The 57,141-nt window shown below is 71.5% G+C and carries 50 protein-coding genes, 2 pseudogenes and 1 riboswitch (1 of these 53 only partly in view); of the genes and pseudogenes, 23 read left to right on the forward strand and 29 right to left on the reverse strand.

Annotated features, from left to right (window positions below):
* The first annotated feature begins 17 nt into the window (after positions 1–17).
* The gene (locus ACIQR3_RS35140; RefSeq protein ID WP_403545225.1) at positions 18–1,097 is read left to right on the forward strand and encodes a maleylacetate reductase; all 1,080 of its coding nucleotides are present in this window, start codon (positions 18–20) and stop codon (positions 1,095–1,097) included.
* Between the two features lie 587 nt (positions 1,098–1,684).
* Entirely contained in the window at positions 1,685–2,317 is a 633-nt protein-coding gene (locus tag ACIQR3_RS35145; protein ID WP_403545227.1) for a TetR/AcrR family transcriptional regulator, read from the forward strand.
* 117 nt (positions 2,318–2,434) lie between these two features.
* Here ACIQR3_RS35145 and ACIQR3_RS35150 read toward each other — a convergent pair whose 3' ends face one another.
* Both ACIQR3_RS35150 and ACIQR3_RS35155 read right to left on the reverse strand, forming a co-directional pair.
* On the reverse strand, positions 2,435–3,025 hold the full coding sequence (locus ACIQR3_RS35150) for an NADPH-dependent FMN reductase (protein WP_403545228.1): 591 nt from the start codon (positions 3,023–3,025) through the stop codon (positions 2,435–2,437).
* Positions 3,022–4,146, reverse strand: a complete 1,125-nt coding sequence (locus tag ACIQR3_RS35155) for an LLM class flavin-dependent oxidoreductase (RefSeq protein WP_403545230.1) — start codon at positions 4,144–4,146, stop codon at positions 3,022–3,024. Before ACIQR3_RS35155 ends, ACIQR3_RS35150 begins: the two co-directional genes overlap by 4 nt.
* Before the next feature lie 233 nt (positions 4,147–4,379).
* Between ACIQR3_RS35155 and ACIQR3_RS35160 the strand changes: the two genes are divergently transcribed.
* Positions 4,380–6,776, forward strand: a complete 2,397-nt coding sequence (locus tag ACIQR3_RS35160) for a glycoside hydrolase family 3 protein (RefSeq protein WP_403545232.1) — start codon at positions 4,380–4,382, stop codon at positions 6,774–6,776.
* 76 nt (positions 6,777–6,852) lie between these two features.
* Here ACIQR3_RS35160 and ACIQR3_RS35165 read toward each other — a convergent pair whose 3' ends face one another.
* The 4 genes from ACIQR3_RS35165 to ACIQR3_RS35180 form a co-directional block, all read right to left on the reverse strand.
* A complete protein-coding gene (locus tag ACIQR3_RS35165; RefSeq protein WP_403545234.1) occupies positions 6,853–7,635 on the reverse strand; it encodes a TIM barrel protein in 783 nt (260 codons plus the stop codon).
* Positions 7,636–7,733: 98 nt separating this feature from the next.
* Positions 7,734–8,699: a sugar phosphate isomerase/epimerase family protein gene (locus tag ACIQR3_RS35170; RefSeq protein ID WP_403545235.1), complete on the reverse strand. Its 966-nt coding sequence runs from the start codon at positions 8,697–8,699 to the stop codon at positions 7,734–7,736.
* The gene (locus tag ACIQR3_RS35175; RefSeq protein WP_403545237.1) at positions 8,696–9,634 is read right to left on the reverse strand and encodes a sugar phosphate isomerase/epimerase family protein; all 939 of its coding nucleotides are present in this window, start codon (positions 9,632–9,634) and stop codon (positions 8,696–8,698) included. The genes ACIQR3_RS35170 and ACIQR3_RS35175 overlap by 4 nt, the downstream gene beginning before the upstream one ends.
* Positions 9,635–9,700: 66 nt before the next feature.
* Entirely contained in the window at positions 9,701–11,137 is a 1,437-nt protein-coding gene (locus ACIQR3_RS35180) for an MFS transporter (RefSeq protein ID WP_403545239.1), read from the reverse strand.
* Between the two features lie 250 nt (positions 11,138–11,387).
* On the opposite strand from ACIQR3_RS35180, the gene ACIQR3_RS35185 reads away from it, so the two are divergent.
* From ACIQR3_RS35185 to ACIQR3_RS35210, 6 genes are all read left to right on the forward strand, one after another.
* Entirely contained in the window at positions 11,388–12,776 is a 1,389-nt protein-coding gene (locus ACIQR3_RS35185; protein WP_403545241.1) for an MFS transporter, read from the forward strand.
* A gap of 136 nt (positions 12,777–12,912) precedes the next feature.
* Positions 12,913–13,932 (forward strand): sugar phosphate isomerase/epimerase family protein, encoded by a 1,020-nt coding sequence (locus tag ACIQR3_RS35190; RefSeq protein WP_403545243.1) that lies wholly within the window; start codon positions 12,913–12,915, stop codon positions 13,930–13,932.
* Positions 13,933–13,971: 39 nt separating this feature from the next.
* Complete coding sequence (locus ACIQR3_RS35195) at positions 13,972–14,349, forward strand: DUF6379 domain-containing protein (RefSeq protein ID WP_403545245.1); 378 nt, start codon at positions 13,972–13,974, stop codon at positions 14,347–14,349.
* 17 nt (positions 14,350–14,366) lie between these two features.
* Positions 14,367–15,872 carry a GMC oxidoreductase gene (locus ACIQR3_RS35200; protein WP_403545247.1) on the forward strand — a complete coding sequence of 502 codons (1,506 nt, stop codon included), beginning with the start codon at positions 14,367–14,369 and terminating at the stop codon, positions 15,870–15,872.
* 126 nt (positions 15,873–15,998) lie between these two features.
* Entirely contained in the window at positions 15,999–17,030 is a 1,032-nt protein-coding gene (locus tag ACIQR3_RS35205) for a Gfo/Idh/MocA family protein (protein WP_403545321.1), read from the forward strand.
* A 9-nt stretch (positions 17,031–17,039) separates the two neighbouring features.
* A complete protein-coding gene (locus ACIQR3_RS35210; RefSeq protein WP_403545249.1) occupies positions 17,040–17,840 on the forward strand; it encodes a sugar phosphate isomerase/epimerase family protein in 801 nt (266 codons plus the stop codon).
* A 124-nt stretch (positions 17,841–17,964) separates the two neighbouring features.
* Here ACIQR3_RS35210 and ACIQR3_RS35215 read toward each other — a convergent pair whose 3' ends face one another.
* From ACIQR3_RS35215 to ACIQR3_RS35260, 10 genes are all read right to left on the reverse strand, one after another.
* Complete coding sequence (locus ACIQR3_RS35215; protein ID WP_403545250.1) at positions 17,965–18,180, reverse strand: heavy-metal-associated domain-containing protein; 216 nt, start codon at positions 18,178–18,180, stop codon at positions 17,965–17,967.
* 579 nt (positions 18,181–18,759) lie between these two features.
* A complete protein-coding gene (locus tag ACIQR3_RS35220; RefSeq protein WP_403545252.1) occupies positions 18,760–18,975 on the reverse strand; it encodes a hypothetical protein in 216 nt (71 codons plus the stop codon).
* A 296-nt stretch (positions 18,976–19,271) separates the two neighbouring features.
* Positions 19,272–19,874, reverse strand: coding sequence for a sigma-70 family RNA polymerase sigma factor (locus ACIQR3_RS35225; RefSeq protein ID WP_403545322.1), 603 nt, complete (start codon positions 19,872–19,874; stop codon positions 19,272–19,274).
* Positions 19,875–20,107: 233 nt separating this feature from the next.
* Complete coding sequence (locus ACIQR3_RS35230) at positions 20,108–20,836, reverse strand: hypothetical protein (protein WP_403545254.1); 729 nt, start codon at positions 20,834–20,836, stop codon at positions 20,108–20,110.
* A gap of 133 nt (positions 20,837–20,969) precedes the next feature.
* The gene (locus tag ACIQR3_RS35235) at positions 20,970–21,524 is read right to left on the reverse strand and encodes a copper chaperone PCu(A)C (protein WP_403545256.1); all 555 of its coding nucleotides are present in this window, start codon (positions 21,522–21,524) and stop codon (positions 20,970–20,972) included.
* Positions 21,521–23,761 carry a heavy metal translocating P-type ATPase gene (locus tag ACIQR3_RS35240; protein WP_403545323.1) on the reverse strand — a complete coding sequence of 747 codons (2,241 nt, stop codon included), beginning with the start codon at positions 23,759–23,761 and terminating at the stop codon, positions 21,521–21,523. The genes ACIQR3_RS35235 and ACIQR3_RS35240 overlap by 4 nt, the downstream gene beginning before the upstream one ends.
* Before the next feature lie 53 nt (positions 23,762–23,814).
* Positions 23,815–24,081: a hypothetical protein gene (locus tag ACIQR3_RS35245; RefSeq protein ID WP_403545258.1), complete on the reverse strand. Its 267-nt coding sequence runs from the start codon at positions 24,079–24,081 to the stop codon at positions 23,815–23,817.
* A gap of 43 nt (positions 24,082–24,124) precedes the next feature.
* On the reverse strand, positions 24,125–24,778 hold the full coding sequence (locus ACIQR3_RS35250) for a DUF5134 domain-containing protein (protein ID WP_403545260.1): 654 nt from the start codon (positions 24,776–24,778) through the stop codon (positions 24,125–24,127).
* Positions 24,775–26,265, reverse strand: a complete 1,491-nt coding sequence (locus ACIQR3_RS35255; protein ID WP_403545261.1) for a PepSY-associated TM helix domain-containing protein — start codon at positions 26,263–26,265, stop codon at positions 24,775–24,777. The genes ACIQR3_RS35250 and ACIQR3_RS35255 overlap by 4 nt, the downstream gene beginning before the upstream one ends.
* Positions 26,266–26,462: 197 nt before the next feature.
* A complete protein-coding gene (locus tag ACIQR3_RS35260; RefSeq protein WP_403545263.1) occupies positions 26,463–26,783 on the reverse strand; it encodes an ATP-binding cassette domain-containing protein in 321 nt (106 codons plus the stop codon).
* A 50-nt stretch (positions 26,784–26,833) separates the two neighbouring features.
* A riboswitch (cobalamin riboswitch) is annotated at positions 26,834–27,011 on the reverse strand.
* Between the two features lie 116 nt (positions 27,012–27,127).
* Here ACIQR3_RS35260 and ACIQR3_RS35265 point away from each other — a divergent pair.
* The 5 genes from ACIQR3_RS35265 to ACIQR3_RS35285 are packed head-to-tail and all read left to right on the forward strand — an operon-like array spanning position 27,128 to position 32,806.
* Positions 27,128–28,663 (forward strand): ABC transporter substrate-binding protein, encoded by a 1,536-nt coding sequence (locus tag ACIQR3_RS35265; protein WP_403545265.1) that lies wholly within the window; start codon positions 27,128–27,130, stop codon positions 28,661–28,663.
* 6 nt (positions 28,664–28,669) lie between these two features.
* Positions 28,670–29,614, forward strand: coding sequence for an ABC transporter permease (locus tag ACIQR3_RS35270; protein WP_403545267.1), 945 nt, complete (start codon positions 28,670–28,672; stop codon positions 29,612–29,614).
* Entirely contained in the window at positions 29,611–30,441 is an 831-nt protein-coding gene (locus ACIQR3_RS35275) for an ABC transporter permease subunit (RefSeq protein ID WP_403545269.1), read from the forward strand. The genes ACIQR3_RS35270 and ACIQR3_RS35275 overlap by 4 nt, the downstream gene beginning before the upstream one ends.
* Positions 30,429–32,024: an ABC transporter ATP-binding protein gene (locus tag ACIQR3_RS35280; RefSeq protein WP_403545271.1), complete on the forward strand. Its 1,596-nt coding sequence runs from the start codon at positions 30,429–30,431 to the stop codon at positions 32,022–32,024. The genes ACIQR3_RS35275 and ACIQR3_RS35280 overlap by 13 nt, the downstream gene beginning before the upstream one ends.
* Complete coding sequence (locus ACIQR3_RS35285) at positions 32,021–32,806, forward strand: class I SAM-dependent methyltransferase (protein WP_403545273.1); 786 nt, start codon at positions 32,021–32,023, stop codon at positions 32,804–32,806. Before ACIQR3_RS35280 ends, ACIQR3_RS35285 begins: the two co-directional genes overlap by 4 nt.
* Before the next feature lie 34 nt (positions 32,807–32,840).
* Here ACIQR3_RS35285 and ACIQR3_RS35290 read toward each other — a convergent pair whose 3' ends face one another.
* The 7 genes and pseudogenes from ACIQR3_RS35290 to ACIQR3_RS35320 form a co-directional block, all read right to left on the reverse strand.
* Entirely contained in the window at positions 32,841–34,064 is a 1,224-nt protein-coding gene (locus tag ACIQR3_RS35290) for an MFS transporter (protein ID WP_403545325.1), read from the reverse strand.
* A gap of 181 nt (positions 34,065–34,245) precedes the next feature.
* The gene (locus tag ACIQR3_RS35295) at positions 34,246–34,875 is read right to left on the reverse strand and encodes a DJ-1/PfpI family protein (RefSeq protein ID WP_403545275.1); all 630 of its coding nucleotides are present in this window, start codon (positions 34,873–34,875) and stop codon (positions 34,246–34,248) included.
* Between the two features lie 50 nt (positions 34,876–34,925).
* A complete protein-coding gene (locus ACIQR3_RS35300) occupies positions 34,926–35,750 on the reverse strand; it encodes an ABC transporter ATP-binding protein (protein ID WP_403545276.1) in 825 nt (274 codons plus the stop codon).
* Positions 35,747–36,823 (reverse strand): FecCD family ABC transporter permease, encoded by a 1,077-nt coding sequence (locus tag ACIQR3_RS35305; protein WP_403545278.1) that lies wholly within the window; start codon positions 36,821–36,823, stop codon positions 35,747–35,749. The genes ACIQR3_RS35300 and ACIQR3_RS35305 overlap by 4 nt, the downstream gene beginning before the upstream one ends.
* Positions 36,804–37,991 carry an ABC transporter substrate-binding protein gene (locus ACIQR3_RS35310; protein ID WP_403545279.1) on the reverse strand — a complete coding sequence of 396 codons (1,188 nt, stop codon included), beginning with the start codon at positions 37,989–37,991 and terminating at the stop codon, positions 36,804–36,806. The genes ACIQR3_RS35305 and ACIQR3_RS35310 overlap by 20 nt, the downstream gene beginning before the upstream one ends.
* A 179-nt stretch (positions 37,992–38,170) precedes the next feature.
* A complete protein-coding gene (locus ACIQR3_RS35315; RefSeq protein ID WP_403545281.1) occupies positions 38,171–39,199 on the reverse strand; it encodes a GlxA family transcriptional regulator in 1,029 nt (342 codons plus the stop codon).
* Positions 39,200–39,703: 504 nt separating this feature from the next.
* Positions 39,704–40,250: pseudogene (locus ACIQR3_RS35320) on the reverse strand (transposase); the annotation flags it as partial.
* A gap of 407 nt (positions 40,251–40,657) precedes the next feature.
* Here ACIQR3_RS35320 and ACIQR3_RS35325 point away from each other — a divergent pair.
* Both ACIQR3_RS35325 and ACIQR3_RS35330 read left to right on the forward strand, forming a co-directional pair.
* Complete coding sequence (locus ACIQR3_RS35325; RefSeq protein WP_403545283.1) at positions 40,658–42,106, forward strand: NF041680 family putative transposase; 1,449 nt, start codon at positions 40,658–40,660, stop codon at positions 42,104–42,106.
* A gap of 390 nt (positions 42,107–42,496) precedes the next feature.
* The gene (locus ACIQR3_RS35330; protein WP_403545285.1) at positions 42,497–43,141 is read left to right on the forward strand and encodes a hypothetical protein; all 645 of its coding nucleotides are present in this window, start codon (positions 42,497–42,499) and stop codon (positions 43,139–43,141) included.
* Positions 43,142–43,196: 55 nt separating this feature from the next.
* Here the strand turns inward: ACIQR3_RS35330 and ACIQR3_RS35335 are convergent, their stop codons facing one another.
* Positions 43,197–43,457, reverse strand: coding sequence for a hypothetical protein (locus ACIQR3_RS35335; RefSeq protein ID WP_403545286.1), 261 nt, complete (start codon positions 43,455–43,457; stop codon positions 43,197–43,199).
* Positions 43,458–43,474: 17 nt separating this feature from the next.
* On the opposite strand from ACIQR3_RS35335, the pseudogene ACIQR3_RS35340 reads away from it, so the two are divergent.
* The 3 genes and pseudogenes from ACIQR3_RS35340 to ACIQR3_RS35350 form a co-directional block, all read left to right on the forward strand.
* Positions 43,475–43,828 (forward strand): annotated as a pseudogene (locus tag ACIQR3_RS35340) (transposase); the annotation flags it as partial.
* A 42-nt stretch (positions 43,829–43,870) separates the two neighbouring features.
* Positions 43,871–44,398, forward strand: coding sequence for a transposase (locus tag ACIQR3_RS35345; protein ID WP_403545326.1), 528 nt, complete (start codon positions 43,871–43,873; stop codon positions 44,396–44,398).
* Between the two features lie 174 nt (positions 44,399–44,572).
* Complete coding sequence (locus ACIQR3_RS35350) at positions 44,573–45,397, forward strand: hypothetical protein (protein ID WP_403545287.1); 825 nt, start codon at positions 44,573–44,575, stop codon at positions 45,395–45,397.
* Positions 45,398–45,991: 594 nt separating this feature from the next.
* On the opposite strand, the gene ACIQR3_RS35355 is transcribed toward ACIQR3_RS35350, so the two are convergent.
* From ACIQR3_RS35355 to ACIQR3_RS35365, 3 genes are all read right to left on the reverse strand, one after another.
* Positions 45,992–46,324 carry a hypothetical protein gene (locus ACIQR3_RS35355; RefSeq protein ID WP_403545289.1) on the reverse strand — a complete coding sequence of 111 codons (333 nt, stop codon included), beginning with the start codon at positions 46,322–46,324 and terminating at the stop codon, positions 45,992–45,994.
* The gene (locus ACIQR3_RS35360; protein WP_403545291.1) at positions 46,299–48,002 is read right to left on the reverse strand and encodes a recombinase family protein; all 1,704 of its coding nucleotides are present in this window, start codon (positions 48,000–48,002) and stop codon (positions 46,299–46,301) included. Before ACIQR3_RS35360 ends, ACIQR3_RS35355 begins: the two co-directional genes overlap by 26 nt.
* A 67-nt stretch (positions 48,003–48,069) precedes the next feature.
* Complete coding sequence (locus ACIQR3_RS35365; RefSeq protein ID WP_403545293.1) at positions 48,070–48,492, reverse strand: secondary thiamine-phosphate synthase enzyme YjbQ; 423 nt, start codon at positions 48,490–48,492, stop codon at positions 48,070–48,072.
* 90 nt (positions 48,493–48,582) lie between these two features.
* Here ACIQR3_RS35365 and ACIQR3_RS35370 point away from each other — a divergent pair, with 90 nt between their 5' ends.
* Positions 48,583–49,662 carry an NAD(P)-binding domain-containing protein gene (locus tag ACIQR3_RS35370; protein ID WP_403545295.1) on the forward strand — a complete coding sequence of 360 codons (1,080 nt, stop codon included), beginning with the start codon at positions 48,583–48,585 and terminating at the stop codon, positions 49,660–49,662.
* Positions 49,663–49,685: 23 nt separating this feature from the next.
* Here ACIQR3_RS35370 and mltG read toward each other — a convergent pair whose 3' ends face one another.
* Both mltG and ACIQR3_RS35380 read right to left on the reverse strand, forming a co-directional pair.
* A complete protein-coding gene (gene mltG / locus ACIQR3_RS35375) occupies positions 49,686–50,579 on the reverse strand; it encodes an endolytic transglycosylase MltG (RefSeq protein WP_403545297.1) in 894 nt (297 codons plus the stop codon).
* A gap of 52 nt (positions 50,580–50,631) precedes the next feature.
* Positions 50,632–52,434, reverse strand: coding sequence for an ABC transporter ATP-binding protein (locus ACIQR3_RS35380; RefSeq protein WP_403545298.1), 1,803 nt, complete (start codon positions 52,432–52,434; stop codon positions 50,632–50,634).
* A gap of 388 nt (positions 52,435–52,822) precedes the next feature.
* Between ACIQR3_RS35380 and ACIQR3_RS35385 the strand changes: the two genes are divergently transcribed.
* The 3 genes from ACIQR3_RS35385 to ACIQR3_RS35395 all read left to right on the forward strand — a co-directional run.
* The gene (locus ACIQR3_RS35385) at positions 52,823–53,287 is read left to right on the forward strand and encodes a MarR family winged helix-turn-helix transcriptional regulator (RefSeq protein ID WP_403545300.1); all 465 of its coding nucleotides are present in this window, start codon (positions 52,823–52,825) and stop codon (positions 53,285–53,287) included.
* Between the two features lie 267 nt (positions 53,288–53,554).
* Complete coding sequence (locus ACIQR3_RS35390; protein WP_403545302.1) at positions 53,555–55,573, forward strand: ABC transporter transmembrane domain-containing protein; 2,019 nt, start codon at positions 53,555–53,557, stop codon at positions 55,571–55,573.
* Positions 55,570–57,141, forward strand: the 5' portion of a protein-coding gene (locus ACIQR3_RS35395; protein ID WP_403545304.1) for an ABC transporter ATP-binding protein. It continues 210 nt past the right edge of the window; only the first 1,572 of its 1,782 coding nucleotides appear in the window; its start codon is at positions 55,570–55,572; the stop codon falls past the right edge of the window. Before ACIQR3_RS35390 ends, ACIQR3_RS35395 begins: the two co-directional genes overlap by 4 nt.

Genomic DNA, 57,141 nt, shown 5'->3' on the forward strand with positions numbered 1-57,141 from the left:
AACGAGAAGGACGCCCGATGAACCCCTTGCTGGACTTCTCCTACCAGGCGCTCCCCATGCGTGTGGTCATGGGCCCGCGCGCCCTGGAGCGACTCGCCGAGGAGATCGACCGGGCCGGTCTGCGGCGGGTACTGGTGCTGTGCTCCCCCGAACAGCAGGAACTGGCCGAGACCGTCGCCGGGCTGATCGGCGAGCGGTCGGCGGGCATCCACCCCCATGCCCGTATGCACGTACCCGTCGAGTCGGCGGAGGCGGCCCGCGAGCGGGCGACGGACGTGGACGCGGACGGCTGCGTGGCCGTCGGCGGCGGCTCGGCGATCGGCCTGGGCAAGATCGTCGCCCTCCACCACGGCCTGCCGATCATCGCCGTCCCCACGACGTACGCCGGGTCCGAGATGACACCGGTGTGGGGGATGACGGAGAACGGCGTCAAGCGCACGGGCCGGGACCCGCGGGTTTTGCCGATCTCCGTGCTGTACGACCCCGAGCTGACGGTGACCCTGCCGACGGCCGTCTCCGTGACCAGCGGCATGAACGCGATCGCCCACTCCGTGGAGGCCCTCTACGCGCCGGACGCCTCGCCGGTCATCGACCTGATGGCCGAGGAGGGCATCCGGGCGCTGGCCACCGCCCTGCCGGACGTCGTCGCCGACGGCAGTGACCTCGACGCCCGCGCCCGGGCCCAGTACGGCGCGTGGCTGTGCGGTGCCTGTCTCGGCGCCACCACCATGTCACTGCACCACAAGCTCTGCCACACCCTCGGCGGCACCCTCGACCTGCCGCACGCCCCCACCCACACCGTCGTGCTGCCGCACGCCCTGGCCTACAACCAGGACGCGGCGCCCAGGGCGAAAGCCGCGCTGGGCCGCGCCCTCGGCACCACCGGCGACCCGGCCACCCTCCTGTGGGACCTCGCGGGCCGGCTCGGCGCGCCGCGGTCCCTGCGGGAGATCGGCATGGCGGAGGACGACATCGACCGGATCGTCGACATCGCCCTGGGCAATCCCTACGCCAACCCCCGTGACGTGACCCCGGACGGTCTGCGGCAGTTGCTGCGGGCCGCGTGGTCGGGAGAGCCCCCGGCCGCACGTTCCTGATCGGCGCGCTTCACGGCCGGCTCGCAGCCGTCCGCGGTCGGCGCGGCACGACCCAGCTGAACGATCTTGGTCAGCCGAGGAGGCTCAGCCGGACCTGGCGGTCGGGGCTGTCTACGTTCGCGTCCGCCGACCTCCATGACACCACCCCCGCGTAGCCGCGGGTCCGGTGTCATGGAGGTCATGGACGGGAGGCTCCGGGAGAGCTCAACCATGGTCCCAAGACCGTCCCGACTGCCGCCCGCGGCCCGACTGGTACCCGACGCGCCCTCGACTCGGGCGCCGCTGTCTGATCTGAACAGAGACCGGCGAACTGCGGTTCTGGCATACGGCGTCGTGCCTGTCGTCGTCGAGTCCCAGGTCGGCACCATGCATGACGACCTGGTTCTCGAAGCCCTGGCCGCCCAGGGCTTCGCGGACGGTTCCGTCGGCGTGCTCGGCGACCTGGCAGCGCAGGAGTTCGTCACCAGAGAGACTCACGAACCGTCCGGCCGGTGTGCCGATCTCATATTCACGGTGGGTGACAAGCGCTGGGCGGTGGCACCCGCATACACTCTGTGGGTGCGCGCTACGTCTAGGGAGGGAAGCCTGTGTCCAGCGGTATCAGAGCGCCCAAGCAGGAGCGTAGCCAGCGCTCGTTCGATCTGGTGCTGGACACGACGCTCGACCTGCTGGAGGAGAAGGGGTACACGGGTTTCGCGCTGACCGAGGTGAGCCGTCGCTCGGGAGTGTCGGTAGGGTCCATCTACACCCGTGTCGACGGCAAGGACGACTTGCTGAGGGCCGCGCAGAGCCGGTTCCAGGAGTTGATGCTGTCCGAGCACCAGGCGCTGACAGATCCGGAGCGCTGGAGCGAGTTCCCGCTGGAGGATTTGCTGCCTGCTCTGATCGCGGAGTTCGCCGCACTGCTGCGGCGCCGGGGCCGGGTGCTGGGTGCCTTCCTGCAGCGGGGTGCGTCCGATCCCGAAGCCGCCAGAGCCGGCAAGAGCGCGTACTTCGACATCCGGAACCGGTTCGTCACCCTGGTACTCAGCCGTCGTGACGCGATCCGGCACCAGGATCCGGAGCGCGCGGTGAACTCGTGTTTCACGACGGTGTACGCGACGCTGGCCCGCGGTCTGGCCCTGGATGTCGCGGCCGAGGCCGCCCAGGACATGGACATGGAGACCCTGGTGGAGGACTTGGGCGCGATGTCCCTGGCCTTCCTGTGTTCGGACCGCTGAGGCGTCGAGCACTCGGGGGACCGCGGGGTCAGGAAGCACCGGCCTGGTCCGGTGCCGTGCGTTCCCGGCCCGGTCGTGCCGGGAACGGAACTCCGGGGGGCGGCCGTACGGGGGCGGTCAGGCGGCCTGAATGGCATGGACGGGCGTTCCGGAGCGCAGCGCGAATCCGTGCACCTGGTCGCCGAGCAGGGCGAGCTGCGCCGCTGCCGTCGCGTCCGCGCATTCGCCGGTCGCGCTGAAGAGCGGGCCTTGACCCGAGTTGAGGGTGACCCCCAGCGGAGTGGGCCAGCCGCGCATGGCGTGCACGACGTTGCGCAGTGCGGTGAGAGTGGTTCCGCACGCCTGCCAGCCGGCCGCGGTGACGACGAGCCCGACCGCCCGGCCGTCGAAGTAGACCCGGCTGTCGTCGCGCAGGTCCTCCAGCAGGTCCAGAGCGTTCTTGACCAGCCCGGAGATGCCGCCGTGGTACCCGGGTGAGCCGATGACCAGGCCGTCGGCCTGCCGGACCGTCTCGACCAGGCGGCGCTGTTCCTCGGTGCGCTCCGGTCGTTCCGGCGCGTAGTGCGGCAGCGACGCGAGGAAGGCGCCGCCGAAGTGGGTGGTCCGGGCGCCGTGCCGCTCGGCTGCCGCGAGGGCGGCGCGGACGGCGAGTTCGCTGCTGGAGCCGGGCCGGGTGGTGCCACCGATGCCGACGATCAGGGGGCTCATCGCTCGCCTCCCGCCGGTGCCGCGTCGCGGAAGCGGGGCATGACCTCGCGCGCGAACAGATTCATGGAGGAGCGGGTCAGGGCGTACCGCTCGGGGGTGAGCGGGCCGTTGGTGAAACCCATCAGGATGTTGCCCACGCCCAGGCCCCGGTAGTGGGCGAGTTGCGCGGCGACCGTGTCAGGGCTGCCGTACAGGCACCAGGTGCGGATCCACTCCTCGCTCAGGGCGTTCGGCGCCTCGGCGGCGGTGAGGTCCACACCGCTGATCCGCTCGGCCCGCTTGTTGTAGGCGTACTCGCGGTCGATGGCCTCCTGGTAGGCGGCGAGGATCACCTCCAGTTCCGCGCGGGCCTGTTCGTCGGTCTCGGCGACGTGGACGCACTGGTAGGAGTGGGTGGTCCAGGACATGCAGTCGTCGATCACGGCCTGGGGGTGGCCGGAGCCGGCCATGGCCGCGCGGTAGGCGTCCAGGTACTTCTGGAAGGCCGTGGAGGGCTCACCGCTGGCGGGGATCGGCGGGACGAAGGCCGGAATGAACGCCGGCCAGCCGTACTTCGCGGCCCGCGCGGTGCTCGCCTCACGCATCGCCACGCTCATCAGGCGGTGCCGGTCGCTGTAGGGAGCCGGCGCGATCCGCTGGACCACGGCGCCCTTGTAGGGGCCGTGCTCGAAGACGATCGGGTCGTCGTCGATCTTCTTGGCCCACAGCCGCTGCACCAGCTCCACCTGCGCGTCCATCAGGCCCTTGGAGTCCTGGAAGTCGACGCCGAAGCCGATGGTCTCCTCCGGGGTGGTCCCGGAGCCGATGCCGACCAGCAGTTTGCCCCGGGTGAGGTGGTCGAGGAGGTTGACCCGCTCGGCGAAGCGCACCGGGTGGTGCAGGGGCAGGGTGGTCACCGAGAAGCCGTAGTGCACGTTCTGCGTCTTCGCGGCCAGGTAGGCGGCGAAGAGGAACGGGTCACTCGCCATGGGCGCGTAGCCGGTGAAGTGGTGGTCGGGCAGGAAGACCGCGTCAAAGCCGAGGCGGTCCGCCTCCAGGGCGTGGTCGGCCAGGGTCTGGATGACGTACGAGTCGTCGTCGGGGCTCATGGAACGGCCGACGAGGAAGACGGAGAAGCGCACGCTGAAGCACCTCCAGCAGAGAATCAAAATTGTGATTCTGAAAGTAGTCCGGGGGCGGGGCCTCGTCAAGACATCCGCTTCCCGGCGCCGGCCCCACCGGCGAGCACGCGGGCGGGGCGCGCTTGATCCATGCGTTGACCCGGAAGGCTCGGCGGCCTAGGTTGAAACAGAATTATCCTTCTAATTATGGCGGGAAGGTGCCGTCGCCGCTTCCCGCCCACGTTGGAGTCCTCATGGCGCATTCCCCCGACCTGTCCTCCGCGGCCGCTCTCACGGCAGGAGCCAGCGGCTGGAGCACCGTCGCCGAACCGGCTCTCGGTCTGCGGCCGGTGACCTTGGTGGATGGCCCGCTGGGTCTGGTCAGCCCCACGTTCGACGAGCGCGAGACGTCCCTGCTGCTGCCGAGCGGCATCGCCCTGGGCGCCACCTGGGACCCCGAGGTGGTGCGGGCGGTGGCGGCCGTCCAGGCGTCGGAGGCCCGGCGGCGCGGCTTCGACGCCGTCTACGCCCCCAACCTCAACCTGGCGCGCACGGGGCTGTCCGGACGTACCTTCGAGATGCTGTCGGAGGACCCGCTGCTCGCCGGTGTGCTGGGCGCCGCCTTCGTGACCGGTCTCCAGGGGCAGGGCGTGGCCGCCGTCCCCAAGCACCTGGTGTGCAACGACACGGAGACCGCCCGCCAGCGGATGAGCGCCGACGTCGGTGACACCGCCCTGCGCGAGGTGTACCTGCGCCCCTTCGAGATGGCTGTCCGGGCGGGCGCCTGGGGTCTGATGGCCGCCTACAACCGGCTCAACGGCACCCCGTGCACGGCCCACGCCGAGCTGCTGGCCGTCGTCAAGGAGGAGTGGGGCTTCGACGGCGTCGTCCTCTCCGACTACTTCGCCCTCAAGGACACGCTCGGCCCGGCCCTCGCCGGTCTCGACCTGGAGATGCCGGGCCCGGCGATCCACTTCGGCGCCCTGCTCGGGGACGCCGTGCGGCGCGGCGAGGTGCCCCGCGCCCGGCTCGACGACGCGGTGCAGCGGCTGCTGCGCCTGGCCCGGCGGGTCGGCGCCGTCGACGGCCACCCCCGGCAGGTGTCCGCGCCGGAGGCGTACGTCGCCGCGGACCACGCCGAGCGACTGCTCACCGAAGCGGCCGCCGCCTCGTTCGTCCTGGCCCGCAACGAGGGCGGGCTGCTGCCGCTGGAACCCACCGCACTGCGCCGGCTGGCGGTCATCGGCCCCAACGCCGATCAGCCCTGCCACCAAGGCGCCACCTTCGGCCGCATCCGCCCCGCCCGCCGGCCGGTCACCCCGCTGGCGGCGCTGCGTCAACGCTTCGGTCCGTACTGCGAGATCACCCATGAGCGGGGCGTGGACACGACGCCCGCGGCCGGCCTCGGCGCCCACCACGTCACCACGCCCGACGGAGAACCCGGAGTCCGCCTCGACCACCTGCGGCCGGGCCGGGAGGCGGTCTCCGAGGTGCGCGCCGACAGCTCTTTCATCTGGTTCGGCACGGTCCCCGGCGTGGGACCCACCGCCGAGCCGGGCACGGTCCGGCTCACCGCCCGCTTCACCGCCGACACCGACGGCTGGTGGACCTTCGGCATCGGCGGGTCCGGCGTGATGGCGCTGACGGTCGACGGCCAGGAGATCGCCCGGCGTCCCGCGCCCGCGCCCGGCGATGTGATGGGGCAGGTCGCGCGGTCGGAGACCACGGACGCGGAGGTGTACCTCACCGCCGGACGGCCGGTGCGTGTCGTGGCCGAGATGGTGACCGAGGGCGGCCCGGTGCGGGCCCTGACGGTCAGCTGCGCGCCCCCGCCCACGCCCGGAGCCCTGGAGCGGGCCCGGGCTGCGGCAGAGGACGCCGACGCGGTGGTGGTCGTCGTCGGCGACGAACTCAACACCTCGCGGGAGAGCAAGGACCTGGACGACTCGGCGCTGCCCGCGGTGCAGGGCCGACTGATCGAGGAAGTGGCCCGGGCCAACCCGCGTACCGCGGTGGTGGTCAACGCGGGCCGTCCCGTGGCCGCCCCCTGGTCGGACGCCGTCCCCGCCGTGCTCCAAGGCTGGTTCGGCGGGCAGGGCTTCGGTCCCGCCCTGGCCCGGGTACTGGCCGGCGACGACGAACCCGGCGGGCGGATGCCGGTCACCGTGCCGCTGAACGACGCCGACCGCTCCACCCACGGCGAGACCGTCGACGCCGGCCTGCGGCGCGACTACGACGCCGCCGAACCGACCGGGTACCGGCACCTGGCCCGCACGGGCATCCCGGCGCGCTTCGCCTTCGGCTCCGGGCTCGGCTACACGACGTGGCGGCTGGGCCCGGCCCGGCTGGAGCGGCGCGGCATGAACATCGCGGTGTGCCTGGACGTCACCAACACCGGGGAGCGCGCCGGACGGGAGGTGGTGCAGGTGTACGTCCGGGCCCCCGGGGAAAGCGACGCGCGGCTCGCCGGGTTCGCGGGCATCCGGCTGGCTGCGGGGTGCGACGGTGAGGTGCGGGTGGAGCTGGAGCCGCGTACCTGGGAGCGCTGGGACGCCGCCGCGCAGGGCTGGACCGTGCCGTCCGGCCGCCACCAGGTGCTGGTGGGCCGGTCTGCCGAGGAGATCGCGCACGTCCTGGAGCACGAGGTGTAGCGGCGGATCGGCGGCGGATCGACGAGAGGGGAGAGGCCGATCGGCCTCTCCCCTCTCGTCATCGGTCCCGCGGGGCTCAGAGCGACGCGGTGAGATCCGCGATGGCCCGGAGCGACGCCGCGGTTTCGGTGGTCGGCCAGTACTCCAGCCCGAGGGGCCCGTCGTAGCCGAGCCGGCGCAGCGCTGTGAGCCGGGACGACCAGTCGACGGTGCCGGTGCCGGGCTCGGTGCGGCCGGGCAGGTCGGCGATCTGCACGTGGGAGACGTGCTCCATCGCCCCGGCCAGGACGTCCTCGGGCTCCTCGCCCATCTGCAGCGAGTGGTAGGCGTCGTACAGCAGGGCCAGTCCCGGCGAGCCGACGGCCCGTACGGCCGCCAGGCACTCGGCCGTCGTGTCGAAGAGGGTGCCGGGGTGGTCCACGCGGGTGTTGAGGTTCTCCAGCGTGATGGTCACCCCGTGCGCGGCGGCGATCTCGGCCCCGGCGGCCAGCGCATGCACGACGATGTCGTGCTGGACGGCGCGCTTCAGGTACGGCAGGCCGACACCCGAGCCGGTGACGACGCGGGTGCAGCCCAGCCGGGTCGCGGCCTCGACCGCGTCGCGGACGTGCCCGAGGAACGCCTCGTGCGTGCTGCGGTCGGCCAGGGTCAGCCGGCCCTCGACGAGCAGAGTGTGCACCCGGCTGCCGGTCTCGTCGAGCGTCTTGGCCAGGGCGTCGAGGTCCTTGTCGCTGTGCGACCAGATCTCCACGGTGTGGATGCCGTACTCGGCGGCGGCGCGGATCCGGTCCGACAGGTCGTCGCCCGCCTCCTTGAACAGCAGCTCGATGTTGGCGGACAGGGGCAGGGTTCGGGACATGCTCACTCCCGGGACGGAGGAAACACCCGCGACGGTGACCGCGGGGACTGACCGGCGCTCGCTCTCGCAGCGGCGGGAGACGGGCCGGCGGCGTGGGCTCAACGGGGCAGCAGGCGCTGGGCGTACCAGCCGTTGAGCATGGCGCTGCGCGCCGGGTTGGGGGTCTGCTCGCTCTCGAAGACCGCCCAGCCGGACCAGGCCCTGGTGCGCAGCCGTTCGGCGAGCGCGGGGAAGTCGACCAGGCCACCGGGTGTGCCGCATTCGTAGAACCAGCGCTCGACGCCTCGTGCGCCGCCCTCGGAGAGCATGCCCGCCTCCGCGTGCGGCGCCAGGCGCTCGCCGGTCTCGTCGACGTGCCGGGTGTCCTTCAGGTGGAGGTGGTCGACCCGCTGGTGATGGGCGTCGAAGACCTCGACCGGGTCGAGCTGGGCGATGGTCAGCTCGGCGGTGTCCAGGGTGAGGCCGACCAGCTCCGGGTCGGTGTCGGCGAGCAGCGCGGCCAGCGTCTTGTCGTCGGCGGCGGCGCTGAGGCAGTCCACGTGCAGGGACAGCCGTATCCCGGTCTGAGCGACCGCCGCGCCCACCGTGTTCCAGCCCGCCGCGGCGTCGGCGATCCGCGTCGCGGACGGCGGTCCGTCCAGCGACCAGGCGGCCGGCAGGGCGCGGGCCACCAGCCGGCTGCCGCCGGCCTCGGCGAGGAACTCGGCGAAGGGCAGCAGGCTTTCGGTGATGGCGCCGTGCTCACCGCGGTCCAGGATGGACCGGCCCCGGCTGAGTTCCTCGTCCACGGGCTCGCCCGGGTCGACGTACCAGCTGCTCACCGCCTCCAGGCCGGTGTGCCGCACGAGATCGATGAAGGCACCGGTGGAGCCGTAGGTCGCCGCGATGGAGGCCGGGCGGCCGAGCGGGTCCCAGCGTCCGGTGCCGGCCCGCAATTCGACCCCGGTGAAGCCGCAGGCCGAGATGATCTTCAGTGCGCGCTCGTGCTGTTCGGGGCGGGTGAAGTCGTCGAAGTTCGGCTTCCACTGGTTGATGGCGTAACCGAGACGGACGGGTGTGTTCATGCGTAGATCTCCGACAGGACGTTGCGGGCGTACCACATGGACAGGGCGGTGGCCTCGGCGTAGTCGCCGTTGACGTTGGCCTTGTCGTGCTCGACGGAGATCCAGCCCGTGTAGCCCACGTCCTTGATGGCCCGCATCAGCCGGGGAAAGTCGACCAGGCCGCCCTCGGTGCCCATCTCGTAGAACCACTGGTCGGTCTGCGGTGCCATCAGTTCGGCGTCCGGGGTGTGCCGGTAGGCGTCGGTGGTGTCCCGCTGCCGGGTGTCCTTGAAGTGGAATCCCGAGCAGCGTTCGTGGAGGTCGAGGAAGAGGGAGACCGGGTCGATGCCCGCGATGCAGTGCTGGGCGGTGTCGCAGAAGAAGGACACGTACCGCGGGTCGGTCCACTCGTAGAACTTGCGGATGTCGTCCTCGGTGCGGATGGCGCAGAAGAACTCGTGGTGGCAGGTGGTGCGGACGCCGAACTCGGTCAGGGTCATCTCCCCCACCCGGTTCCAGCACTCGGCCGCCGCCTTGATCTTGTCGTCGGTGACCGGCGCGGTCTGCGTGTAGAGGCTGGCGGGCATCACGATGAGGCTCTCGATGTCGAGGGCGTCCCACATGCCCAGCATCCGGCGGGTGCTGGTGACGATCTCGTCGTGCGTCTCCCGGACGTGGGCGTCGGCCACCCGCGGGTCGTACATGATGCCGCGGAACAGGTTGACGATCTTCTCGATGCCGTGGTCGCGCAGGTAGCGCTGGTAGGCGTCGACGGAACCGAACATGCCAGTCAGGGCGTAGACCTGGAAGTCGAACATGTCCAGTCCCTCGAAGCCCACGGCACTGATCTGCTTGACGAAGTCGTCCATGTGGCGGCGGGCGGCGTACTGCGTGACCGGCCCTCGCGGGCTGTCCGCCCGCCAGTGGTCCATGTAGCTCCAGCGGAGCGCGGGCATGCTGATCAACTCCATGCGGGCGAAGGGCGGCTGTGCCGCGATTCAAACAGAACTCAGATTTTGGTTCTAGTCCTTGGCGGGGGCGACTTCGCGCTTCTCGCCGTCCCGCGCCGGCGGGCCGAGCCGGTGCGAGGGCAGCAGGAGCGCCAGCACCAGGGCGCAGGCGAAGCAGGCCGCGGTCACCGCGAACACCGGTGTGAAAGCGGTCACCGCGGCCCGGCCCGGCGCCGCGGCCAGCGAGTGCACGGCCAGCGACCCCAGCAGGGCGGTCCCCGTCAGCACGCCGGTCTCCCGGACGAATCCCAGCGTCGCGGTGATCTTTCCGGTGGCTTCCCGGGGGCCGGCGGCCTGCGCGGCTACCACCACCAACTGCATGAAGAGGCCGATGCCCAGGGCCATGACCGCCAGGAGCCCGGCCACCAACACGAGCGGCGGGACCCACCCGCCGAGCGCCGCCAGCCCCGTCGCGGCCGCCGCCGACAGCGCGCAGCCGGCGACGGGGAACAGGCGCCAGTGCCCCCATCGCCGCACCGCCAGACCGGAGGCGTTGGTCCCCACGACGATGCCCACGGTCACCGGCAGCAGCATCAGGCCCGCCGTCGACGCGGACGTCCCCCACCCGGCCTGGATCCACGCCGGCACATAGGCCAGGACGCCGAACAGGCCGAACCCGGCGAGCAGCGCCAGCCCGCAGCACAGCCGGACGGTGCGCCGGCCCAGCACCCGCAGCGGCAGCACCGGGTCGGCGGCGCGCCGCTCCCACCACACGGTGACCGCCACGGCGAGCACGGTGGCACCGGCGGCGGCCACCGTCCACCCGGGTCCCCCGGTCCGCGCGGTGGCCAGGGTGAGCGCGCCCGCGGTCAGCGCGAGCAGCGCGGCACCCCGAGCGTCGAACCGCGTCCGGCGAGCGCGCCCGGCGGGCAGCGCTGGTACAACCGTGCCCACGAGGGCCGCCGCGGCCGCTCCGAGCGGAAGGTTGACCCAGAAGATCCACCGCCAGGACGCGGCGTCGGTGAGCCAGCCGCCGAGCAGCGGGCTGACGACGGTCGCCACCGCGAACACGGCGCCCAGCGGCCCGAGATAGGCGGCCCGGTCGCGCACCGGTACGGCGTCGGCGACCACGGCCTGGGGCAGTGCCAGCAGACCCGCGCCGCCGACGCCCTGCACCAGGCGCGCGCAGGTCAGAACGGTCAGATCTCCGGCCAGACCGCAGGCGAGGGAGGCGAGGCAGAACAGGGTGAGAGCGGCCAGGAGCGCGCGCCGCCGCCCGAGGCGGTCGCCGAGCGCGCCCGCGGCGGGCATGGTCGCGGTCAGCGCGAGGGTGTACGCGGTCACCGGCCACCCGGCGCGCTCCGGGGAGCCGAGGTCGGCGAGGACGTCGGGGAGCGCCGTGGCCATCATGGTCTGGTCGAGGGCGCCGAGCGAGGTCAGCAGGATGAGGCAGGGAAGCAGGCCGCGCCGGGGTGCGTCCGGTCGGCGCCGGGCAGTTGTGAGGCTCATGCCGGTCCAGGGAGAGGCTGACGGCGGCACCGGGCGCGGGTGAGGGGTCGGCTCCCCGACGGGCGGCTCAGCGGCACACCCCGCCGTCACCCGCAGTATGCCCGCCACCGCCACGGTCCAGTACCTCTTGGACGAATAACCAAAATCCGAATTTTGAATTTACTTCGTCTTGCGCCAGCCGCAGCAGTGGTGTGCTCTGTCCCTCCAAGGGCGCCGGTACGGCGCCGTGCCTGCAAAGGAGCGGAGCACGTTGGACACGACAAGCAGTGCGGTGGAGCGATCGACGACCCCTGACACGGACATCCGCCTCGGCTGGCGCGAGAAACTCGGCTACGGAGCGGGTGACCTCGCCTCGAACCTCTCCTGGAACCTCGTCGGAGGTTTCCTCCTGTACTACTACACCGACGTCGCCGTGATCCCGGTCGCCGCGTTGGGCACCCTGTTCCTGGTCGCCAGGCTGCTGGACGCCGTGATCGACCCGGCGATCGGCATCCTGGTGGACCGGACGCGGTCCCGATGGGGCAAGGCCAGGCCCTATCTCGTGTTCGCCTCGATACCGTTCGGTGTCGTCGGAGTCCTCACCTTCATGGTCCCGGACTTCGGAAACAGCGGAAAACTCGTCTACGCCTTCCTCACCTACCTCACCCTGGGGCTGCTGTTCTCCCTGGTGAACGTCCCCTACAGCTCCATGCTGCCGATGATGACCCGGGACAGCCACGAGCGGATGCAGATGGGCGGCCTGCGGGCCATCGGCAGCTCGGTGGGCTCCATCATCGTCACCGCGACGACCACCCCCTTCGTCGCCTGGATCGGCGCCGGCGACGAACAGCGGGGGTGGACGATCGCGACCGTCCTCTACAGCGTCCTGAGCGTCGTCTTCTTCGCCGTCACATTCGTCACCTGCAAGGAGCGTTACGCGCTGCCGGCCGAGACCGAACGCGTCAGCCTCGGGGCCGCGTTCCGCACCCTGTGGGGCAACCGCCCCTGGAAGGTCGTCTTCGTCTACGGTGTGCTGAACTTCGTCCGCCTGTCCGTGGTGCTCAGCGTGACCGTCTACTTCTGCCTGGCGGTGCTGCACGCGCCCTGGGCCATCTCCGTGCTCATGCCTCTGATCTCCGGGGCGATGATCCTCGGAGGGCTCCTCGCCCCCGCCTACTACCGCCGCCTCGGCAAGCGGCGCGGCAACCTGCTGGCGCTGGCCGTGGGGTTCGTCACGTGGGCGGCGATGTACCCGGCGGAGAGCAGCTTCCCCCTCTTCCTGACCTTCTACATCATCGCGACCGTGGCCATCGGCATCTCGATGGTGTCGATGTTCACGATGGTCGCCGACACCGTCGAGTACCAGCAGTGGCGGTTCGGCACGCGCAACGAGGGACTGCTGTCGTCCGGCATCAGCTTCGCCACGAAGGTCGGCTCGGCCGTCGGCTCGGCCGGTGTCGCCTACGGGCTCGCCGCGGCCGACTACCACCCCGGGGACACCGACGGGGCGGCCCTCACGGCCATCCGTGCCATCTTCTACGGCGTCCCCTTGGTCCTGGTGGTGGCGCAGGCCGCGACCATGAGCCTGTGGGACCTCGATGGACGGCATGAGGAGATGCGCGCCGAGATCGACCGCGCCGGCGCCGCGGCAGCGAGCTGACCGGCGCACAGAGGTCGGCGGGAGGCGCGTCCGGACGGCGCAGCCTCCCGCACGAAAAACAGAATACGAATCTTGAATTTGTTATACGCGGGCCCCAGACTGTGCCTCACGGGACTATGTAAGGAGATCACTGCGCATGTCACACCCCCCAGGGACCAGCGCCGCCCGGTCGCGGCACGGCATCACGCGCGGCGTCAGCCTTTATTCCTTCCAGGAGGAGTACTTCCTGCGCAAGCTGTCGGTCGAGGACTGCGTCGCCGCCGCGGCCGGCACGGGAGCGACCGGCATCGAGATCATCCCCGAGCAGTCGATCCCCGGCTACCCGGCGCTGACCGACGAGTTCGTCACGCGCTGGCACGAGTGGATGGCCCGCTACGGCACCACGTGCGTCGCCACCAACGCCTTCCTCGACACCCGTCTGCACCCGGGCCGCATGCTCACCCTCGACGAACAGGCCGCCCGCGTCCGCCGTGACATCGACATCGCCGTCCGCCTGGGCGCCCCCATCGTGAAGGCGACCATCAACTTCTCACCCGAGGTGATGGCGGCCGTCGCCCCTTACGCCGAGGAACACGGGGTGCGGGTGCTGCTGGAAGTGCACGCCCCGTTCCACTACGACCACCCCTGGGTCGTCGAACACCTCCAGGTCATGCACCGGGTCGGCGCCCATGTCCTGGGCCTGATGCCCGACATGGGCATCCACGTGCGCCGCTTCCCGCGCGTGGTCAGCGAACGCGCCCTGCGCGACGGCGCCCGGCCCGACCTCGTCGACTACATCGTGCGCACTTACGACGACCACGGCGACACCCACGCCCTCATGGACATCGTCAACTACCGGGGCGGCGGCCCCGTCGAGTTCGGGCTGGCCCGGCAGGCCACCCACTACATCTGGTCCGACCCCAAGGACATGCTCCCCCACCTGCCCTTCGTCGGACACATCCAGGCCAAGTTCTACGAGATGACCGACGAGGGCATCGAATACAGCATCCCGTACGAGGAGATCGTCCCCTTCCTGGTCGACGCCGGCTTCACCGGCTGCCTCTCCAGCGAGTACGAGGGCAACCGCCACCTCCAGGACGCCTTCGAGGTCGACAGCGTCGAGCAGGTGCGCCGGCAGCAGGTGCTGCTCGCCCGTCTCCTCGGTGAGAACACCTGACCACCACCCACCACCTGCGGGAGAGCCACTGTGTTCGACATGTACATCGTCTGTGAGGAAGGGTTCCGCGCCCGGCCCGACGGCCGCCCGGGCGGCGAACTGGAGGTCAGGATGCCTTATTACCGGGGGCTGTTCCTGTCCATGGTCGAAGCCGTCGACCTGACCCTCGACGGCGTTCCGGTATCGCCGGAGCACACCACCTTCACCGTGCACGGCAACACCTACTCCTTCGAGGAGCTGCCCACCGTCACCGACGACCGCTGGGAGATGGGGGAGCGTGCGGTCCTCGGCTTCGAGACCGCCGAGCCCCTCGCCCCCGGTGAGCACGACATCGCCGTCTCCGTCCGTCTGCGCATCTCCTACATGCCCGTGCCCGGCGGCGGCCGGGACCGCAAGCGCCTCTCCCTCGAAGCATGAGCACGGGGGTGAATACCGTGTCCAGGAACTTCCCGGCTCACGTGGACGTGGCCATCGTCGGCAGCGGGCCGTGCGGTGCCGCCTACGCCCGCATCCTGTCCGAGCAGCGCCCCGACCTGCACGTCGCCACCTTCGAAGCCGGCCCCCTGCTGGCCGACCCCCCGGGGTCCCACGTCAAGAACATCGCCGACGACGCCGAACGACGGCGGGCCCAGCTCCGCTCACAGGGACCGGCGCCCGCCCCGGCCGACGGCCGACTGGCCCGCCCCGGCACCTTCCTGCTCCCGGACGGTTACCGCAATCCCGGCGAGGACGGCCTGCCGAACGTGGCCATGTCCAGCAACGTCGGCGGCATGGGCGCCCACTGGACCGCGGCCTGCCCCCGGCCCGGCGACAGCGAACGCATCGCGTTCGTCCCCGGCCTCGACGACCTGCTCACCGAGGGAGAACGTCTCCTCGGTGTGGACGCCCACGCTTTCGACGACGCCCCGTTCGCCGCGGAGGTGCGCAAACGCCTCGGTGACGCCCTGGACGCCGACCGCCCGGACCACCGCCGGGTGCAGCCCATGCCCCTGGCCGTGCGCCGGCACCACGACGGGCGGGTTACCTGGTCGGGCGCCGACGTCGTCTACGGCGAGGCCACGCGCAGCAACGAGCGCCACAGCCTGTTTCCCGAGGCCCTGGCCACCCGCGTCCTGACCGAGGACGGCAAGGTCTCGGGCATCGTGGTCCGCGACCTCCTCTACGGCGGCGAACACCGCGTCCGCGCCGACCGCGTGGTGGTAGCCGCCGACGCACTGCGCACCCCCCAGCTCCTGTGGGCCTCTGGTATCCGGCCGGCCGCCCTCGGCCGCTACCTCAACGACCAGCCCCAGCTCGTGCACGCCGTTCGCCTGCGCGACGTCGACACCCCGCGGGCCGGCTCCAGCGGCTCGGACGACGGCCCGGACATCACCCGGCACAGCGGCGTGAGCTGGGTGCCGTTCACCGACGACGAACCCTTCCACGGACAGGTGATGCAACTCGACGCCTCCCCCGTCGCGCTGGCCGGGGACGACGTACCCGCCCCCGGATCGATTGTCGGCCTGGGCTGGTTCTGCGCGAAGGACATACGGCCCGAGGACCGCGTCACCTTCGACGACACCCGGACCGACGGCTACGGCATGCCCGCCATGCGTATCCACTACCGGCTCACCGACGTCGACCGGGCCCGTCTCGACGCCGCCCGCGCTGCGGTGTGCCGGGCCGCCGAAGCCCTCGGCGATCCGCTCGACGACGCCCCGCGCACCCTCGCCCTCGGCGCCTCCCTGCACTACCAGGGCACCGTCCGCATGGGCCCTGACGACGACGGCACCAGCGTGTGCGACCCCACCGGCGAGGTCTGGGACGTAGCCGGCCTGTACGTCGCCGGCAACGGCGTCATCCCGACCGCCACCGCCTGCAACCCCACCCTCACCTCGGTCGCCCTGGCCGTGGCCGGCGCCCGCCGCATCGCCCGTACCCTGCCCACCCGAGGACACTGACCGTGGCCGACCCGACCCTGCGCGTGGCCCTCGTCGGCCACGCCTTCATGGGCGCCGCCCACTCCCAGGCATGGCGCACCGCCCCCCCACTTCTTCGACCTTCCCCTGCGCGTCGAACAGACGGTCCTGGTCGGCCGGGACCCCGAGCGCACGGACCGCGCCGCCCGCCGGCTCGGCTGGCAGGAGAGCACGACCGACTGGCGACGGACCGTCGAACGCGACGACATCGACGTCATCGACATCTGCACCCCGGGCGACACCCACGCCGAGATCGCCCTGGCCGCCCTCGCCGCCGGAAAGCACGTGCTGTGCGAGAAACCCCTCGCCGACACCCTGGACGAAGCCGAGCGGATGGCGTCCGCCGCCCGGGCCGCGAGCGACCGGGGCATCCGCTCCATGACCGGCTTCACCTACCGGCGCGTGCCCGCCCTGAAACTCGCCCGCATGCTCATCGCCGACGGTCGGATCGGCCAGGTCCGGCACGTCCGCGCCCAGTACCTGCAGGACTGGCTCGCGGACCCGGCCGTCCCCATGAGCTGGCGGCTGGAGCGTGAGCGGGCCGGCTCCGGAGCCCTGGGCGACATCGGGTCCCACATCGTCGACCTCGCCCAGTACCTCACCGGTGAACGGCTCACCGGCGTGAGCGCCCTGCTCGACACCTTCGTGACCGAACGCCCGCTCCCGGGAGGCATGGGCACGGGCACCGTGACCGTGGACGACGCCGCGGTCTTCACCAGCCGCCTCGAAGGCGGCGCTCTGACCGTCTTCGAGGCGACCCGCTGCGCCACCGGACGCAAGAACGCGCTGCGTATCGAGATCAACGGCGACCGCGGCAGCGTCGCCTTCGACTTCGAAGACATGAACGTCCTGCACGTCCTCGACGGCGCCGTCTCCTCCGCCACCGCCGGATTCCGGCGCGTGCTGGCGACCGAGCCCGAACACCCTTACGTCGCCGCGTGGTGGCCGCCCGGCCACGGCCTCGGCTACGAGCACGGCTTCACCCACCAGGTCGTCGACCTGGTCGACGCCATCGCCCGGAACACCGACCCCGAACCGTCGTTCACCGACGCCCTCCAGGTGCAGCGCGTCCTGCACGCCGTCGAACACAGCGCCGCCCACGACGCACGGTGGGTCCTGGTCACGGCACCCACCCGGTAAGGAGAACCGATGCCTCGCCCCGTCACCCTGTTCACCGGCCAATGGGCCGACCTGCCCTTCGAGCAAGTGTGCCGCCTCGCCTCCGACTGGGGCTACGACGGCCTGGAGATCGCCTGCTGGGGCGACCACCTCGACGTCGCCCGCGCCGTGGCGGACGACGCCTACCTGTACGGACGCCGCGCCCTGCTCGACCGCTACGGCCTCCAGGTCCACGCCATCTCCAACCACCTCAACGGCCAGGCCGTCTGCGACGACCCCATCGACGACGGCTACGCGGACTTCGCCGCCCGCTGGAACCCCGTCCTGGACGTCTTCGACGAGGTCGGTGTCCGCTTCGCCCACGAGGTCCACCCCTCCGAAATCGCCTACGACTACTGGACCACCACCCGCGCACTCGACGCGATCGGCCACCGCCCGGCCTTCGGACTCAACTGGGACCCCAGCCACTTCGTCTGGCAGGACCTGGACCCGGTCGGCTTCCTGTGGGACTTCCGGGACCGGATCTACCACGTCGACTGCAAGGATGCCAAGCGGCAGACCGGCAACGGCCGCAACGGCCGCCTCGGCTCCCATCTGCCCTGGTCCGACCCGCGACGCGGCTGGGACTTCGTCTCCACCGGGCACGGTGACGTGCCGTGGGAGAGCTGCTTCCGCATGCTCAACACCATCGGCTACGACGGCCCCGTCTCGGTGGAATGGGAAGACGCCGGCATGGACCGCCTCATCGGCGCCCCCGAAGCCCTCGCCTTCGTCCGCAGCCTGGCCTTCGACGCGGCCTTCTCCACGTCGACTGAGCGGGCAGCGGACTGAACCGCATTCTCTTGACAGGTCACCCATGCGGTGGGCGCCGCGCAATCGAGGACAGGCGACAACTGGGCTCCGGGCCGCCGAGCCCAGAAGCCGCCCGGCGCCCGGCACCTCTCAGGCGCGCTCGTCAGGCCGCGGTCCGTTCGGCCACCTCGTACCCCGCTTCCAGGATCGCCGCACGCAGCCGAGTGTCGTCCAGGCCGGTGCCACCGACGGTGACGGACCCCGCCGTGACGTCGACGTCCACATCGGTGACTCCGGGGACCTGGGAGACCTCCTCGGTGATGCTCGCGGCACAGTGCTCGCAGCTCATGCCGGTGACGAGGTACTGCTTACGTGTCATGGCGCAACTCCTGGGTGTGGCTGAGGCGTACGTCCGCCTCTTGGCACGGAGGCACCGGTTCGGTTGTTCATCCGGTGCCGTCCGTCACTGAGTCGCCCTGTCCCCCTGCCGAGTTCCCGTGCGTGGCGTGGATCACCTGTCTGCCGGGGCGAGCAAGCCTCCCGGCTGACCCGCTCGCCCGGAATGCGCCTTCCCGAGCGTGGCCCGGCCCGTGTCTGCCACCCGCCACGACGCCACGTCCCGTTCGGTACAGGTGATGGCCGGCGGGCCGGGCAGGGGATGTCGCTGGCAGAACGTTCCGGCACCGCACAGACCCGGGTGGACGGGTCAGTCCCGCGGGGGTGGTGACGGCAGGGTGGGCGGACGGCCGGACACCAGCCGGTGGACCAGTACGTGGAGCAGTCCGCCGGCGGTGAGACCGGCCAGGCACCCGCCGTGCCCGCCACCATCTCGCCCAGCCAGCGCAGCAGCCCGACTGGGCCGGACCGTCGCCTGGGGTGTCCGGCCGGCCTGCTGCCGTGCTGCTCCGCCCAGGGCCATACCGCCTGCTGTGGGTTCCGCCGTGTGCCTGCCCCGGGGTCAGGTGGTGGCTGTGCCGTCCAGTTTGCCGGCCTTCGCCTCCTGCACCAGGGAGGCGAACTGCACGGCGCTCATCTCGACGCGCTGGCCGAAATCGTCGCTGAGCAGGACCCGGCACTCGGCGGGCGCGCTCGGGTCGACGAACAGATGCGGACAACCGCAGTCGCACTCACCGCAGAAGGTGGCCAACGGCTCCAGACCGGTGATGCCACTCATCGTGCACTGCCTTTCGATGGTGTCGGACGGCCGTGGGCGGGGCGGTCTCCCCGGGCCGGTTACCGCAGGGGACATACCCCGGGCGTACGGCGGAACGCACCCGCTCGCAGGGTCGCCGGAGCACGGGGCCGCGCCTCCGTGCTCCGGCTCGACCCCCGTGCTTCCGCTGCCCCGGGGCCGGCCGGAACCAGTTGCCGGCCGTTCACGACGACCTGAGGGCGGGCTGTTCTCTTGGGAGTGTGCCCGGCGGCACGGCCCGTTCCCGGAGCCGTGCCGCCGAGGTGGTGCGCAGCCGGTCAGGCCGCGAGGACGCTGGGCGTCTCGGCCTCCCGCACCAGTCGTTCGAGGGTGGCGCGGGCACGGGACACCCGGGAGCGGACCGTGCCGATGGGGCAGCCGACGAAACCCGCCGCCTCCTCGTACGACAGCCCGACCACCTGCGTCAGCAGGAACGCCTCCCGGCGTTCGTCGGGCAGGTGCTCCAGGAGGCCGTGCAGGGCGACTCCTTCGTCGAAGCCCGGCAGGCCGGGCGGCTGGGTGCGCTCCTGTGCCGTCCGCCAGTCGACGGCGTCCGTGATCCGGGGGCGGACCGCGGCGCGGCGCAGGCTGTCCGCGACCGCACGGCGGGCGATCGACAGCAGCCAGGTACGGGCGGAGGCCCGGCCTTCGAAGTGGCGCAGGCTGCCGAACGCCCGCGCGAAGGTGTCCTGGGCGAGGTCGTGGGCGGCCTGGGGGTCGCCGCTGAGGTAGGTGACGTAACGCAGCACGTCGCCGTGGAGGGCGCGGACGAAGTGGTCGGCGGCGTCGGGATCGCCGCCGCGGGCGGCCAGCGCCCAGGCGGTCGCCGACGCGTCCGCGACGGCACGGCCCGGCCGTGTGGCGGGCAGGGCAGGGATCATCACGTGATGTCCTTCTCGGGTCTTCCGGTGTCCGGCCCCGCACGGGGCACGGCTCACCGGCACATGGGTGCGTCCGTACGCGAGAGGTACGGCGATGCCCGGAGCCCCTGATGAGGACCGGCCGCTCGCGGTGGCGCAGGCACACGGCGAGACGAGGAGGCCGCCGACCGGCCTGCGCGCGCGAGGGCGGCGCGGGACGAGAGGCGAGGTGGCTCCGGGTGGATCCGGCTGTCTCAGACGACAGCGGCACCCGCGGGCGGCCCGCGGAAGGTGAGGGAACAGCACAGGAGGAGTTGGCGCACCGGGGCGTCGACGACGGCGGTACGGCGCCCGCGTACGGACGGACGGCCCACGGGGGTGGGCAGGGCCAGCAACAGCCGCAGGGGCGCCGCCAGCCAGGCCGCCGCCGCCCGCAGGACCCGGAAGACGGCCCGTTCGCCGTGGGCCAGCCACAGCCCGCACAGGACCGCGGCCAGCAGGTGCGCGGCGAGCATGCCGAGCGAGGCGGCACCGCTCATGCCGTGCATATGGTCGAGTCCGGCCATGCCGTGGCCCGCATGCGCACCGGCGCCCATGTCCATCCCGCCCATGGAGCCCGTCGCCACGGAGTGCATCTCCATCGAGCCCATGTGCATGGAGTGCATGGCGTGCGTGTCCATGGAACCCGTGCTCGTCGAGGCCGCCGGGTGGGGCACAGGTGCGGACGCGAGTGTCTGCGCATGGGCGAAGGTCTCGTGCAGCACGAGCTGCACGGCGGTCACGACGGCGACGATCAGCGGGCGCCCGCGCTCCCGGCCGGCGAGCAGCCAGCCCGCCACGCCGGTCGCGGCCGCTCCGGCTGCCATGGCCCACCAGGGGACGGAGTCCCCCGACATGGTCGCGTGCGCGAGGGCGGCGAGCAGCACGCAGACGGCGGCGAACACGCCCGCCCGCGCCGCGCGGCACCACCCTCGGACAGTCATAGCCCGCTCATCCTCGCACCCGGCGTTCAATCGTCGGCAAGGGGTACGTACGGGCCCCGTCCTCCGACTCGCCCATGATGAGGTGACGCACGTCACTTCCATCGCTCGGGAACTCATCGTGCGCGGGGAACGACTACTCGAAGGACACCGCGCCGGGTCGCACGACCACGGCCCGCGCCTCGACCGGGCCGCCGCGCCGGAACTCCAGGGTGAACGTGACGAGTTCGCCCACCTGCCACGGCGGTGAAGGCGCGAGTACCGTCAGGTCCACGCCGTGCGGCGACATGGCCAGGGTGTCCCCTGCCGCGACGGAGACGGAGTCGATCTCGGACCGGTAGGCCGCGTTCCCCTGCCGCATACGGTGCTGGGAGAGCGTCACCTCGCCGGTGATGCCCCGCGCCGTGACCCGGACCAGGGTGTCGGGCGAGCCGCCCTCGTTGGCGATGTCGAAGAACGCCGCGGTCTGCTGGACTCCTGCGGACGGCAGGAGGACAAGGCCGTGGGTGACGTCGACGCGTGCCGGACTGCCGGCCCGGCCGGTGCCGACCCAGGTGGTCAGACCGGCCAGCGTCACACTGCAGACCGCGACGGGTACCAGTGCGGCGAGCGCCCCGTCCCGCAGCCGCCGCCGGTCGGGATGCCTGAGTGCGGATATGAGCGCGGACACGCGGTCCGTGATCCGCCTCATCGCACGCCGCCCTTCGCGCCGCGCGGGCCGTGGTGGTTCCGGCCGCGGGCCGGAGCGGGCTCCCAGCCGCGCAGCCGCAGGCTGTTGGCCACCACCAGCACCGAACTCATCGACATCGCCGCGGCGGCGACCATGGGGTCGAGCAGGCCGACCATGGCGAGCGGCACGGTGACGGCGTTGTAGCCGAACGCCCAGACCAGGTTGGCCCGGATGGTGCCCAGGGTGCGCCGGGCGAGACGGACCGCGTCGACGAGCGCCTCGATGTCCCCGCGGGCCAGGGTCAGGTCGGCCGCGCCGATGGCCACGTCGGTGCCGCTGCCCATGGCGATGCCCAGGTCGGCGGCGGCCAGCGCGGCGGCGTCATTGACCCCGTCGCCGACCACGGCGACCCGCGCGCCCTCCTCACGCAACTCCCGGACGAGGGCGGCTTTGCCCTCCGGCGTGCACCGGGCGTGCACCTCGTCGATCTTCAGCGCGGCGGCGACGGCGTCGGCGGGCGCCTTGCGGTCGCCGGTGGCGAGCACGGGGCGGATGCCGAGTCTGCGCAGCCGCTCCACGGCCCGGTAGCTGCCGGGACGCAGCAGGTCACCGACGGCGATCAGCGCCTTGGGCCGGCCGTCGACCGTCACCAGGACCGGTGTGTGCCCGGCGTCCTCCGCCTCGGTGAGCGCCTTGACCAGCGCGCGCGGCAGCCTGCCGTCGGGTGCGCCCACGTCGACCGTGTGGCCGTCGGCCCGGCCGCTGACCCCATGGCCCGGCGTCGCGGTGAAGTCCGTGACCTCGGGGAGCGGTCCGACGGTCTCGGTGCGGCGCGCGTATGCGGTGACCGCCCGGCCGATCGGGTGCTCGGAGCCCTGCTCGACGGCCGCCGCCAGCCGTACCGTCTCGTCCGGCCCGAGCGTGCCCGGCAGCGCGGTCACCTTGGCCACCGTCATGTGGCCGGTGGTCAGGGTGCCGGTCTTGTCCAGGACGACGGTGTCCACGTGCTGGAGCGCCTCCAGGGTCTGCGGTCCACGCACCAGCACGCCCAGTTGGGCCCCGCGCCCGGTGGCGGCCATCAGGGCGGTCGGCGTCGCCAGGCCCAGGGCGCAGGGGCAGGCCACGACCAGCACGGCGACGCACGCCGTGAGGGCCGCCTGCGGGTCGGCGCCGGCCCCCAGCCAGAAGCCGAGCACGGTCACCGCGATCGCCAGCACGACGGGTACGAACACCCCGGCGACCGTGTCGGCCAGCCGCTGCGCCCGAGCCTTGCCGGCCTGCGCCTCGGTGACAAGGCGGGTGATCCGGGCCAGCTGGGTGTCGGCGCCGACCGCCGTGGCCTCGACGAGCAGCAGCCCGCCGGCGTTGACGGCGCCACCGACCAAGGCCGAGCCTGCGGACACCTCCATGGGCTCGCTCTCACCGGTCACCAAGGACAGGTCCACGGCGGAACGTCCCTCCGCGACCCGCCCGTCGGTGGCGACCCGCTCACCGGGCCGCACCACGAAGACCTGGCCCACCCGCAACCGCTCGATGGGAATCGACCGCTCACCGTGCTCGTCCCGTACCGACACCTCCTTGGCGGCCAGCTCCGCCAGGGAGCGCAGCGCCGCCCCGGTGCCCCGCTTGGCCCGCGCCTCCAGGAACCGCCCGGTCAGCACGAACAGCGGGACACTCACGGCCGCTTCGAGATACAGGTGGGCCATGCCCTCGGAGGCGGACGGCACCAGACTGAACGACATCCGCATCCCCGGCTCGCCCGCCCCGCCGAGGAACAGCGCGTACACCGACCAGGAGAAGGAGGCCAGCACCCCGAGCGAGACCAGGGTGTCCATGGTGGCCGTGGAGTGCCGCAGTCCGCGCAGCGCCCGCAGGTGAAACGGCCAGGCACTCCACACCGCGACCGGGGCGGCCAGCACGAAACAGAGCCACTGCCAGTTGCGAAACTGCAGGGCCGGGGCCATCGACAGCGCCAGCACGGGCACCGCCAACAGCGCGGTGACCAGCAGCCGTTCCCGCTCCCGGCGGGCCTCGGCGTCACCCCGGTCCGGCTCCCCGGCCGCCGCGTCGTCCTCGGGCGGCGCGGGCAGCGCGGCCTGGTATCCGGCCTGCTCGACCGCGGTGACGAGGTCACCGGGCGCGACGCCGGCCGGATGACTGACCCGGGCCAGCCCGGTGGCCAGGTTGACCGTGGCCGTGACGCCCTCCAGCTTGGCGAGTTTCTTCTCCACCCGCCGCACACAGGCCGCGCAGGTCATGCCGCCCACGGTGAGGTCCGTGACGACGAGACTCGCCGTCGGTTCGCCCGCCCTCACTCGCCGCTCCCGTGACCCATGCCGGGCATGTCCTCCATGCCTCCGCCCGTGCTGGACGTACCGTCACCGCCGCCGTCTCCTCCTCCGCCGGACCCGCCGGTGCCGTGCATGCCGGGTGCCACGGGACCGGCCGCCGAGCCGATGGCGTAGGACACCGAGAACACCAGCGCGAGCAGCAGCAGGAAGCCGCAGAGCGCGGGAGGGGGGAGGAATCTGCGGGCGGTCACGCCGGCAGGGCGGGGGGACAGCGGGACATCGGACATGGTCGGCCTTTCCTGATCGTTCGGGCGTGAAAGCAGCAGGGCGTCACAGAAGGAGGACGAACATCACCGCCATGCCCACGGCCATCGCACCGTGACAGGCCGGTTCGGCCGCCTCGGCACGGACGGGTACGGCGGCACCCCGCCCCGGCGCGGTGACCACGCGTCCCCGGTCGAACGCCTGGGACAGCCACAGCAGTCCGAGCGCGGTGAGGACGACGGCCAGGAGGGCGGCGGTCCACTGCTGCCCCGCGCCGGTCAGCGACATCACGCTGATCGCACCCGTGGCGGACATGTCCATCCCCTCCATGTCGTGGTGCCCGCCCCCCGAGCCGCCGGAGCCCATCGCGGACCCGTCCATCACGGCGGCCATCCACGCCATGGCCAGCATCATGACGACGTGCGGGACCGCGGCGAGGAGCCGGGTCCGCAGTGAGTCCGTCGCCGGGGAGCGCAACGTCGCGGTGGCAGCGAACCACACCGCCGCCACCGAGAAGAGGACGACCTGCGGGTCGGTGGGCAGGTCCATGCCCCAGGGCCAGGCCATCGCGGCCATCGCGCCGCCCATGACGGCGTGCAGCAGGTGACCCACCCGGTTGGGGAGCGTACGGCCGGGCCTCGCCGCCAGCCAGAGCGCGTGGAGGGCGGGGAGGACGAACAGGGCGGTGAGGATCCACCTGAGACCGGTCGCGTTGATCATGCCGCCGCCTCCGTCCGGCCGGCGCGGCGCCGCTGCCGGGCGCCGAGGACCACGTCGACGGCGATGAAACACAGCAGGGGCAGGCCGAACAAGGGTATGCAGTAGCCGATCACCGCGGTCACCAGGACGGCGGGCGCCAGGAACCAGCCCGGCAGTCGCCGCCAGGCCCCGCGTGCCGGTGCCCGGCCGAGGGCGAAGCCGTCGGTGCGGGTGGGCCTGCGCAGCCACCACATCCGGTAGCCCCACAGGATCATGCCGATCAGGGCGAGCGCGAGCAGCGCGAGGACGATCTGGTTGGCCAGGCCGAACAGGAGGCCCATGTGGGCGTCGATGCCCCAGCTCGTCATCTTGGCCAGGAGCGGGTAGTCCGCCCAGTAGGTACGGTCCGTGATGTCGCCGGTGGCCGGGTCGACGGCCACCGTGTCATGGCGTTCCGGCCAGCTGCGGGTGTTCTCCTTGACGACGTACGTGGCCTGATCCTCCGTCGGCGGCGACACGTCCAGCACGCCGCGCAGTCCGGCCTCCCGCGCTGCCGCCACGACCGCGTCGATGCCCACGTCGTGCGCGGCTCCCGCCCCCGGGCCGGGATCCTTCCCGCCGGTGGTGCCGGGCAGGGTGGTGGTGAGGGCCGGGCTGGGACCGGCGAGTGCCGACTGGATCTCGCCGATGCTCGCCCCGGCGTGCACGGACCAGGTCATGCCCGTGACGGACAGCCCGAGCAGACCGGCCGAGGCCCACACGCCGACCGCGGCGTGCCAGGACATGGTGCGCTTGCGTCCCTTCGGACCGCCCTGGGGGACGAGGACCCGCCGGACCCGGTCGCGGGCACGGGGAGTGGTCAGCCACAGGGCGAGGCCACCGAGGATCTCCACCCACAGCCAACTGGCCGCGATCTCACTGTAGACACGGCCGGGCTCACCGAGGTTCAGGTGCCGGTGGAGTCCGTCCACCCAGGCCCGCACGGGCATCCACCAGCCGGCGAAGGTGCGTTCCTGACCGAGGACTTCACTCGTGTACGGATCGACGAACGCGGTCTGCGTGCAGTTGTCCGGCAGACCCGGCTTCTCGAAGACGACCCGGGTGCTGTCGGTACGGCCGGGCGCCGGTGTCACCGACACCAGCGTCCCGTCGGGGACCGCCGCACGCGCGGCGGCCACCTGCGCCGACAGCGCCTCGGGGTCGCCGTCCGGAGTCACGTGCAGCTCGTGCCGGTAGACCACCGCCTCGATCTGCGGTGTCGCCGTGTACAGCAGACCGGTGACCGCCGCGACGAGCAGGAACGGCCCGATGACGACACCGGCGTAGAAGTGGAGTCGCAGCAGCAGCGGCCGCGCAGCGTTCCACGACATGCGGGGACCGCCCGTGGTCGCGGTGGCCGCCGTCGTCCCGCCGGCCCGGACGTGCGCACCGTCCGCCTCCGACGCGTCGGACGGCGGTTCCGCGGTGGTCGCGCCCGTCGCCTCCCGCGCCGCACGGCTCTCCGTCATGACGGTCCTCTCTGCCGGACACGGCCACTGCCGCCGTCGATCGTCTGGTGCAGTAGTCGGGCACGGAAAAGCGGAAGTTCCCTCACCCTGTTGTGACGGGCATCACAGAGGTCAGGCGGGTCCGATCTGCTCCGGCGAGGCACGCCGAACGCTCATCGGGCGTCCGTGCCACGCCCCGCGTACAGCGGTCCGCCACCTCAGCCGGTCGCGTCGCTCTCCTCGACCCGTCCGTCGGTCACCCGCAGCCGGCGCTGGGCGACCGCCGCGAAGAGCGCGCTGTCGTGCGTGCCGAGGAGGACGGCCATGCCGTGCTCGGCGCTCTCCTGCGCCAGCAGGCGGACCGCTGCCCGCGCGGCGGTCGGATCGAGAGCGGAGGTCACCTCGTCACAGATGAGGAGGGCGGGCCGGGCCGTCACCGCGCGGATGAGCGCGGCGCGCTGGAGCTGGCCGCCGGACAGGGTGGCGGGAGGGCGGGCCAGGCCGGCCGGGTCCAGGCCGAGGCGGGCGGCGAGCGACACCACCTCGCCGTGCGCCCGGTCCGCGGGCCTGGGGAGTCCACGCCCCGGACGGCCGGTGAAAGCGACGGGCCAGTCTCCTGGCTGCCGGATCACCGCTCGCACCGCCTTCCGACCGGGCGGCCGTGGCGTGTGGGGTTCGCTCCCCGGTCACAGTGGCGGGACCGCGCCGGACTAGCACCGGCTTCCTGGTTCTCGTCACTCGCGTGTACGCCGCGCACTATGCAGGACGGGGTGACGGGCGGAAGTGATCAGTTCCACACCACCCCCTATTGCATGCCTTTTGCAATTACGGATTGGATGCGTGTGCCGTGGTCAAGGAGCAACAAGCAGGAAGGTGCGCCCTCATGCCGGTCCCCCCCACCCGCCGCAGCGTGCTCGCCGCGGCGGTCGCGACAGGCGCCGGACTGCTGCTTCCCGGCTGCTCGGCCACCGGTTCCGGTTCCTCGTCGCCGAAGAAGGGCGGGACACTGAGCGCGGCCTTCCCCGGCGCGGGTGTGAAGGAGACCATGGACCCGCACGCGCAGCGGCAGTTCGTGGACATCGCGCGGCACAAGGCCGTCTTCGACAAGCTCGTCGAGCTGGACTCCACCCTGCGGCCCGTCCCGAGACTGGCCCGTTCCTGGTCCAGCGACGACGAGGCCCGGGTGTGGCGCTTCGAGCTGCGCCAGGCCACTTTCCACGACGGCCACCCCCTCACCGCGGACGACGTGCTGTACAGCCTGTCCCGCATCCTCGACCCGGACGCCGCCGACCACCTGGCCAAGAACTCGCTGTCCCACATCGACCTGGCCAACTGCCGCAAGGTGGGCAAGCGGGGCGTGGAGATCACCCTGGACCGGCCCAACGCCGAACTGCCCAGCCAGCTCGCAATGACCGGGACACCCATCGTCCGGGACGGCTGGGACGATCCGACGAAGCCGGTCGGCACCGGCCCGTTCCGGTTCGTCTCCTTCACCGCCGGACGCAGCTTCACCGGCCGCCGTTTCGACGACCACTGGAACGGCGTCCCGCACCTGGACGAGATACGCATCCTCTCGGCGGAGAGCGAGGCCCGCGCCGCCGCCGTGCGCAGCGGCGAGGTGCACTTCGCGCACGAGATGACGCCCACCTTCGCCCGTACCGTCGCCCGTGACAGCCGGGTGCGGGTGGTGGCCACCGAGCGCAGCGGGGTGCAGGGGTTCGCGCTGAAGACGGACCGGGCGCCGTTCGACGACCCGGACGCGGCGCTGGCGGTCAAGCTGTTCGTGGACCGGGAGCGGCTGGTGGAGGTGGTGTGCTCGGGCCGCGCGGAGATCGGCAACGACCTGTACGGCAAGGGCTACACGTACTACCCGGACGGCCTGGAGCAGCGCGAGCGGGACGTGGCCCGGGCCCGGACACTGCTCAAGCGCACCGGCCTGTACAACAAGAAGGTCACCTTCTACACCTCCACCGCCGCCGACGGTTTCACGCAGGCCGCCCATCTGTTCACCGAGCAGGCCGGGGAAGCGGGCCTGAAGGTGGAGGTCGTCAACGGGCCGCCGGAGTCGTACTTCACGGACGCGCTGACCAAGGGCACCGTCACCAACCACCGCTGCGGCGCCATGACGATCCCCACCTACATCAGCGAACGGCTGCTCACCGACGCCCCGCAGAACCAGAGCGCCTGGAAGCACGGAGACTTCGACGACGCCTTCACCGCCGCGCGGGCCGTGGTGGACGACGAGCGGCGCACCGCGCGGTACCGGTCGGTGCAGACGACCCTGCGCGACCGGGGCGGGCTGGTGCTGTGGGGGCATCCCGAGTGGCTGAACGCCGTCTCCCGCAGCGTCCAGGGGGTGAAGGAGGCCCCACCCAACACCGTGGACTGGGCCAGGTTCGACACGGTATGGCTGGACTGAGTACGGGTGCTGCGCTACGCCCTGCGGCGGTCCGGGTGGACGCTCGTGCAGCTCGCCGCGCTCAGCGTCATCGTCTTCCTGCTGACCGAGCTGCTGCCGGGCGACGCCGCCACCGTCGACTTCAACGAGCAGGCGGGACTGGAGCAGGTCGCCCGGCTCCGGGAGCAGATGGGTCTCGACCGGCCGCTCGCCGAGCGGTTCGCCGACTGGGCGCACGGCCTGGTCACCGGGGACCTGGGGACCTCGCTGGTCGGCGGCGGCCCGGTCAGCGAAGTCCTGTCGTCCTCGGTGCCGGTGACGGCCGCACTGGCCGCCGTGACGATCGTGCTGCTGGTGCCGCTCGCCGTCGCCGTCGGGCTGCTCACCGGGCTGCGCGCGGGCAGTCGCACCGACCGTCTCGTCTCCGCCGCGACCCTTGCCCTCACCTCCGTACCCGACTTCGTTCTCGCCCTGCTGCTGGTCGGCGTCTTCGCGCTGCGCCTGGGCTGGCTGCCGTCGACGTGGGTGGGCGCGGACGACGTGTGGTGGCAGCGACCGGAGTTGTTCGTGCTGCCGGTGGCGGTGCTGCTGGCCCGCACCGTGTGCCTGCTGTCCCGGCAGATCCGCGCCGGGACGCTGACCGCGCTGCACGCCGGTTACACGGTGCAGGCCCGTCGGCTCGGCGTGCCGCCCGTCCGGCTGGTGCTGCGGCACGTCCTGCCGAACGCGGCCGTGCCCGGCGTGCAGGAACTCGCCCGCACCGGCGACCAGTTGCTGGGCGGTGTCCTCGTCGTCGAGGCCGTCTTCGCCGTCCCCGGCACCGCCACCGCGCTGGTCGAGGCGGTGCAGAACCGCGACGTTCCCACCGTGCAGGCGCTCACCCTGGCCCTGGCCGCCGTGGCCTGCCTGCTCAACCTGGCGGCGGACCTCGTCAGCCACCGGCTGGCTCCCCGTACGGAGGTACTGCGATGAACGCCGGCGGACGCACCCGGCGCACGACGGGCGGAGCACTGCTCCTGGCGGTGCCGGTCACCGCGGCCGTCGCCGGCCCGTTCGTCACGGACGCCGACACCCCCTCCGACGGCATGCCCTACGCCCTCGGCGACGGGCATCCGCTGGGCACGGACGGACTGGGCCGGGACGTGTTGGCGCTGGTGCTGCGCGGCGGGACCAGCGCACTGGGTGTGGCCTGTGCCGCCGTTGCGCTGGCCGTCGCCGTGGGCGCCGTGCTCGGACTCGCCGCGGCCGCCTCGCGCAACCGGTGGCTCGACGATCTGCTGATGCGGCCGGTGGAACTGCTGCTGCCGCTGCCGTCGTTGCTGGTGATCAGTGTGGTCGGGGTCGGCTGGCAGGGAAATCCGATCGCGGTGGCGTTGGCAGTAGCGGCTCTGAACGTGCCCGCCGTGGCTCGGCTGTTGCGGGCGGCGGCGCTGGACGCGGCCAGCGGTCCCGTCGCCGAGGCGATGCGGCTGCAAGGGGAGTCACCGGCACGCGTCCTGTTCAGCCACGTCGGACGGGCCGTGCTGCCGGTGGCCGCCGCCGACGCCGGCACCCGGGTGGGCGGCGCGGTCTTCACAGTGGCCGCCGCCAACTTCCTCGGCCTCGGCCTCGATGCGACCTCCCCGGACTGGGGGGTGCTGCTCGCCGCGAGCCGGGAGGCGCTGTTCGTGCAGCCGTGGGCCGTGCTCGCACCCACGCTGCTGCTGGTGATGTTCGTGGTCGGCGCCAACCTGCTGGCGGACGGGCTGCTGCCGCACTCCGTACGGAGCTACGGGAAGGCGACGGCGTGGAACCAGTGATCGAGGTCAGCGCGCTGACCGCGCTGGCCGGCCCGGCCCGGCTGCTCGACGGCGTCGACCTCACCGTCTCCCCGGGTGAGGTGACCGCCCTGGTGGGCCCCTCCGGCAGCGGCAAGACCAGCGCCGCGCTGGCCCTGCTGGGCGAGGCCGCACCCGGCGTACGGCTGACCGGCACGGTACGCGTCGCGGGCGTCGAGGTGGTGGGCGTAAAGGGTCCGACGGGCGCGGCACGCGACGTCCGGGGCCGCGTCGTCGCCTACCTGCCGCAGCACCCGGCGCACGCCCTCAACCCCGCCCGGCGCATCGGCTCGGTCCTGACCGAACTCGTTCGTCTGCACCGGCCCGCCGACGCAGACGGCACCCGTGGCCGTGCCGCCGCCACCGGCCGCGCGACCGGCGCCCTGCGTACCGCCGGCCTGCCCGCCGACCGGGCCGTCCTGCGCCGCTTCCCGCACCAGTTCTCGGGCGGGCAGCGCCAGCGCGTCGTCCTCGCCCAGGTCCTGGCCTGCGGGCCCCGGGTCCTGGTCCTCGACGAACCCAGCACCGGTCTCGACACGGTGGCCCGGCTGCGCCTCGCGGGACAACTGACCCGGCTGGCCGCCGAGGGATACGCCCTGCTGCTGCTCAGCCACGACCACGACCTGGTCCGCGCGGTGGCCGGCCGCACGGTGCTGCTGGAGCGCGGCCGGGTAACCGCGACCGGCCCCACAGCCGACGTGCTGCCCGCGCCCGCCGTCGCGCCCCTGCCGCCCGCTCGCGCCGTGCCCGCTCGGCAGGGCGGGGCCGTGCTGGAGGCGAGGAACCTGACGGCATGGCTGCACCCCGGGCGCCAGGGCGAAGTCCTGCACGAGGTGACGGTACGGGTCGCGGAGGGCGGCTGCACCGCCGTCGTCGGCCCCTCCGGCAGCGGCAAGACGGTCCTCGCCCGCTGCCTCGCCGGACTGCACGAACGCCATCGCGGACACCTCACCCACCGGAGCGAGCCACTCCCCGTCCTGCGGCACCGGTCCACCCGGCAGATCCAGGGCGTGCAGTACGTCTGGCAGGAGGTGCGCAACTCCTTCGACGACCGCCGCACCGTCCTGGAACAGGTCGCCCGCACCGCCGTCCGGCTGCGCGGCCGCACCCCGGCGGACGCCGACCGGCAGGCCCGGCAGCTGTGGGAGCGCCTCGGTCTGACACCGGAGCACGCCACCCGGCACGCCGCCGCCCTGTCCGGCGGCGAGCTGCAACGCGCCGCCCTGGCCCGGGCGTTGCTCGCCGAACCCGACGTGCTGATCTGCGACGAGATCACCACCGCCCTCGATGCCGTCAGCACCGCGCTGGTCACCGCCGAGCTCGCCCGGCTGCGAGAGCGGCACGGCACGGCCGTGCTGTGGATCGGCCACGATCTCGCACTCGTCGAGCGGCTCGCCGACGACCTGGTCGTCCTCGACACCGGACGCGTCGTGGAGAGCGGCGCGGTCCATACGGTCCTCGCCTCCCCCGGCGCCGACACCACCCGCCTGCTGCTGCGCTCCCAGGATCTCGGCCGGCGCTTGACGGACCCACCACTGAACCGAAGGGAACACCCCGCCCCATGACCACCGCCCCCACCTCCCCCGACTGGCAGCAGTGGCAGACCAGCTGGGACCGCCAGCAGGAGTGGTACATGCCTGACCGGGAGGAACGCTTCCGGGTGATGGCCGACGCCGTCGAGGCCGTGGCCGGCCCTGCCCCGCTCGTCCTCGACCTTGCCTGCGGCACCGGCAGCATCACCGACCGGGTACTGCGCGCGCTGCCCGGCGCCCGTACCGTCTGCGTCGACATCGACCCGGCCCTGCTGACCATCGCCCGCGGTCACTTCGCCGGCGACGACCGCGTCACCTTCGTCGAGGCCGACCTCACCGACCCCGGCTGGACCGCGCGGCTCCCCCACACCTCCTTCGACGCCGTCGTGACCGCCACCGCCCTGCACTGGCTGGACACCGAACCGCTGCGCCGCCTCTACGGCGCCCTGGCCGGGCTCCTGCGCGAGGGCGGCGTGTTCCTCAACGCCGACCACATGGACGACGAGTCCGCCCCGCGTCTGAACGCCGCGATGAACGCCCTGCTCACCGCACGCCAGGAGCGGCAGCGCGCCGAGGGCGCCCTCGACTGGGCCGGCTGGTGGTCCCGGGCCGCCGACGACCCCGCCCTGGCCGAACCGGCGGCCCGCCGTTTCGCCCTGCTCGGCGACCCGCGCGAACCCCGGCCCACCGACGCGAGGCCCGACCGTCCCACCGCCGTCCAGTGGCACCTCGGCACCCTTCGCGAACAGGGCTTCACCGAGGCGCGGCAGATCTGGTGCTCGGCGGCCGACGCGCTGGTGGCCGGCCTGCGCTGAACCGCCGTCCCGCACCGGGCCTCGGCGAGGACCATCAGGCGCCGGCGTTCGCCTCCGGTACCGCGGACCCCGACTCGGTGCCGCGCCGCCGGGAGAAGTGGCGGGCGCCGGGTGCGAGGGCGGCGACCGCGGGCGCGGCGAAGCACGTCAGCGCGCACCCGGCCAGGACCGGCCCGGTGCCCAGGGAGTCGATGGCGGGGGCGATCAGGACGAGGCCCAGCGGCGCCAGTCCGTAGGAGAGCAGGAAGTCCAGCGAGGAGACGCGGGCGAGCTTGTCGGGAGCCACCTCGCGCTGGGCGGCGGTGAACCAGGGCACATTGAACAGTTCGATGCCGAGGCCCGCGACGGCGTAGGCGGCGATCACCACAGCCGGGTGGACGTGGGTCATGAGGCTGAGCGGGGCGAAGCCATAGGCCGCCAGGCCGGCCAGAGCGGTCCAGCCCTGCGCGCGCAGGCGCCGGCGGGCGATGAGCACGGCGCCGATGAGGGCTCCGGCGGTGTACGCGGTCGTGGCGGCGGCGAGTACCAGTTCACCGCCGTAGGTGTCCCGGCTGACCAGGGGAAGCGCGACACCGGTGGCGGAGTAGCCGGTGGCGATGACAGCCGTCAGCGCGCCGAGTCCGGCGAGGAACCAGGGATGTCGGCGTGCCTCGCGCACCCCGTCGGCGAACTCGGCGAGCACAGAAGGCCGTCGGTTGCGCTCGCCGTCCGCTGCCTCCTCGCGGGCCGCACCGGCTCCGACGCCGGGAACGAGCGCTGCCAGCAGCCACAGCAGACCGATCCCCACCAGCAGCACGCCCGTGCCGGCGTACAGCGCGGCCAGCGCGGTCAGGGAGGGCCCGGTGAGGGTGGTGACGCGGACCGCGAGGGTGAGGGCGGCGTTCGCCTGCTGTCTGCGGTCCTCTGCCACGACCTCGGCCGTCAGCGCCTGGTAGGCCGGCCGGCAGGCACCCTGCCCGGCTCCGGCAACGACCGCGGCCACCGCCATCAGCGGGAGCGACCGGCCGAGTCCCGCGGCCATCGCGGGCGCCGCGATGGCCGCCGCCAGCCCCGCCCACCGGACGACTCCGCGCCGGGAGTACCGGTCGGCGAGGACACCCGCGACGGGCACCGCGGCGAGGAAGCCCACCGTGCGTGCCGCGAGCAGCACCCCCAGACCGGGCGCGGTGACGGCACCGTCGAGTACCGCGAGGCCGAGCACGAACGGCAGCGCCCAGGTGGCCAGGCCCGACGCGGTGGCTCCGGTCCACAGTCGCAGGAACGCCGCGTCCCGCAGGACGGACCGGGCCGGTGGGCCACCGGCCGTGCGAACACCGGCCGAGGTGGACGGCCCCCTGCGGGGCCGAGGTGTCGGCCGCGATCTGCGGGAGCCTGGGGACGAGCGCACGCGCTGACCCTATTGCGCTGGAATCGCAGGAGCAATGGTTGATCAAGAAGGGTCAGCTGTGCGGGAACAGCCTGAACAGGTTCTCGACCACCTCGGGGCCGGCGCTGTCCTTGGTTCCCGAGTCGTAGGGCGGCTGCGGGGCGTACTCGATGAGGAGTTGCACGGCCTGGGCCACGTCGTCGCCCGCGATCAGGCCGGCCAGGGTCAGCGCCATGTCGATGCCCGCCGAGACGCCGGCCCCGGTCGCGTAGTGACCGTCGATGACGACGCGCTCGTTCACCGGCGTCACACCGAACTCGGTGAGTTGTTCCAGGGCTCCCCAGTGGCTCGTCGCCCTGCGGCCGGTGAGGACTCCGGCGGCCGCGAGGATCAAGGACCCCGTGCACACCGATGTCGTCCACGTGGCCGTCCGGTCGACGCGTCGCAGCCACGCGTGCAGGGCGCCGTCGGCCATCTGGTCCGCCTGCCCCGGACCACCGCCGACGAGCACGACATCCGGGTCCGGGACGTCGTCCAGGCGGGCCACGACGTCTACCGAGAGGCTGCGCATGTCGTTGCGGACGAGACCCGGGGTCTCGGCGACGAACACGGCCTCGGTCTGCGGCAAGCGGGCCAGGACCTCGTAGGGACCGATGACGTCCAGTGCCGTGAAGCCGGGGTAGAGGACGATCGCGACCTGCATGGGCTGCTCCTTCGGTGGTTGGCGACAGGGTGCGGGGACGAGTGCGTCCGTCATGGTGCGGACGCGTCCGCTGCGTGGTCTCGCGTCCTCGCCCTCGTCGGCGGCCGGCCGGCGGAGGCGACCGCGATGCGGGGTCGGCCGGTGATCGGATGGGTGTCGAGCACCGCGCGGACCCCAAAGACCCGGTGGACGAGCTCGGGAGTCAAGACGTCCTCGGGTGCTCCGACCGCCACGAGTCCGCCCTCCGCCATGACCGCGACCCGGTCGCAGTAGGAGACCGCGTGGTCGAGGTCGTGCAGCGCGGTCAGGGTCGTCATGCCCAGGTGCCGCAGCAGGTCCAGTACCTCGAACTGGGCCCGCACGTCGAGGTGGTTGGTCGGCTCGTCGAGGATCAGCAGCCCGGCCTCCTGCGCGAGGGCGCGGGCGAGCAGGACCCGCTGCTGTTCGCCGCCGGAGAGCGTGGCGAACGAACGCCGGGCCGCCCACCCCATGTGCACGTCCGCCAGGGCCTGTTCGACCGTGCGGCGGTCCTCGGCGCCGTCCCGGTCGAGCATCCCCTTGTGCGGGGTGCGGCCCATGGCGACCACCTCCTCGACGGAGAACTCGGCGCCGAGCACGGTGTGCTGGGTGACGATCGCGCGTCGGCGTGCCGCCTCCCGCGCCGACAGGTCCCACACATTCTCACCGCCGATGAACACCGCCCCGGCGGCGGGTCTCAGCACGCGGTACGCGCTGCGCAGGAGGGTGGACTTGCCGCTTCCGTTGGGGCCGACCAGCCCCATCATCTCGCCCGGGGCGACGTGCAACGACACGTCGGAGACGATGCGGGCGGCGGCGATGTCGATGCCGACCCCGGCGAAGTCGAGTCGCGTCATGTTCCCTCCGAACGTCTGGTGCGACGCAGCAGCCACAGCAGTACGGGGACGCCGATACCGGCCGTGAAGATGCCGACCGGCAGTTCGTCGGGCCGGGCGACGGTCCGGCTCGCGAGGTCGACGAGGACCAGGAAGACCGCCCCCACCAGCATGGACGTCGGCAGTACGCGCCGGTGTTCGGCTCCCACGGCGAGGCGGGCGATGTGCGGGATCACCAGTCCGACGAAGCCGAGTCCGCCGGCGACCACGACGACGGTCGCCGTCATCAGCGACGTCACCACCAGCAGCCGGCGCCGCAGGCGGTGCACGTCGACGCCGAGGCCGGCCGCCGCGTCGTCGCCGGTCATCAGCGCGTTGAGACCGCGGCCCTGAGTGAGTAGCCACAGGGTGCCCAGCACCAGCGCGGTCGTCGGCAGGCGCAGGTCGGCCCATTCGGCTCCCGCGAGGCTGCCCATGAGCCAGAACATGATGCCCGCGAGCTGGTTCGGGTTCGTCTGCAACTGCACGAAGCTCGTGGCCGCGACCGCGAGGTACCCGACGGCGACGCCGGCGAGGATCAGGCGGGTGTCGGTGAGCCGGCCGCTGCGCTGGGCGATCAGGAACACCGCGCCCATGGTGAGCACCGCCGCCACGAACGCGGCGCCGGTCACGCCGAGACCGTCGAGCGCCGCCGAGCCGGTCGCCACGACGAGGACGGCTCCTAGGGATGCGCCGGGGGTGATGCCCAGCATGTAGGGGTCCGCGAGCGGGTTGCGGACCAGCGCCTGAAGACCGACCCCGACGACGCTCAGACCGGCACCGACGACCGCAGACACAAGGACGCGCGGCATCCGGAGATCCCAGACGATCTGGTCCTGGAGCGGGTCCAGCCCGGCGGTGCGGCCCGTGATGTGCCCCAGGACCACACTCCACACGTCCCGGGCGGGCACGGTCACCGTCCCTGTCGACACCGCGACGGTGACGGACACCACGAGCGTCACGGTGAGCGCCGCGTACAGCAGACCCATCGCGCGGCCCGAGATCAGGTGCGGGCCGCGTGGCCGCGCAGCGCGGCTACTGAGGGTGCGCGGCATCGGCGATCTTCTCCACGGCGTAGACGTTCGCCGGTCCGATGAAGGCCCCGTCGGAGAGGTAGGTGTACGTCCTCGTCTGCGACGCCTTCCACTGCGGGTACTTCTTGAACAGCTGGTCGGCGAGCTGTTCCGCCTTGGCTTCCTCGGACGGGTAGGTCAGTCCGATCACGAGCACGTCGACCTCGGCGCTCGCCAGCGTCTCGGCGCTCAGGGTGGAGGTCAGGTCCGGGTCGGGTGTGTCGCTCGGGAAGGAGTTCTCGCCGCCCGCCTTCTCGATGATGTCGTCGTAGACACCGCCGGAGAAGACGGCGGGCAGGCTGTTCGCGCTCATCGACGCCATACCGGGAAAGGCCAGCAGTACCTTCGGACGGTCCGCGCCCGCGACGCGGTCACTGACGGCCGACACCCGTTTCTTGAGCCCGGCGACCACGTCCGCGGCCTTGTGTTGCACATCGAAGATGACACCCGTCTCCTCGATGAAGTCGTACGTGGACGCGATGGACTGCCGGTCGTAAGCCGCCTGGTCGGCGGCCGACGGATTCGTCGCTCCGTACGCGCAGTCGACCGGGTTGACGTAGGAGTTGATTCCGGCTTTCGCCAACTGGTCCCGGGTGGCGAATCCACTGGCGGCGTTGAATCCGCCGCTCCAGGTGGACACCACGAGGTCCGGTTTGAGATCGAGCACCTTCTCGGCCGGCACGTCGAAACTCTTGTTCCATGTGGTGCCCCCGGTCGGCAGCTTCGCGACCTCGTCGACCATACCGGGATCGTCGGATACGGTGACCCGTTGCGCGTTGGCGAGAACGTGGTCCTGGAGGCCGAGGAGAACGTACGCCTGCACCTCTCCGACCGACGCGCCGTTCATGATGAGCACCCGCTCGGGGGGCTTTTCGAACGTCACCTCACGACCACAGTTCTCGATGGTCAGCGGGTACGAGGTCTTTGTCGGCCCGGCAGCCTTCGTCGAGTCGACCGAAGCGCCCGCACCGAAATCCGGTGAGGCGCCGGAACCGCAGCCGGACGCCGCCAGCGTCAGCCCAACCACGGCCACCACAACGGCACACCGCCTGGCGGCCGGTCGCACGGAGCCAAGCAAGAGAGAGGGCATTCGTGTTTCTACTTCCCCATTCCGGACAGGCCCGACCACGAAGGTGGGCCAGATACTCAATTGAGAGTAGAAGCGCCCGGGCCAGGGCGTCTATGCCATAGAGAGTCATACAGACCAACAAATCTGCCACGGCCCGGACATCAATGTGCGACACGGCAGATCGAACCAGACTCCACCGGCATCATGAGGATCATGGATCAGTTACTGAATCCCGTACGGACGGGTATATCAAAGCCGTTCTACCGGGACGCAGCGGACGCGGATTCGAGGGGCGGCCGCCCGGCGGCATTGCGACGGTATTCCGTGGGCGAAAGACCGAGTTCACGCATGAAAGCACGACGCATCGCTTCTGGCGACCCGTATCCGCAACGGCGTGCGACACCGGTCACGCCGTCGCGCGTATCCGTCAACATCCGCTGCGCGGCCTCCAGGCGGATCAGATCCACGTATCGGCCAGGAGTGACGCCTACCTGCTCGGCGAAGGCACGGGCGAACTGACGGGGTGACAGACCCGCGCGTCGCGCCATCGCGGGAACCGTCAGGTCCGAGGCCAGATGCGCGGCAGCCCAATACTGGACCTCACGGAGCGGATCGGAACGTGCCATCTGAGCCGCGAGCTGTGTGCTGAACTGCGCCTGGTTTCCGGGCCGACGGACGAAGATCACCAGGAGCCGGGCAATCTCGTACGCCACCTCGTGACCGAAGTCCTCCTCGACCAGGGCGAGGGCGAGGTCCACGCCGGTCGTCACACCCGCCGACGTGGAGATCGAGCCGTCCCGCACGAAGATCGGCTCCGGGTCGACCGTCACCTGGGGGAACCGGTCCGCGAGGTAGTCGCAGCACTCCCAGTGCGTGGTGGCCCGGCGGCCGTCGAGCAGACCGGCCTGCGCCAAGAGGTACGCCCCGGTGCACACCGATACGACGCGTCTCACGCGGGGCGCCCGCTCACGCAGCCAGGTCACGAGTCCGCTGTCGACGTCGGCCACACCGGGCCCGCCCGGCACGAGCACGAGGTCGGGATCCGGAGCATGGGCCAGATCGAGGTCGGGCACCAGCCGCAGACCCCCGGCCGATCGCACGTCCCCACCTCCCAGCGAAGCCGTGCGTATGACGTAGGGCGGCACCTTCGCGCTTCCCGCAAAACGTGCCGCCGCCGAGAACACGTCCACGGGCCCTGCCACGTCGAGAGGCTGCACACCGTCGAACAGGATGACGAGAATGACCTGGGTTCTCACTCCGACCAAGCCGGCAATTCGCATCTCGTCCATCACACCGCCGCATCGCTCCGGTTCTCGTGGGAGGGCAGACACACATCCCCGCGGTGCTCTCATGGTGACACGGCTCCCACCACTCAGAAGCCGTACTCGGCAGGTGCGCTACGTGAGGATTCTCCCTCCTCCCCCCTGGAACTGGAGGGCCTCCGCGAGCGACGACACCCCTGCCGCCGAAGTGGCGACAGGACACCGCTCCCCTGTTGCGTCATCCTCCAGAGCAATGATCCGCATGTGTCCTTCAGTAGCGAGCTGCTGAACCAGCTTCTGCGCCTTCGCCCATTCGTTCTCGCGAGTGGCTGCTCGCTGTAGAGCCCAAGCCTGGCGGACACCCGCCAGCTCGATCCCACCGGCGCGCCTGAGAGAGCCTGACCAGAGCGCCCCAGGTTCTCGCCCAGGGACTTCTCAGGGACTTTCAGCTCCGTCCGAGGGACTTTCGAGGGACGTTTCACCCCCTGAATTGAGCGTTTGGTTCGCTGGTGTCCGTTTGGTTCGGGGTTGGGTGTCGCGCCAGTTGGTGGTGCTTTCCTGGGTGACTCGGCGGCTCATGAGGTCGATGGCGGCTGATCGGTGCGGGTGGGTTTCGTAGTCGCGGGCCAGGCGGCGGTGGTGCATGAGCCAGCCGTAGGTGCGCTCCGCGGTCCACCGCTTGGGCAGCGAGGTGAACCCCCTGGTCCTGGGCGCGCGTTGGACGATTTCCATGTCGATGCCGAGGCATGCGGCGTGCTCGACGAGGTGTTGGCGGTAGCCGCCGTCGACCCAGACCTTGCGGAGCGTGGGATGCGCGGCGGCCACCTGGTCGATCAGGTCGGTGCCGGCCACCGAGTCCTGCACGCTCGCCGCGGTGACCAGCACCGCCAGCAGTAGTCCGAGGGTGTCGGTGACGATGCTCCGCTTGCGGCCGGCCCACGATCTTCTTCGCCGCGTCCGTACCCTGCCCGGCGGCCGGGACGCTGGTGGAGGTCTTCACACTCTGGGCGTCGATCACGCATGCGGACGGCTCCGCGCTCTTGCCCGCCTTGTGCCTGAGCAGCCTGCGCAGCACGCCGGTGGTGCTGGGCGATGTCCGGTGGCCCCGGCGTCTGTCCGGCCGCACACGATGAACTGCAGACTTTGACCACTGGAGGTTGGCATGGACGGCAAGGCGCTCATCGACTACTTGAAGGCCCCCTCCCGCTATCCCCGGCACACGTTCCGCGGCGACGGGTCACTCGATCCGGTGAACATCGGGGGACCTCAACAGGGTCCTCGGAAGGGTCAGCCACTTCGTAGAGCGGCTGCGCCCGTGATCCTGCCGCTGTGTGGACGGTTGCCGACTTCGTAGCCTCAGCTTGACGTTTAACCTCGCAGGTCACTCGACCTGCTGATCTGCGGTTCTTTCCGGGACAGCGGGGGCGGCCGTTCTCCACGCTTCGAGATGTCGAGTCACGAAGCACGAGAGAACGGCCGCTGCTCATGAGTTTCCCTGCCGCCCCGCCCGCAAGCGAGGCGTTGGAGGTCTTGTCCCGCTTTCGGGTTGAGTTCTACGAGAGCCTGTACGCCCGCGCGGATGTGCTCTTCGAGCTGACCGACGCGGTGCTGTGCACCGACGGCCCGGTCAGGACGCTGGTCGAGCTTTCCCTCGCGCATGAGATGCGGCGCGGGCACGGTGCCCTGTACGCGGCTTTGGACAAGGGCTGGTGCGAACCGGCCCGCATGCGCCGGGCGCTGGCCGGCCTCCCGTTGCCCCGCGTCAGCGATGGCCGCATCGCGTTGGCGGTGGACGTCTCCAACTGGCTGCGTCCGGACGCGAACACCAGCCCTGACCGGCTCTTCTGCCACGTCCACGGCCGCCGCGCCGACCGCAGCTGCGACCAGCTGATCCCCGGCTGGCCCAACTCCTTCGTCGCGGCCCTCGAATCGGGCCGCACCTCCTGGTGCGCCCTGCTGGACGCCGTCCGCCTGGGGCCGGCCGACGACGCCACCACGGTCACCGCCGCCCAGCTGCGCGAAGTCGTCACCCGCATCATCGCCGCGGGCCACTGGAGGGGCGGCGACCCCGACATGCCGATCGTGATGGACGCCGGCTACGACAGCGCCTACCTCTCCCATGCCCTGGCCGACCTGCCCGTGGTCCTTCTCGGCCGCCTGCGCTCGGACCGCGTCATGCTCCGCGACGCGGGCCCGGCCCGTTCCGGCCCCCGGGGCAGGCGGCCGCGCAAGCACGGCGGCGTGCTGACCTTCGCCAAACCGGAGTCCTGGCATACACCCGAGGTCACCACGGTCACGGACACCACCCGCTACGGGAAGGCGGAGGCGATGGCCTGGGACCGCATGCACCCCCGCCTGACCCACCGCGGCCCCTGGCTGGAGCACGCCGCAGAGGAACTCCCGTTGCTGCACAACACGTTGATCCGGCTCGCCGTGGAACGGCTGCCCGGCGAGGCCGCCCCCAAGCCGGTGTGGCTGTGGTGCTCGGCCACCGGCGCCACCCCGGCAGGCGTGGACCTGTGGTGGCGGACGTTCCTGCGCAGGTTCGACATCGAGCACACCTTCAGAATGATCAAACAGACACTCGGCTGGACCGCGCCACGTATCCGCCACCCCGCCACGGCCGACCTGTGGACCTGGCTGATCATCGCCGCGCACACCCAGCTCCGCCTCGCCCGCCCCCTCGCCGAAGACCTACGCCGCCCCTGGGAACGCCGCGTGAAGGCCGAACGGCTGTCCCCGGCCCGCGTCCGGCGAGGGTTTCGCAACCTCCGCCGGAAGGCGGCCCGTCCCGCAGCCGCACCGAAACCGGGCAGGCCCGGCCCTGGACGTCCGCCCGGCAGCCGCAACCAGCACAAGGCCCGTATCCAGGACGTCGGCAAGACCGTCAAACGCGCCGAAACGATCAAGGAACACGAACAGCAGCGAGGTTGAACGTCAAGCTCAGAGCATGAGCCCTTCGCGGAGCGAGGCCAGGTGCTGACCGTGTCTCCACGCGAACACGCGCGCAAATGCCTTCGACAGGGGGACACAGTCATGCCGGGCCCGGGGGCCAGCGGCCCTCTTGCAGGACCGCGAAGAACATAACGGGGGGGGAAGCACGGGCGGAAGCGTACGACGCAGGTGCAAGAAGAGACGTCTCCCGCACCCGCACCGAAGGCTGCTCTCCCGGCGGCGAGCGCCAAGAAGCCGCGTGTGCCGGACGGGCAGGGGACTCTGTTCTAACAGCTCAGAGATTCGGGCGGATCATGGGTCGGCCGTTCCGCCGCTGGCGAACTCGCCTCGGTCGTGGTGAGTTGGGCATGCGGCGGCTACGGTGGGCGAATGTCTGTTCAACACACCAGTGAGGTCGAGCGGGTCGCGGCTGCCTGGCGGAAGGTGACCGGCTGGCTCGCCGAGCATGCGCCCGTCTCCCACGCTTCTCTCCTTGCGCCCGCGACGGAGGAGGAGATCTCCGCGGCCGACTCCCGCCTGAGCCATGCCGTCGGGTTCGGGCTGCCCACGGAATTGGCGGCGCTGTGGCGGCTGTGCGGCGGTGTGGAGCACCAGTACATCGAGGCCAATGAGGAAGCGGGCGAGGTCGGTTCGGGGGCGTTCCTGCCGGGCGGGGTTCTACTCGGCCCGGAGGATGCGCTCCGGCCGCGGCTGCCGGAGGTCGGGCGCGGCGATATGTGGGGCTCCGCGGTGGTGCCTTGGCTGACCGGCGACGAGGCAGGACCCGAGTCGGGGCTCTACGTAGGCGAGGACGGCGTCGGCTCCTGGTCGCTGCCGGACAATCTCGCGTGCGACAAGCCCGGGTATCCGTCGATCGCCGCCTATCTCGAGGCCGTTCACCGCACGCTCACCGAGGGGCCGGCCGACGCCATGGGCCCCGATGTGCCCGGCCTGGTGTGGGGCTGTCTGATCTGGGACGACCCCGAGGCACCTCTGCTGGACGATGCGTTGGAGCACTGGCGCCCCGTCCACTGACCGTGACTCTGCCCGGGGCCCGCCTGGCGAGCGGGCCCCGGGCAGAGTGCGGTGGCTACGGCTTCTTCATCTCGCAGACGAGAGTCGCCGCGCCGGTGTCGCAACCCTTGAACCACAGATCACCCGCGTCGATCGCGAACTCGTCGCCGTCGATGACCCGCATCTGTGAGAGGAACTCGTTGCCGTACTTGTTCATCGCGCCCTGGTTGACGTACCCCGACATCGAGGAACGGCCGCACTTCTCGCTGAACGTCGGCGCGTCGTAGCGGGTGTCATCCAGGAGGTGCTCACTGCCGTCGTCGACCTTCGCCGCCACAGTCTGGATGCACTCGTCACCCCGGACGCTTACGAGCCGAGGAGGAACGACAACTCGACGACGTCCTCTCCCGCTGCCCCGAACTGGCCGCACTGCGCACCCACGTCCATGCCTTCGCCCGCATGATCTGCGACCGCACCGGCACCGACCTCCCCGCCTGGATCTGCGCGGTCCGCGCCGACGACCTGCCCCAGCTGCACGCCTTCGCTGACGGACTCGAACGCGACTGGGATGCTGTCCTGGCCGGCCTCACCCTGCCCTGGAGCAGCGGTCCGGTCGAAGGTCACGTCAACCGGATCAAGATGCTCAAGCGACAGATGTATGGGCGGGCCTCGCTTCCGCTCCTACGCAAACGAGTCCTCCTTGCATGACGTTCTGTCACTGCTTCACGGAAATCTTGGCAGAGCCAGTCGCTGACGCCGCCGCGGGCCAGGACCTGGGGCCGGATCGGCCGCACGCCAGTGGTGCGGGTGCGCGGCCGGGGCTCCGGCCGGGTGTCGATGGCCGGGATGGTCTGCTACAAGTCGGGCGAGCGGTCCCGGCTGATCTACGCGGTCCGGGAGTACCACGGTCGCAAAGACGAGCCGAAGGGCTTCGGTTGGCGTGACCTGCGCGATTTGGTCGCGCGGGCTCACCTTCAGCTCGGTGGCCCGATCGTGCTGGTCTGGGACAACGTGCGGCTGCACCTGACCGCCGGGATGTGGGAGTTCACCGCCGCGAACGCGCGCTGGCTCACCGTCGTGCAACTGCCGACCTATGCGCCTGAGCTCAACCCGACCGAGGGCATATGGTCCCTGGTCAAGCGAGACATTGGCAACCTCGCCGCCGCCGACCTCGGCCAGATCACCCGGGCCATCAAGCATCGGCTCAAGCAAATCCAGTACCGCCCGCACCTGGTCGACGGCTGCCTCGTCGGCACCGGACTCATCCGGGACGGCTGAGTGGTGCGGTCGCCGAGGGCCAACAATCGTCTATTACGCCCGACCTGCACAGGCAAGCACCACCTGGCCGGCCTGGCATCCAGACTCCAATCCGTGGCCGTCCACCGGCGGTAGCGGTCCTCGACGAGCAGAATCCTGTCGGCTCCCGCCGAACAGAGGCGATACCGTTCCGCCGTGTGCATCTCAACAAGTGAGGCCGCCTTCTCCGGCACGATCGTGTACTGCGGGCGGCAGCACCACCCCGAGCACGGTCTCATCCACGTTCTGGGCTACCAGAACACCGCCGCTAACCTGGCGGACGGCCCGAACGCCATGCTGCTGCACCTGCCCACCCGGCAGCTCACCCCCCGGCACTTCCTCTCAGCCGGGCGCACCGCAGCCGTGCTGCACCGCATGGTCGCCGCCGTCGAGTCCGCCGCTGCTGCAGCCGACGGCATCGCGTGGATGGGCGGGGAACCCCAGCCCATCCAGGTCTTCGACCACGATGTCTACACGGTCGTCCTAGCCACCGACTCCACCGCGGTTCCCGGCGCGCTACTGCAGGTGCCGCCTCACCGGCGCCCCAACCTCGACCCGGACCTCCTGCGCTTCTACGCCGACCACTTCCCCGACCACACCATCGCCGTGTGCTGCTTCGACAACGCCGACGCGCAACGCGCCAAGCCCCTGCTGCTGTGGTACGCCCCCCTAAACCCGGACCGGCTGACCGTGCCGGCCCTGGACAGCCACACCGGAGCGGCGCCGGACCTCGACTCCGCGGTGCCCGTAGACCACTGGGTCCTGCTCTCCACCGATCAGGCCCCCTCGGGTTGGGGCGCACCCGTCGACTACCCCCGGGACATGCGCCACCGCCTTCGTGCCTTCCTCCCCACCGCCGTCATGGGTCGGCATTACGGCCGCGGGCAGTCCCTGCCCAACGGAGACTTCACCATCCACCACCGCGAGCTGCTCGCCGGCGACCTCGACCGCATCGAGCGCCTACAACCGAACCGCCGCTGAAGAGTTGGACGCACGAGAGGTCGCACGTCAGCCGAATCCGACATCACCCATTCAAGTCGGTAGCGGCAGACGAGTCGGGCTATACACCGGGTTCTGTTTGAATTTTAGCTGAGCGAAGACCCTTGCTTGCACCGTCGGAGCCCTGCGCTCCTGTCTGTTGCTCCGCCTCAACAAACGATTGTCACGCTTGGAGCAGAGGAAGCCCTACGCCCCCCCTTTCCATCGCGCTGTGAGGTTCCGCACTACGCGGCCAGCCTGTAAGGACTTGTCTGGGGCTCCCAAGAGAGGCGTTGCCCTACTGGGTGAGACAAATCCACCTCAGTACCCGACCGTGTGCGGATACCCGTTCGGAGAAGTCGGATCCGTGCTGTCAGTGCCCGACTCTTCGAAGCACCGCTGCGGGCCAGATCCCGGAGCCAAAGACTCAACGCCCAGGACGTTGACCGCATGAAGACGGGTCCGAGATCGGGCGCTGCCTGGAGGTAGAACAGAAATGCCGCCCGAGGTACTTCCCCTCGGCGTTCCCGCGCGATCGATTTCCGGCAGAGACCATCGAAATGGCAACCACAGAGGCATCCGTACTGCCCACTAGATTCAGCTTCCTTTGCCATCTCGACAGGGACACCGCCCATCCACCCCTTCCCGGATTCCAACGCCGCTTATATGCACAGCATCAGCGTCTGCGATTCGCACCAACACCTCGTCCGCCAAGAGAGTCTGTACGAACTCGTGCGATGTGGCAGCACAGGTACGTCGTTCTGCGGGCAATGCGTCGGCGATTGCTTGGTCGATCTGCCGATCCCGCGACGTGATCAGCCACGCTGCGCCGGATTTCGTCTTCTCCACCTGTAGTTCCGCCACCGCGCTCTCACACAGCCAGCGCTCTCCCGTTTGAGTCGCATCACTCATCTCGTCGTCGTGCATCACGCCCAGAGGATCCCGCATAAGCCTGGCTTGCGGAGGCCGACATCAGTTGGTAAGGAGCACGTGACTGATCGACCGCCGACAGCCTGACAATGAAGTCCCCCGGACAGCGCGCGTGCCGCCCCAGGGGCTTCTTCCCTACCGCAGGACCGTCGGATCGTGTTCGGGACCGTGTATGAAACCGGGCACCCAGCGAACGGGTGCGCTGGCCGGGAAGAGGGTCACCCTGACGCCGAAGTCGATCAACATTTCTTTTCGCATCTGCACGTCCGGAGCACGGAACCAAGGGTCGGCGACCGTCTCGCCCGTCGGCCTCCGGACCATGCCAGGAGCCCGCTGTGGCTCGGCTTCGAGCGCCGTCAGCTCCCGTCCCAGCGCGGCGTACCGGTCCCGGAACCACGCGGCGTCGTCCGGGGTCGTACAGCCCGGCTTCACGGTCGGCTCGCAGCCGTTCGCGGTTGGCCCGGGTCTCTGTAATACGCTCGGCGATGCCGTTGCCCGGGTCGTACACCGTCTCGTAGATCAGCCCGTCCCCCAGCTCCCGTAGGAACCACTCCTCGACGTATGCGTCGAGGAGGTGGGCGTTGATGAGCGGGGCGGGGCGGCAGTGCTGGGCCTGCAGCCAGCCCTTGTTCCGCGCTGTGCACGTGTAGCGCGGAGGGGCATCGCTCGATGTCTGGGTGTAAAGCCGCGTGTGGCACTGGCCGCACAGGGCAACGGTGGTGAGCAGGTATTCGCGGTTGGAACGGCGGGTCCAAGGGGCCTCACGCGAGAGGATCACGCTCCTGAGCGCCTCGTGCGTGGTCCGGTCCCACAGCCCTTCGCAGAGCCGTACGGGGTTGCCGTCCTCCATGCTGAGAACCGGCTTGTGGCGATGCATCAGGTACCCGAGGGTGGCCTCCGACAAGAGGATGTTCTTCAGGCTCTGCGGAGACCACGGCCGTCCCCCCTGAGGCTTGCCGTACATCACTGCCAGGTGATCCGCCGGTGACAGCTCTCCGGCACGGTTGAGGCGCGCGGCCTCACTGCTGCAGGTGACGTTCTCCGGATCGGCCAGGATCCGGCGGGCGACCTCCCGCAGCACCTCGGAGGCATGCGGATGCAGTTCGACGTGATCGATCTTGCCTCCCATCACCTTCCGCACGTACTGGAAGCCGTACGACGGCTTGCCCTTCGGACGGCCGGCGGCACGGGTCTTGACGGTGGCGTCGCGATTCCTGCGCTGGATCGCACGCAGTTCCATCTGCGCGCCCCAGGCCTCCATGGTGAAGCGGTTCTCGTCGGCGGGGTCGTCGAGGTTCCAGGCTCCGTCGTGCCCGTACGTGACGAGCATCTTCTTCTCGTCCCGCATCTTGTAACCGGTGTTCAGGCAGTCGATGACATTACGGCCGAGCCGGTCCACCGCTGCCGCGACCAAGCCGTCGTACGGGCCCTTCTCGTCACGGAGCCACGGGCCCAGGCTGGGGCGGGTCACGGGGTCCGTGGCGCCGGAGACCTCCCAGTCGTCCGCCCAACCGATGATGTGCGCCCCGACGGAGGCGGCGGCGGTGAGCACGTTCTCGCGCTGGCGCTCCGGCGAGGACGTCGCCAGCTTCACGCGCGACAGCCGCCGCACTCCGAGCAGGCACTTGCCGCATCCGTCGTAAGGACGTTCGACCGTATTGAGGTCCGTACCGCGCATTTCTTCTCTCCGTTCGAGCGCGCATGGTACGGAGATTCGGCGGCACGACCCAGCTGAACGATCTTGGTCAGCTGAGGAAGCTCAGACGAACCTGACGGTTGTCTTTAGCGATGTTGGTGTCGACCAGGCACACAGACTGCCAAGTCCCCAGTTCCAGCCGTCCGTCGATCACCGGCAGGGTCGCGTGTGGGGGCACGAGGGCGGGGAGGACGTGGTCGCGGCCGTGGCCGGGGGTGCCGTGGCGGTGTTGCCAGCGGTCGTCGGCGGGGAGGAGGGTGTGCAGGGCGGCGAGGAGGTCGTCGTCGCTGCCCGCGCCCGTCTCGATGACGGCGATGCCGGCCGTGGCGTGCGGGACGAAGACGTTGAGGAGACCGTCGCGGCCGGCCGCGGCCTCGCGCAGGAAGCTCTCGCAGTCGCCGGTGATGTCGAGGACCCGCTCCGAGGAGCCGGTGGTGAGGTGCAGGATCCGGGTGGTGAACGCTTCTGGCATGGGTCCCATCCTGACGTACGCGGCCGGTTGCGGCGGCGGGGTGCGCCCGTCGGTGGGAAGATCCGGTCCGGCCGCGCTGTTGGCAGTGCTGTGAACCGCGTACGCGAGACCGAGGTCGTCGTCATCGGCGCCGGACAGGCCGGGCTGTCCGCCGCCTACCACCTGCGGCGCACCGGGCTCGAACCGGAGCGTGACTTCGTGGTGCTGGACCACTCCCCCGGCCCGGGCGGGGCCTGGCAGTTCCGCTGGCCGACGCTGACGTACGGCAAGGTGCACGGGATGCACTCGCTGCCGGGCATGGAGCTGACCGGCGCCGATCCCGGGCGGCCGTCCGCGGAGGTCGTCGCGGAGTACTTCACGGCGTACGAGCGTGAGTTCGATCTGCGGGTGCGGCGGCCCGTCGACGTCCGTGCGGTGCGTGAGGGGCCGGGTGGGCGGCTGCTCGTCGGGACGTCGGACGGGGACTGGTCGGCGCGCGCGCTGATCAACGCGACCGGCACCTGGGACCGGCCCTTCTGGCCGCGCTACCCGGGGCAGGAGACGTTCCGGGGGCGGCAGTTGCACACGGCGGGGTACGCCGGCCCTGAGGAGTTCGCCGGGCAGCGGGTGGTCGTGGTGGGCGGGGGCGCCTCGGGCACCCAGCACCTGCTGGAGATCGCTCCGTACGCGGCCGCCACCACGTGGGTGACCAGGCGTCCGCCCGTGTTCCGGGAGGGGCCCTTCGACGAGGACGCGGGGCGGGCCGCCGTCGCGCTCGTGGAGGAGCGGGTGCGGCAGGGGCTGCCGCCGGAGAGCGTCGTGTCCGTGACCGGGCTGCCGCTGAACGACGCGGTCCGGGCCGGTCTCGACTCGGGCGTGCTGGACCGGCAGCCCATGTTCGACCGGATCACACCCGACGGGGTGGCGTGGGCGGACGGGCGACAGGTGTCCGCCGACGTCATCCTGTGGGCGACCGGCTTCCGGGCGGCCGTGGACCATCTGGCGCCGCTGCGGCTGCGGGAGCCGGGCGGCGGCATCCGCGTCGAGGGCACCCGCGCGGTCGCCGACCCCCGGATCCACCTCGTCGGCTACGGGCCGTCGGCCAGCACCGTCGGCGCCAACCGGGCCGGACGCGCGGCCGTGCGGGACATCAGGCGGCTGCTGGCCGGGGAGGAACGCCTGGCCGCCTGACGCCCCGCGGGGCCGCCTCGGCCTCACGTCCCGGCGGGGGCCGTCCCGGGTGAGGGTTTCTGGTGAGAGGCACCCTTGGACGGGGCTTCGCGCCGGTTCTTGTTGAACTCGGCGACGTTGCGCTGGTGCTCCTCGTGATCGGCGGTGAAGCGTGTGTCGCCGGGCTTGACGGTGACGAAGTAGAGCCAGTCCCCCGGCGTCGGATTGATCGCGGCGCGCATCGCGGCACTCCCGGGATTGGCGATGGGCGTCGGCGGCAGCCCCATGCGCTGGTACGAGTTGTAGGGGCTGTCGATCTTCGTGTCGTCCTCGGTGGTGTTCAGGGTGGAGCGGTTCAGCGCGTAGTTCAGGGTGGAGTCCATCTGCAGCGGCATCCCGCGCTCCAGGCGGTTGAAGACCACCCGGGCGACCTTGCCCATGTCTGCCTCGGTGGCGGCCTCGGCCTGCACGATGCTCGCGATGGTCACCGCCTGGTAGACGTTCATGGCGTTGCGCTCGGCACCCGCCGCGACCGGAGCGCCGTTGAACTCGCGGTTCGCCGCGTCCACCATCGCCCGCAGCAGTTTCTCGGGGGTGGTCTTGTCGTCGAGCGGATACGTCGCCGGGAAGAGGTACCCCTCGGGGTTGCCCTCCGCGTCGGCGGGCAGCTTCAGGCGGGCCTTGCCCAGGGACTTCCCGGTGGTCCCGGCCGGCAGGGCGAGGGCCTTGTCCACGGCCTCGTACACCTGGGAGGCGCGTCGCCCCTCGGGGATCACCAGGGCTTCGGGGCGGGCGTCCTCCTCTTCGCCCAGCGTCAGCAGCGGCACCGCCACAGCGGCGCCGGCGACGACGGCTCCGGTCGCGATCAGGGCGATGCGGCCCCGGCGCGTCAGTCGAATCGTGCTCCTCGTGCTCCGTGACGGAGTGTTCATCTGCATGCGGGCACGGTAACCCCCGAAACATCACAAACCAGACACACCGGGCATATTTTCATCTTGTCGGTACCTGTCGTGCGTCCCGGCGGACGAGAGCCGCGTACCGGCCGTCCCGCTCCAGCAGCTCCTCGTGGGTGCCCCGCTCGGCCAGGCGCCCGGAGTCGAGGACGGCGATCTGGTCGGCATCCCGGACGGTGGACAGGCGGTGCGCGATGGTGATCGTGGTGCGGTCCGCGGACAGGGCGTCCACCGCCTGCTGCACGGCGGCCTCGGTGCGCGTGTCCAGGGCGCTGGTCGCCTCGTCGAGGATGAGCACGGGCGGGTCGCGCAGGATCGTGCGGGCGATGGCCAGACGCTGCTTCTCGCCGCCGGAGAAGCGGTGGCCGTGCTCCCCCACCACGGTGTCGTAGCCGTCGGGCAGCGCGGCGATGTGGTCGTGGATCTGCGCGGCCTTCGCCGCCTCGGCCAGTTCCTCGTCGGTGGCGTCCGGCTTGGCGAAGCGCAGGTTGTCGGCGACCGAGGCGTGGAAGAGGTACGTCTCCTGCGAGACGACGCCGACCGCGCGGGCGAGGGTGTCGAAGTCGAGGTCACGCACGTCGACCCCGTCGAGGGTGACCCGGCCGCCGGTGACGTCGTAGAGCCGCGGCACCAGGTAGCCGAGGGTGGACTTGCCGGCGCCGGTCGGGCCGACCACGGCGAGACTGCCGCCCGCCGGGACGGTGATGTCGATGCCGTCGAGGACCGGTCCGCCCTTGTCGTCGTAGCGGAACTCGACGTTCTCGAAGCGGACCTCGCCCTTGATCTGGTCGAGGTGGACGGGGTTCTCGCGTTCGGTGATGTCGACGGGCAGGTCGAGGTACTCGAAGATGCGCTGGAACAGGGCGAGCGAGGTCTGGATCTGGACGCCGGTCGACAGCAGGCTGACCGCCGGGCGGAACAGGCCCTGCTGGAGCGTGACGAAGGCGACGATCGTGCCGATGGAGACGTCCGGACCGCCGAGCTTCAGGGCCATGCCCGCGGCCCAGTAGATGACGGCGGGCAGCGCGGCCATGACGACGGTGATGACGGCCATGCGCCAACGGCCCGCCATGTTCGACCGCACCTCCAGGTCGACCAGCTGCTCGGACTCGTCGGCGAAGGAGCGGGTGAGCGAGTCGGAGCGGCCCATGGTGCGGCCCAGCAGGATGCCGCTGACCGAGAGCGACTCGGTGACCGTGGCGGCCATCGCGGCCATCTGCTTCTGGCGCTGGGTGGTGATCTTCTTGCGCTCGTTGCCGACCCGGCGGCTGATCCACACGAAGACGGGGAGGAGCAGCAGGGAGACGACGGTGAGGCGCCAGTCGAGGGCGATCATCGCGACGATGGTGGCCACGACGCTGGTGGCGTTGGACACCAGGGAGGTGGCGGTGGAGGTCACGGTGGCCTGCATGCCGCCGATGTCGTTGGCGATGCGGGACTGGACCTCGCCGGTGCGGGTGCGGGTGAAGAAGGCGAGCGACATGCGCTGGAGGCGGCCGTAGACGGCGGTGCGCAGGTCGTGCATGACACGCTGGCCGACGGTCGTGGAGATCAGCGTCTGGAGCACGCCGAAGACGCTGGTGAGGACGGCGCCGAGGATCATGCCCAGGGCGAGCAGGCTCAGCAGGCCGGTGCGGCCCTGGGGGATGGCGACGTCCAGGATCTCCCTGAGCAGGAACGGGGTGGCGACCGACACCAGCGACGCGGCGCCGACGAGTGCGCCGACGACCGTGAGACGGCCTCGGTAGGGGCGGAAGAGTCTCAGGATGCGCCGCACCTGCCGGGGCTGTTCCTGCGCGCCGGCGGGCGGGGTCCAGGAGAGGTCGTGGTCGGGTTTCATGGGCTCCCTTCGGAGGTTGTCCGGACGGGCGGCCCGGCGGGGGGTGTCCGGGCGGTCGGCCGTCCGGCTCGCGGGCTGGGCGGGGGCGAGCGGCACCCGGGGTGCGGCGCCCGCTGTACGGGCCCGCGGTCGACGGTGTCGGACGGTCTTCAGCGGTTGTTCGGGCCTACGGCGGCACAGGGCTGCCGATGACCGGCGGCGACCGTCACCAGCCCCGGTCCGCTCCGGCCTCCCTCGGTGATGTACCGCGCCCGGTACGCAGCCGCCGTACGGGCCGGTGCGCGGCCGGTCGGCACTCGGTGGGCGGTCGGTGCCCGGGCGGGCCTCACGGATCGTAGCTCATTGTTACCTACACTCACAATGAACAGCACCCTGATATTGTTCCCGCATGACCGCCCCCGACCCCGACGGCGTCCTTGCCGAGCAGTTGCTGCGGCTCACCCGCCGGGTGCACCGCATCCAGAAGCGGCATCTGGAGCGAGGCGACCTCGGCATCACCCCCGCCCAGTCCCGCCTGCTGCGCACCCTCGCGCACTACGGCTCGCCGCCCCGGATGACCGACCTGGCCGAGCGCCTGGAGGTCGTGCCCCGAGCGGTGACGACACTCGTCGACGGACTGGAGTCCGCCGGGATGGTGCGCCGGGCGCCGGATCAGGCCAATCGGCGGGTGATCCGCATCGAGCTGACGGAAGACGGGCGCACGGCGCTGAGCGAACTGCGCCGCGCGCGCCGCTCGGCGGCGGAGGAGATCCTGGCCCCGTTGACCGCCGAGCAACGCGCCGTGCTCGGCGGGCTGCTGGACACGCTGATCGACGGAACCGCCGTGGTGCGCCCCGGCACCGACGCCGGCTGACGCCGTCGTCCGCGGCGGACCGCCGCGTTCCCCCGCCCGGCCCAGCCGCCCCGGCACCGCCATGAGCAGGGACTTCGCGCGCTCCGAGCCACCTGGCCCGTACTCCGCCGGGGTTTCCCGGAGTAACCCGAAACGGTCGCAGCCGGATCCCTGCGCCGGTGCGGAAAACCGCTTGATTTCCACTACGCGGCGACGCGAACCTGTCACGGTTTGCTGCCCTCCGGCGCCGCACCGAGCGGCCCCCCTGACACGAGCCACTGGGACCTCATGCAGATCCAAGACCTTCCGTTCTCCGACCCGGGCGTGCCCGACGCGCGTTCGGGCCCCCGATTCCTGTGGTGGCTCTTCCGGAACCAGCTGGGCGGACAGCTCAAATCGCTGGCCTGGGGGCTGCTGCACTTCGCCTCCGTCTCCGCACTTCCCTTCTGCGTCGGCCTCGCCGTCCAGGCCGTCGTCGACCGGTCCGGCGGCCGGCTCGCCCTGGCCGGCGCTCTGCTGGCCGTGTGCTGCGCCGGCAACGCGCTCGGCGACACCTTCCTGCACCGCGCCGCCATCACCAACTGGATCACCGCGGCCGCCCGCGTGCAGCAACTGCTGGCCCGCAAGGCCGCCCTGCTGGGCTCGGCGCTGACCCGGCGGGTCGCGGCCGGCGAGGTCGTGGCCGTCTCCACCGGCGATGTCGAGAAGATCGGCTGGTTCGTCGAGGCGGTGTCCCGGTTCACCGCGGCGGCACTGACCATCGTGCTGGTCTGCGTCGGCCTGCTCCTCTACCAGCCGTCCCTCGGCATCGTCGTCATCATCGGCCTGCCCGTCCTGGCGCTGGCCGTGCTGCCGCTGCTGCCCCGTGCCACACGGCGCGCCGACGTCCAGCGGGAGAAGGCGGGCCGGGCCACCGAACTGGCCTCGGACACCGTCGCCGGACTGCGCGTGCTGCGCGGCATCGGTGGTGAGCAGCTCTTCCTCGACCGCTACCGCCGCGCCTCCCAGGAGGTGCGCCACGCTGCCGTGCGCAGCGCCCGCATGTGGTCCCTGATCTCCGCGATCCAGGTGCTGTTGCCGGGCCTGCTGCTGATCGCGGTCATCTGGCACGGCGTGCACTTGGCCCGGGACGGCCGGATAGGCGTGGGCGAGCTGGTCACCGTCTACAGCTCGGTCATGATCCTCACCTACCCTCTCCGGCACTTCGAAGAGATCGCCATGGCGTACTCCTTCTCCCGGCCCTCGGCCCGGCGGGCCGCCCGGGTGCTGTCGCTGGAACGGGCCACCGACGCGGGTGGATCCGGCACGGGCGGACCCAGGACGAGTGAGTGCGGTACAAGCGGATCCAAGACGAACGAATCCGGTACTAGCGGGTCCAAGGCGAGCGAATCCGGTACTAGCGAATCAGGAACGAGCGGATCCAAGAGGAGCGGACCCGGTACGAGCGGTGGTCTCCCGTCCGGCGATCTGTACGACCCGGAGACCGGTCTGCTGGCCCCGGCGGGCCTGCTGACCGCCGTGGTGTGCGGTGACCCCGACGCCGCCGGCCGGCTGGCCGAACGGCTCGGCGGCCACCCCTCGGAGCGGGGCACACCGGTCTCACTGGGCGGGGTGCCGCTGGACGAACTCCCCCTGGACTCCGCGCGCACGGCCGTGCTGGTCCAGGACAAGGACCCGGTACTGCTGTCCGGGACGCTGCGCGACCTGCTCGACGTGCCCGCCTCCGGTGCCGTCGGCGCCGCCCAGGCGCTGGCCGCCGCCCAGTGCGAGGACGTGCTGGCGGCTCTCGTGCAGGGTTCGGTCGACGCGGAGGACCCGATGGACGCCCGCATCACCGAACGGGGCCGTTCGCTCTCCGGCGGCCAGCGCCAGCGGCTCGCCCTGGCCCGGTCGCTGGTGACCGACCCCGAGGTCCTCGTCCTGGACGAACCCACCTCCGCCGTGGACTCGCACACCGAGGCGCGCATCGCGGACGGCGTACGGGGCCTGCGGCAGGGCCGCACCACCGTCGTGTTCACCTCCTCACCGCTGCTGCTGGACCGCGCCGAGCGCGTGGTGTTCCTGCACGAGGGCGAGGCCGCGGCCGTCGGCACCCACCGCGATCTCGTACGCGGCGACCCGCGGTACCGGGCCGTGGTGACCCGCGAGACCGATGAAGAGACCGGCGTCCAGCGGGAGGAGCACGCCGTCCTGGGTGGCCTCGCCGGCGACGGCCCAGGGCTTGCTCCGAGCGGCGACGCCCTCGGGAACGACCGCCTGGACGACGACGTACTGCACCGCCTGGAAGAAATCGAGGAGACGGCATGATCGGCGTGGCGCCACCGTCGTACGACCCCGCGGCCCCGACCACGGCGAGCACCCTGCCCGTCGGCAACGCCGCGACCGTACGCGGCTATGTGACGGAGCTGCTGCGCCGGCACCGCCGCGCGTTCGTGCTGCTCGTCACCGTCAACACCGTCGCCGTGATCTCCTCCATGGCCGGTCCCTACCTGCTCGGCGGGCTCGTGGAGCGGGTGTCCGACGGCGCGCGCGAGCTGCACCTGGGCATCACCGCCACACTGTTCGTGGTCGCCCTGGTCCTCCAGGCCGCCTTCGTGCGTGAGGTGCGGCTGCGCGGCGCGGTGCTCGGCGAGCGCATGCTGGCCGACCTGCGCGAGGACTTCCTCGTGCGCTCGGTCGGGCTGCCGCCGGGGGTGCTCGAACGGGCCGGCACGGGTGACCTGCTGTCCCGGATCACGACCGACATCGACCGGCTCGGCAACGCCATGCGCGAGGCCGTGCCCCAGCTGGCGATCGGTGCGGTGTGGGTGGTGCTGCTGCTGGGCGGTCTGGTGGTCACGGCACCGCCGCTCGCCCCGGCCGTGCTGCTGGCGGTGCCGCTGCTGGTGGTCGGCTGCCGCTGGTACTTCCGGCGGGCGCCCTCCGCGTACCGTTCGGAGGCCGCCGGGTACGCCGCCGTGGCCGCCGCGCTCGCCGAGACCGTGGACGCCGGGCGCACCGTGGAGGCCCACCGTCTGGGCGCCCGGCGCGTCGCTCTGTCGGACCGCCGGATCAAGGAGTGGACGGCCTGGGAGCGGTACACGCTCTGGCTGCGCTCCGTGCTCTTCCCGGTCATCAACGTCACCCATGTGACGGTCCTCGCCTCAGTACTCATGATCGGCGGCGTGTTCGTGCTCCAGGGCTGGATCGGGGTCGGCCAGCTGACGACGGCGGCCCTGATCGCGCAGATGCTCGTCGATCCGGTCGGGCTGATCCTGCGGTGGTACGACGAGCTCCAGGTGGCCCAGGTGTCGCTGGCCCGGCTGGTCGGTGTGCGGGAGATCGAGCCCGAGAGCGACGACACCGCGTCGGCCCCGGACGGACGCGACGTGCACGCGGATCGGGTGCACTTCGGTTACCTGGAAGGGGTGGACGTCCTGCGCAAGGTCTCCCTGGAGGTCGCCCCCGGCACCCGGCTGGCGCTGGTGGGTCCCTCCGGCGCGGGCAAGTCCACCCTCGGCAGGCTGCTCGCCGGCATCTACGCTCCCCGCGAGGGCCGGATCACCCTGGGCGGCGCCGAGCTGTCCCGCATGTCCGCCGAACGGGTCCGCTCGCACGTCGCCCTCGTCAACCAGGAGCACCACGTCTTCGTGGGTTCCCTGCGTGACAACCTCCGGCTGGCCCGTGGTGGTGCCACCGACGCCGAGCTGTGGGCCGCGCTGGGCGCGGTCGACGCGGACGGCTGGGCCCGCGCGCTCGACGCGGGGCTCGACACGGAGGTCGGTTCCGGCGGCTTCGCGCTCACCCCGGCGCAGGCACAGCAGATCGCGCTGGCCCGCTTGGTGCTGGCCGACCCGCACACCCTCGTCCTGGACGAGGCGACGTCGCTGCTCGAC

The organism is Streptomyces sp. NPDC090994 (genome assembly GCF_044768905.1).
Classification (GTDB): domain Bacteria; phylum Actinomycetota; class Actinomycetes; order Streptomycetales; family Streptomycetaceae; genus Streptomyces.

Bases quoted from the DNA above. Each gene is read 5' to 3' on its own strand.
- ACIQR3_RS35140 (WP_403545225.1), top strand. From the start codon at position 18: ATGAACCCCTTGCTGGACTTCTCCTACCAGGCGCTCCCCATGCGTGTG.
- ACIQR3_RS35150 (WP_403545228.1), bottom strand. From the start codon at position 3,025: ATGAGCCCCCTGATCGTCGGCATCGGTGGCACCACCCGGCCCGGCTCC.
- ACIQR3_RS35160 (WP_403545232.1), top strand. From the start codon at position 4,380: ATGGCGCATTCCCCCGACCTGTCCTCCGCGGCCGCTCTCACGGCAGGA.
- ACIQR3_RS35165 (WP_403545234.1), bottom strand. From the start codon at position 7,635: ATGTCCCGAACCCTGCCCCTGTCCGCCAACATCGAGCTGCTGTTCAAG.
- ACIQR3_RS35170 (WP_403545235.1), bottom strand. From the start codon at position 8,699: ATGAACACACCCGTCCGTCTCGGTTACGCCATCAACCAGTGGAAGCCG.
- ACIQR3_RS35175 (WP_403545237.1), bottom strand. From the start codon at position 9,634: ATGCCCGCGCTCCGCTGGAGCTACATGGACCACTGGCGGGCGGACAGC.
- ACIQR3_RS35180 (WP_403545239.1), bottom strand. From the start codon at position 11,137: ATGAGCCTCACAACTGCCCGGCGCCGACCGGACGCACCCCGGCGCGGC.
- ACIQR3_RS35190 (WP_403545243.1), top strand. From the start codon at position 12,913: ATGTCACACCCCCCAGGGACCAGCGCCGCCCGGTCGCGGCACGGCATC.
- ACIQR3_RS35195 (WP_403545245.1), top strand. From the start codon at position 13,972: ATGTACATCGTCTGTGAGGAAGGGTTCCGCGCCCGGCCCGACGGCCGC.
- ACIQR3_RS35210 (WP_403545249.1), top strand. From the start codon at position 17,040: ATGCCTCGCCCCGTCACCCTGTTCACCGGCCAATGGGCCGACCTGCCC.
- ACIQR3_RS35215 (WP_403545250.1), bottom strand. From the start codon at position 18,180: ATGACACGTAAGCAGTACCTCGTCACCGGCATGAGCTGCGAGCACTGT.
- ACIQR3_RS35220 (WP_403545252.1), bottom strand. From the start codon at position 18,975: ATGAGTGGCATCACCGGTCTGGAGCCGTTGGCCACCTTCTGCGGTGAG.
- ACIQR3_RS35225 (WP_403545322.1), bottom strand. From the start codon at position 19,874: ATGATCCCTGCCCTGCCCGCCACACGGCCGGGCCGTGCCGTCGCGGAC.
- ACIQR3_RS35230 (WP_403545254.1), bottom strand. From the start codon at position 20,836: ATGACTGTCCGAGGGTGGTGCCGCGCGGCGCGGGCGGGCGTGTTCGCC.
- ACIQR3_RS35235 (WP_403545256.1), bottom strand. From the start codon at position 21,524: ATGAGGCGGATCACGGACCGCGTGTCCGCGCTCATATCCGCACTCAGG.
- ACIQR3_RS35240 (WP_403545323.1), bottom strand. From the start codon at position 23,761: ATGACCTGCGCGGCCTGTGTGCGGCGGGTGGAGAAGAAACTCGCCAAG.
- ACIQR3_RS35245 (WP_403545258.1), bottom strand. From the start codon at position 24,081: ATGTCCGATGTCCCGCTGTCCCCCCGCCCTGCCGGCGTGACCGCCCGC.
- ACIQR3_RS35250 (WP_403545260.1), bottom strand. From the start codon at position 24,778: ATGATCAACGCGACCGGTCTCAGGTGGATCCTCACCGCCCTGTTCGTC.
- ACIQR3_RS35255 (WP_403545261.1), bottom strand. From the start codon at position 26,265: ATGACGGAGAGCCGTGCGGCGCGGGAGGCGACGGGCGCGACCACCGCG.
- ACIQR3_RS35265 (WP_403545265.1), top strand. From the start codon at position 27,128: ATGCCGGTCCCCCCCACCCGCCGCAGCGTGCTCGCCGCGGCGGTCGCG.
- ACIQR3_RS35275 (WP_403545269.1), top strand. From the start codon at position 29,611: ATGAACGCCGGCGGACGCACCCGGCGCACGACGGGCGGAGCACTGCTC.
- ACIQR3_RS35285 (WP_403545273.1), top strand. From the start codon at position 32,021: ATGACCACCGCCCCCACCTCCCCCGACTGGCAGCAGTGGCAGACCAGC.
- ACIQR3_RS35295 (WP_403545275.1), bottom strand. From the start codon at position 34,875: ATGCAGGTCGCGATCGTCCTCTACCCCGGCTTCACGGCACTGGACGTC.
- ACIQR3_RS35300 (WP_403545276.1), bottom strand. From the start codon at position 35,750: ATGACGCGACTCGACTTCGCCGGGGTCGGCATCGACATCGCCGCCGCC.
- ACIQR3_RS35305 (WP_403545278.1), bottom strand. From the start codon at position 36,823: ATGCCGCGCACCCTCAGTAGCCGCGCTGCGCGGCCACGCGGCCCGCAC.
- ACIQR3_RS35315 (WP_403545281.1), bottom strand. From the start codon at position 39,199: ATGGACGAGATGCGAATTGCCGGCTTGGTCGGAGTGAGAACCCAGGTC.
- ACIQR3_RS35325 (WP_403545283.1), top strand. From the start codon at position 40,658: ATGAGTTTCCCTGCCGCCCCGCCCGCAAGCGAGGCGTTGGAGGTCTTG.
- ACIQR3_RS35330 (WP_403545285.1), top strand. From the start codon at position 42,497: ATGTCTGTTCAACACACCAGTGAGGTCGAGCGGGTCGCGGCTGCCTGG.
- ACIQR3_RS35360 (WP_403545291.1), bottom strand. From the start codon at position 48,002: ATGCGCGGTACGGACCTCAATACGGTCGAACGTCCTTACGACGGATGC.
- ACIQR3_RS35365 (WP_403545293.1), bottom strand. From the start codon at position 48,492: ATGCCAGAAGCGTTCACCACCCGGATCCTGCACCTCACCACCGGCTCC.
- mltG (WP_403545297.1), bottom strand. From the start codon at position 50,579: ATGCAGATGAACACTCCGTCACGGAGCACGAGGAGCACGATTCGACTG.
- ACIQR3_RS35380 (WP_403545298.1), bottom strand. From the start codon at position 52,434: ATGAAACCCGACCACGACCTCTCCTGGACCCCGCCCGCCGGCGCGCAG.
- ACIQR3_RS35385 (WP_403545300.1), top strand. From the start codon at position 52,823: ATGACCGCCCCCGACCCCGACGGCGTCCTTGCCGAGCAGTTGCTGCGG.
- ACIQR3_RS35390 (WP_403545302.1), top strand. From the start codon at position 53,555: ATGCAGATCCAAGACCTTCCGTTCTCCGACCCGGGCGTGCCCGACGCG.